Consider the following 43477-nt stretch of genomic DNA (forward strand, 5'->3'; position numbering starts at 1 on the left):
GGGGCGCCGACCGGCCGGTCGGCGCCCCTGAAGAGCCGTGCCGCGCACGCGCGGGGCACGGCTCCCGGCGGCGGACGGCGTCCGGCCGTACGGTCAGGGCACCGAACGGATCTTCCAGACGAGGGCGGCGCCGAGCAGGGCGAGGGCCGCGGAGGTCAGGTAGAGGACCGGATAGCCGCCGAGACCGGCCACGATGGGACCGGCGATGACCGGGCCGAGCACCTGGGGTCCCGAGTTGGCGATGTTGATGACACCGAGATCCTTGGCACGTCCCTCGGCGGCCGGCAGGACCTGGGTGACCAGGGCGTTGTCGACCGAGAGGTAGATGCCGAAGCCGACCCCCATGATCGCGGCGCCGACCGTCGCCACCGGCCACAGCGGCCAGAACGCGAGCATCACCGCGGGGACCACGCTGATCAGGCCGGAGGCCGTGACGAGCGCCCTGCGGCGGCCGAGCCGGTCGGAGACGACGCCCGCGACGACGGTGGTGAGCACGACCGTCGTGGTGTAGATCAGGATCAGCGTGAGCAGGCCGTCCTCGGCCCGCTCGCCGGGGAAGAGCCGCTCGTAGCCGACCGCGTCGGTGAGGAAGTACAGCAGGTAGAGCGTGGCGACGGCGTTGCCGAGCTGCATCAGGAAGCGGGTCAGCCAGGCCCAGAAGAAGTCGGGGTGGGCGCGGGGGCTGATCCAGAAACCTCTCAGGAAGGCCCCGAGCTCGAAGGGGGGCCTGGCCGCCAGGCGAGGGTCGGGGGTGGTCAGAACGAAGGGGAGCACGCAGAGCGGGATCAGCACCGCTATCAGGAAATATCCGGATTCGGTGGTGGTGGCGACCATGGTGACCAGGACCACGGCGAGCACCACCCCCAGCGACTGGGGAATCCCGATCCAGCCCGACACCTCACCCCGCTGGCTCACCGGCACGTGGTCGGGCACCCCGGCGTTGAGCGAGGCCTGCATCGCGTTGAGCCCGGCCTGCGCGAGGCACCAGCCGGCCGCCAGGCCGATGATCGTCCCCTGCCCCGCCAGCAGGACCAGCGCCCCCGCGCCGACCAGCGCCCCGGCCAGCGACCACGGGTGCCTGCGCCCGAACCGCCCCGCCGTGCGGTCGGACAACGCCCCCGCGATGGGGTTGAACAGCATCGCGACGGCGGCCCCCAGCCCGGTCACCAGCGCCAGCGCCCCCTCCTTACCCGCCGGGTCGACCACCGCCACCTGCGAGGGAAGCAGGACCTGGAGCGGCCCGAAGTACCCCATCCAGAGCGCCAGGTTGGCCAGCGAGATGCCGGCCACCCACCAGGGCCCCACCCTGCGCGTCGGCTCCGCGAGCGCCGACCTCGGGTCGGGAGCGGGCTGCACAACGCTCATGGGGCCTCGCATCCTCGTGACTCACGACTCCGAACAAGCGCCCGACAACACAAGGCGTGCCCGGATGCTACGCCGCCTCCCTCCCTTATCAACAGCCCCCGGCCGACACCGGATTCCCGCCGGGAGTGTGCCCGAGAGCGCCACCGGCGAGATCAGGAATGGTCGGTGCCCGCGAGCAGATCCATGGCCTCCTCGTCGGTCAGGGCGTCCAGTTCCTTGATCAGCAGTTCCTCCAGCGCCTCGGCGAGTGAGGCGACGGTGCTCATCTCGAAGACGGTCCGGATCGGGACCTCGATGCCGGTGGCCCGCCTGATCCGCGCCGCCACCCGGGTCGCCAGCAGGGAGTGCCCGCCGAGTGCGAAGAAGTCGTCGAAGACACCGACCGCCCCCGTGCCGAGCAGCTCGTCCCAGATCCCGGCCACCAGCCTCTCCGCGTCCGTGCGCGGCGCGACCCGCTCGGCGGAGGAGGCGGCGACCGGTTCGGGGAGCGCGGCGTGGTCGATCTTGCCGCCCGGGGTGAGGGGGAACGCCTCCAGGCTCACCCAGGCGGTGGGGACGAGCTGGCGCGGGAGCGAGTGCCCCAGGTGTTCCCTGAGGTCCGCCGGATCCGCGGTGCCGGTGACGTAGGCGACGAGCTCCTCGCCCCGGCCGGTCACGAAGGCCTGGCCCACCTGCGGATGGGCGAGCAGGCGGCTCTCCACCTCACCCGGCTCGATCCGGAAACCTCGGATCTTCAGCTGCGCGTCCAGCCGCCCCAGGAACTCCAGCCGCCCGTCGGAGCGCCACCGCGCCCGGTCCCCCGTCCGGTAACGGCGCGCCCCGGGGGCACCGTACGGGTCGGGGACGAAGGCGCCGGCGGTGAGCGCCGGCCTGCCGAGGTAGCCGCGGGCCACCCCGGCCCCACCGATGACCAGCTCCCCGGCCGCGCCGGGTGGCAGGGGCTCTCCCCTGTCGTCGAGCACCCGGACGGTGGTCTCCGCGATCGGGCCGCCGATCGGCGGGCGGCCCACGACGTCGCGCGCCCCGAGGTCGGCGGCGGTGGCGATCACCGTCCCCTCGGTCGGGCCGTAGGTGTTGACCAGCCGGACCCGGTCGCCGAGCAGGCCGCGCCAGCGCTCCACCGCCGCCGCGGAGACCTGCTCACCACCGAGGATCACCAGGCGGAGCGAGGCGGGCCAGGCGGTCTCGCCCGGCTCCTCGGCCAGTGAGTGCCAGTACGCGGTCGGCAGGTCGAGCACGGTGACCGCCTCGCCCTCCGGCGAGGCCAGCAGGTCGGGCAGGCTCGTCGCCCCGTCGGGGAGGAGCACCAGCGTGGCCCCCGCGGCCAGCGCCGGGAAGACCTCCTCGACATGGGCGTCGAAGCTGAGCGAGGCGAACTGGACGACCCGGTCACCGGAGGTCAGGCCGTAGTCCGCGCGCATCCACCGTACCCGCGCGGCCACCGCGCCGTGCTCCACCAGCACGCCCTTGGGCACGCCGGTGGAGCCCGAGGTGGTGATGACGTACGCGGCGTCCAGCGGCACGGTCGCGCCCCGGAGGGGGGCGGGGGCGCCGACGGCGCCCCCGGGAAGCGCGGGTGGCGCGGGAGTGACGGCGACGCGGCCCGGCGGCGGTTCGCGCAGGGTGATCAGGTGGGTGGCCGAGCCGTCCGCCATCGAGAAGGCCAGCCGCTCGTCCGGGACGTCGGGGTCGAACGGCAGGTAGGCGGCCCCCGCCCACCAGACGGCGAGCAGCGCGGTGATCGCCTCGATCGAGCGGGGCAGGCAGACCCCGACGACGTCGCCGCGGCCGACCCCGCCGTCACGGAGGACCCCGGCGAGCGTGCCCGCGCGAGCCAGCAACTCGCCGTACGTGACGCTCTCCCGCCCGCAGACCACGGCGACGGCCTCGGGCGTCCGCCGCGCGGCCTGGCGGATCATCTCGGGAACCAGGACGCCCCCGGCGAGCTCGGCGCCGGACGGCCCGGCCGACAGGATGTGGATGTCGGCGTGGTCGGCGTCGGTCCAGATCGGCAGGGCGGAGAGCGGGGTGTCGGGGCGGGCCGCGACGGATTCGAGGAGCAGGGCGAACCTGGCGGCCAGGCGGCCGACCTCTGCCGCCTCGAACAGGCCCGTGTCATGGCAGAGGGAGAGGCCGAGCCCGTTCTCGTCGGACCACACCTCGACGAGGAGGTCCACCTTGGCCTGCCGGAACCCGGCGTCGATGTCGGTCACGGTCAGCTCGCCGAACGCCCGCCGGGGACCGGCGTCCTGGTTGTGCAGGATGAGCATGGAGGACAGCAGCGACTCCACGGGGTGGCCAAGCTGCTCGAAGGGGACCGAGAAGTTGCCCAGCGCGGCGAGGACCTCGCCACGGCTGCGGCCGATCAGGCCGGTGAACGGCGGGTCGCCCGACAGGTCCCCGCGGAGGATCACCGTCTGGGAGACGTATCCGACCATCGGTTCCAGCTCGACCCGGTCCCGGCCCGCGACGACGGTGCCGACCAGGACGTCGGTCTGCCCGGTGTGCCGCAGCAGCAACGTCTGGTACGCGGCGACCAGCACGGTGAACAGGGTGGTGCGCTGCTCGGCGGCCAGCCGCTCCAGCCGCCGCGCCGTCTCGGGTGACAACCGGACACGCTGGAACTCGCCCCGCCCGCTCCCCGCCCCCTCCCGGCGGAACGGCAGCTCGACCGGGGGCGGCGCGGCGAGCCTCTCCCGCCAGTACGGCACGGCCCGGTCGGCCCTGCGCCGCTGCCAGCGTGCGTAGTCGCCCGCCTGGACCGGCAACGGGCGCAGCCGGGGTTCGGCCCCGGCGAGGCGCGCGGTGTAGCAGTCGGCCAGGTCGTCCAGGATGACGTTGAGCGACCAGCCGTCCGAGATGATGTGGTGCATCGTGACGCAGAGCACATGCCGGTCGTCGGTTATCCGGATCACCGCCACCCGCAGCGGAGGCCCGGCCTCCAGGTCGAACGGCTCGTTGGTCCGCTCGGCCACCAGGCGTTCCGCGTCCTCGCGGCTCCCGGAGCGCAGCCACTCGATCCCGGGTGCCCCGCTCTCCACCACGGCCCAGGGAACACCGTCCTCCTCGGTGAACCTGGTGCGCAGGCTCTCGTGGCGGGTCAGCACGTCGGTGAGCGCCCAGATCAGCGCGGCCTGGTCGAGGGGGCCGCGAAGCAGGCGTACGAGATACATGTTGTAGGAGGCGTCGTCCGGATCGACGCGCTGCAGGATCCAGAGCCGCTCCTGCGCCGGGGACAGGGGCGCCCTCATGCGCCCGGCCCCAGTTCGTCGAAGATCGCCGCGAGTTCCTCGGCACCGAGGCCGTCGAGCTGCTCGCGCAGCGCGGCGACCTCGACGAGGTCCAGGTCGTCGTCGTCCAGGCGGTCCAGCTGCCGGGCGAGCCCGGCGACGGTCGGATGCTCGAAGAGCGCCACCAGCGGCACGGCGGCGCCGAAGCGCGACTGGACCCTGGCGATGATCTGGGCGGCCGTCAGCGAGTGCCCGCCGAGCTCGAAGAAGTCGTCGTCGACCCCGACCGGCTGTTCGATTCCCAGCACCTCCTCCCACATCGCGGCGAGCTCGTCCTCCGCCGAACTCGACGGCGCCCGGTAGGGGGTCGTCGACGCCCGGGCCCGGTCGGGTGCCGGCAGCGCCGCGCGGTCGAGCTTGCCGTTGGGGGTGAGCGGCAGGGCGTCGAGGGTGACGAGGTGCGCGGGCACCATGTACTCGGGCAGGCTCGCCCTGAGTCTGGCGCGCAGCGCCTCCCACGGCCCTTCCGGTGCCGCTCCCTCCGCACCGACCAGGTACGCCACCAGCGTGGGCAGGCCGTCCGGTCCCTGGTGGACACCGACGGCGGCCTGGCGCACCCACTCCACCGAGCGCAGGACCGTCTCGATCTCCTCCAGCTCGATGCGGAACCCCCGCACCTTGACCTGGCTGTCGGCCCTGCCCAGGTACTCCAGGCGGCCGTCCGGGGTGCGCCGGACGAGGTCGCCGGTCGCGTACATGCGCCCTCCCCCGCCGGCCGCGAAGGGGTCGGGCAGGAAGCGGGCGGCGGTCAGGGCGGGCATGCCCCGGTAGCCGCGGGCCACCCCGGCCCCGCCGATGTGCAGTTCCCCGGCCTCGCCGTCCGCGACCGGCAGGCCGTCGTCGCCCAGGAGGTACAGGGACGTCTCGGAGATCGGCTCCCCCAGCACGACCCGGGCCGGTGCGGGCGCGACGATCCCCGCGGTGGACCACACGGTCGTCTCGGTCGGCCCGTACACGTTCCACAGGCTCGTCCCCGGGGCGAGGAGCGCGTCGGCGAGGTCGCGCGGCAGCGCCTCTCCCCCGCAGAGCCGGGTGCGGATCGTCTCCGGCACTCCGCCGGCCTCCAGCAGGATGCGCCAGGTGGCCGGGGTGGCCTGCAGCGCCGTGATCCGCTCGGCGACCGCCAGCGCCCGCAACCTCTGGCCGTCGGCCGCCTGGCTCGCGGAGGCCACGACGACCCGCGCCCCGCACGCCAGGGGGAGCAGCAACTCCAGGACGGAGATGTCGAACGACAGGGTGGTGACGGCGAGCCAGCGGTCCTCGGGCGTGAGCTTCAGCCGTTCGGCGAACGAGCCGAGCAGGTTCTGCACGGCGCGCCTCGGGACCTCCACCCCCTTGGGCCGCCCGGTGGAGCCCGAGGTGTACATCACGTACGCCAGGTCGCCCCGCGGTCCCCGCGGCGTGTCGCGGCGGGCGGTGGGGGCGGTACCGTCCGGGGCGAGCACGAGGATCCGGGGGACTCCGGCCAGCAGGCGCCGGTCCACGCCGGCCTGGGTCAGCACCAGGCCGATCCCGGCGTCCTGGCGCATGAGCCGCAGCCTGTCCTCGGGGAAGGCGGGGTCGAGCGGGACGTACGCGCCTCCGGCGGCCCAGACCGCCAGGACCGCGACGACCATCCCCGTGGTGCGCTCCATGCACAGCCCGACCGGGACCTCGGGGCCCACTCCCCACTCGCGCAGCACCGCGGCGAGGTCGTCGACCCGCCGGTGCAGCTCCCGGTAGGTCAGCTCGCCGCCCTGCCCGCTGACCGCCACCGCGTCGGGTGCCGTCTCCAGCCGGTCGCGTATCAGCTCCGGCACCGTCACCATGCCCTCTCCCTGCGGGTCTGGTGCCGTGAGTCCCGGCTCTCGCGCCGGGGAGGACATCACCACGGTCGTACACCTCTCAGGTCGGACAGCCGGAGGCCCGGGTCGGTCCCGGCCCGCTCCACCACGTCGGTGAAGGTGCGGGCCAGGCGCCGCGCGGTTCCGGCGGAGAACAGGTCACTGCTGTAGTCGAGGACGCCGCCGAGGCCCTCGGGCCCCCGCCAGGCGTCCACGGACACCTCGGCCTTGGTACGGCCCGTCGCGGGTACGGGGTAGACCTCGGCCGACAGGTCGCCCATCGTGGTCCGCAGCAGGTCGTCCTTGGGCAGGTTGTGCAGGTTGAACATGGCCTGGAAGAGCGGCGGCCTGCTCAGGTCACGGGGCAGGCGCAACGAGGCGAGGATCCGCTCGAACGGCGTGCCGGCGTGCTGGAGTCCCCGGAAGAGCGTCAGCCGGGTGCGTTTCATCAGTTCGAGGAAGGTGGGGTCGCCCGACAGGTCGGCACGGAGCACGAGCGTGCCGGCGAAGTAGCCGATCAGCGGCTCGATCTCGGTACGGTCCCGGCCGGAGACCGGCACCCCGACGCACAGATCCCGCTGCCCGGAGGCCAGCGAGAGGGTCGCCTGGTAGACGGCGAGCAGCGCCATGAAGAGCGTGCAGCGCGCGCTCCTGGCGACGTCCTCCAGCCGGGTGATCACCTCGTCGGGCACGAGCAGGCTCTCCTGCCCGCCGCGCCCGCTCCAGCGGGCGGGACGAGGATGGTCGGCGGGGAGGTCGAGCGCCGGCACCCCGGCGAGCGTGCGGGTCCAGTGGTCGAGGTGGGAGGCGTCCTCGTCCCGTTCGGCGCGGCGCCTGTCCTCCTCGGCGAGCTGCGGGTACTGCGCCGGGAGCTCCTCCAGCGCCGGCGGCCTGCCCTCGCGGTGGGCGGCGTAGCACTCGGTCACCTCCCGCATGAGGACGTCCAGCGACCAGCCGTCGACGACGATGTGGTGCAGGACGATGCAGAGCAGGAAGTGCTCCTCGCCCAGCCGCAGCAGCGCCACGCGCAGCGGCGGGCCGCCTTCGAGGTCGAACGGCCGGTTCACGAACTCCACGACGGCCGGGGCCGGGTCGCCGGTGACGTCCGCCCGCTCCACCGGCACCGGCGCGACGGGCACGACGATCTGGACGGGACGGTCACCGGCCAGCCGGAACCGGGTGCGCAGCACGTGGTGCCGCTCGGCGACGCGGGTGAAGGCGGCGGCGAGCGCCTGCACGTCGACGGGGCCGCGCAGCCGCACGCACCAGGGGGTGTGGTACGTGGTGTCGCCGGGGTCGAACCTGCTGAGGAACCAGAGGCGCTCCTGCCCGAACGACAGGGGCCACCGCCTGCCCCCGTCCCGCTCCCGCGCCTCCGCCAGCAGCGCCGCGCGCCGTTCCGGCGACAGCCGCGCCAGCCGGCCGAGCAGTTCCTCGCGCCGGTCCTGCGCCGCGTGCTCCCGCGGGGCGTGCTCCGGCGCGGACTCCCGCACCGCGAGGTCCGTCTCCGCGGCGACACAGGGGTCAGGCGTGGTCACCGGCCACCTCCCTGGATCTCTCCGTCGCCGGGCTCTGCTCGGTCTCCGCCGGGCCGCTCTCCGGCGTACCGGGAAGGGCCGCCTCCCGGACGGCGGGGCGCTCGATCGGGACGATGCCGCACAGCTCGGCGACCTCGTCCAGCGCCACCTCCTCGGCCACGGCCCTGACCAGCAGCCTCTCCACCCCGCCCAGCAGCGCGTAGGCGGTGGAGCGCGGCAGGCAGGCGGTGTCGGTCAGCAGGTAGAGCCGGCAGGTGTTCGTGGCGGGCCCGGTGGCGAAGAAGACCGTGGCGTCCACCGCGTCCCAGGCACCGACCAGGAAGAACCTGGTCCGCTCGGTGAGGGCGGCGACCGCGGCCGGATCCCCCGCCGGTTCCACCTTGGGCAGGTTGGGCCAGTGAGCGGTGGTCCGCGTGTCGTTGAAGTAGGCGGACAGGTCGACGGGACCGCCACGCTCCCTTCCGATCTCCTCGCGCAGCGCCATCATCCGGTACGGGTCGTAGTGCGCGTTGCGGTAGGCCATCAACGCCCGCCGGTGCCCGGCACGGACCACGTCGGCGAACGTCCCGTCCGGCAGGTCGAGGACGAGGAGCCCGTCCTGCACCGCGGTGCCGGCCATGGCCGCGGTCCTGGGGTCGTGCCGGTTGGCCACGATCAGCTGCATGACCACCCGGCGGTGCCCGGTGAGCACGCCCAGCAGCACCGCGCTCGCCGTGGTCAGCACGCTGGCCGTGCTGACCGACCACCGCTCGGCCAGGATCTCGGCGGCGGCGGCGACGGCCACCGACTCCATGCCGACCCGGACGAACCTCGGCTCCTCCGCGGTGATGCGGGGGAAGTCGAACATGGTCTCCGGCGCCCTCGAAAGCTCGGCGCGGCAGTGGCGGAGCGCCCGCTCGCCGCGGGCCGCTCCCGCCCCCTCACGCTCGAAGGCGGCCTGGTCCAGCGGCTGCCACCCGGGAGCGGGCAGCTCGTCCCCGGCCAGCAGCGCCCGCCAGTCACCCGCGAGCACGTCCAGCGCCCAGCCGTCCACCGCCAGGTGGGACAGCGCGAAGGCCACCGCACGCGGGCGGCCGCCGACGGTCACGACGGCGCAGCGGAACGGCAGCTCGACCGCGTAGTCGAAGCCCCTGGCGGCCAGCCCCGCGGACACCTTCTTGGCGGCGGCGAGTGGCTTGTCCTCCCCGGCGTCGACCACCTCGACGTCGAACCGGCCCCGGCTCGCCACCCGCTGGACCGGCCCGTCGGCGGCGTCCTCACAGGTGGTCCTGAGGGTCTCGTGCCGCTCGACGAGGCCGCGCAGGGCGCCGATGACGGCATCCTGGGTGTGCCTGCCGTAGACGGGCAGCACCCAGGGCATGTTGAAGTACGGGTCGCCGTCCTCAAGCCACCGGGTGATCCTCCAGATGGCCAGCTGGCCCCAGGTGAGCGGCGACTCGCCGCCCCGCGCCCCGGAGAACTCGACGGTCACCACCGATGACCGTCCGGATTCGGCCGTCATCGGGCTCTGGCTATCTCTTCGACGACGCCCTCGACGGTCGGGGAGTCGATGAACACCTCGAAGGAGAGCTCGACGCCCATCCCGTCCCGGACACGGGAGATGATCTGGGTGATCGTCAGCGAGTGACCACCGAGGTCGAACAGGTCGTCGTCCGGCTGGACCGTGTCCACGCCGAGCACCTCGCACCAGATCGCCGTGACCTGCCCGAGGAGCTCGGCGTCCTCCCCCCTGGCGCCTTCGCCGCCGGAGACCGGACCGGTGACGAGGCCGTGATCGGCCTGATCGGCCTGGCCGGCGGGGACGACCCGGGGAGGCAGGGGCAGCTCGTCGAGCGGGGCGCCGGGGCGAGCCGCGATGCCGGCGAGCAGAACCCGCAGTTGCTCGGCGACGCCCTCGCAGGCGGCGCGGTCCAGGATCTCGGGGTTGAACCGCAGGCGGGCCTCGGCCCCGGCCGGGCCGTCGGCGCCGTCGACGACCTGCAGGTGCAGGGTGTTGCGGACCGCGCCGTTGGACGCCGCCCAGTCGACCGAGACGTCCAGTCCCGCGAAGGAGGGGTCACCGGCCGGGCGTCTGCGGTAGCTGACCGAGACGGGGGTGAGCGCGGAGCGCGGGCTGATCCCGCCCAGCGCCCTGGCCAGGGGAATCTCGCGATAGCGGTAGATCGCCCGTAGCTCCTCCCTGATCGACAGGGCGAACTCGGCGAACGTCCCGGCCGGACTGGAGGCCACGGGCAGCTCGTTGACGAACGCCCCCACGTGCTCGCGCGTCTCCTCGGTCCTGGTGGACAGGTCCACCGCCACCGTGACGCGGGCGTTGCCGTACCCGTACAGGAGCGTGTGCAGTGCGGCCAGCACGACCTCGAAGCGGGTCAGGCCCAGGTCGGCGGCGATGGCGGCGACCTCGCCGCCAAGGCGGAACTCCACGGTGTCGCCGGGCGCGGCGCGCAGCGAGGTGCGGGTGAGGCCGGGCAGCAGCAGGTCCTGCCCGTCCTGCCATCTCGGCCGCCAGAACTCCGCCGCCTCCTCCAGCGCGGCGGCGACCCTGCCCTGCTCGGCGCGGGCGATCTCGTCGCAGGAGAGCGTCAGGGGGGCGAGCGCGGAGCCCCCGTAGGCGGCGGCGATGTCACGGAGCAGCAGGTCCTTGGAGACGCCGTCGAAGACGGCGTGGTGGGCGACGATCTGCAGCAGGTGCCGCTCGGCCCCCAGCCTGAAGAGGGTGAACCTGGCCGGTGGACCCGACTCCAGGTCGAAGGGGCGCGCCACCTCCTCCTCAAGTCGGCCGGGCTCGGGCAGGGTCTCCTCGAAGCGGATCGGCGGGGGCACCTTGCCGGGGAGCAGGCGGACCTCGCCGTCCCGCTCCGCCAGGACCGCGGCGAGCACGGGGTGTCGCTCGACGGCCGCGGCACAGGCGGCGAGCATCGCGCCGGTGTCGAGCGGGCCGTCGAGCCGCAGGGTGAGCGGCATCGCGTAGACCCGGCCACCGGCGCCCATCCGCTCGGTGATCCACATCCCGTGCTGGGCGAAGGTCGCCCGGTCCCATCCCGCTGTGAGCGACATCGACATTTTCACGTGCCTTCCGTCTGACCTGTCGCGGCGACCTCGAACAGGCCCCGCAGCTCCCTTTTGACGACCTTTCCCGACTGGTTCCTGGGCAGGGTGTCGACGACGAGCACCCGTTCGGGGAGCTCGTGCCCGGCCAGGCGGTCCATCAGGAAGGCCCGTAGATCCCCGCCGGAGGTCCCGGCGGACCGCAGCACCACCGCCGCGGCGAGCACGCTGCCGAGTACCGGGTGCGGGACGCCGAGCACCGCGGCCTCCGCGACGGCCTCGTGCTCGTGGAGCGCCGCCTCCACCTGGAGCGTGGAGACCTTGAACGCGCCCGACTTGACCACGTCGCTCTCCCGGTCGACGAGGTGGAGGTAGCCCTCGGCGTCCAGGCGGCCGATGTCCCCCATCCGCACCCAGCCGCCCCTGAACGCCTCGGCGCCCGCCTGCTCGTCCCGGTAGTAGAAGCGGGTGGCGGTGGGTGAGCGCATCCAGACCTCGCCGGTCTCTCCCGGGGGTAGCGGGTCGCCGTGCGCGTCGGTGATGCGCAGGGCCCCACCGAACGCGGGCCGTCCCAGCGCCCCCGGCCTGGACGGATCGAAGATCATGATGGTCTGGGCGGGAGCGGCCTCGGTGGAGGTGTAGTAGTTGGTGACCGTCGCGTTGGGGAAGGCGTCGGCCAGGCGCGCGGCCACCGCGGGCGGCAGGGCCGAGGCGGCCGAACCGAGCAGCAGGACGCTCGACATGTCGTGGCGCTCGTGCAGTCCCGCGTTGAGGAACTCGATGGCCATGGCGGGTACGACGAACACGGTGCCGACCCGGCGCGACTCGATCAGCCGGGCGAGGCGGCCGGGGGTGAAGCGCCCGAGGGTGAGCATGGCCGGACGGGCGTCCAGCGCGTTCATCAGCATCGTCTGACCGGCGTTGGTACCGATCGGGAAGGCGTGCAGCAGGTGGCGCGAATGGCCGAACCTGCGGCGGTTGGGGCGGGTCTCGCAGCCGAAGGCCAGGTTGGCGTGGCTGGCGCCCACGCCCTTGGGCAGCCCCGTGGTGCCCGAGGTGTAGAGGATCTGGGCCAGGTCCGCGGGCTCGACCCGCACCCCGGGCGGTCCCGCCGTCCCCCCCTCCAGCTCCCCGACGGCCGCGCTCCAGCGGTCGCCTTCCGGCGGGGTGAGGTCGCGCCCGCACAGCAGGGCAGAAGCCGAGCAGTGCTCCAGCATGTGCCGTACCTCGGCGGGCGCGAGCCGGTCGGAGAGCGGCACGGCGACGGCGCCGGTCTTCTGGACCGCGCAGTAGGCGACGGCGAAGTCGACCCAGTCCCGGCTCCCGAAGAGCAGCCCGATCCGGTCGCCCCGCCGCACGCCGCGGTCGAGCAGCCCGTGCGCGACGTCGTCCGAGCGCCGGTCCCACTCGCCGAACGTCATCGACGCGACGCCCTCGACGATCACCGCCTCCCGCTCGGGGTCCTGCTCGGCGCGGAGCGCGAGCATCTGCGGCACGGTCTCCGGGCTCACGAGGTCCGCTCGCTCACATAACCGACCAGCAGCGGGAAGCTGTCGAGGTAGGCGGCGCCCCCGCCGAGGTCGAGGGCGACGTCGAACTCGTCCTCGACGGCGTCGATGAGCCGGAGCAGCGCCAGCGAGGTGACGCCCAGCGCGGACAGGGAGGTGTCGGAGCCGACGATCTCGTCGGCGGTGAGCCGCCCGTCGCAGGCAACGGAGATCATCCCGGCGATCCTGGAGGCCAGTGGGTCGGTCATGCCACCTCCCCCCGCGCGCTGAGCGGGCGCATGTCCGTCCACACCTCGTCGATGTGGGCGAGGCAGCCCTCCCTGTCCCCCTCGAAACCCTCGGCCCGCCACCCGGCGGGCAGCTCCCTGCCCGCCGGCCAGATCGAGTACTGCTCCTCGTCGTTGAGCACCACCAGGAAACTCATGACCCAACCTCCTCTTTCTTGCGGGTACGGCTCCGCAGAGCCTCGAAACCGACCAGGTCGTCGGGGAGCGCGTCGGGTACGTCGGCGTCGAAGCGGGCCAGCACCCGCACGCGCATGGCGACGAGCGCGATGACGGCGATGGCCAGCCCGAAGCAGGCGTACATGAAACCGATGCCGCGGCCCTCGCCGGTGCCGATCAGCAGGCCGACGGTGCCGGCCAGCGGGCCTTCGGGGGCGAGCAGCGGCTCGAACAGGGCGCTGCCGTACGGCGCGACCAGGCCGAAGCCGATCGGCAGCGTGGACCAGGCGACGAGGGTGTTGAGCGCGATGACCCGGCCGTGGAACCGCTGTGCCACCTTGACCTGGATGATCGTGGCGTAGACGCCGTTCAGCAGGGTCAGGCAGAACGACATGCCGAACGAGCCGACCGCGATCAGGGCGAGGTTCTGCTGGAATCCGGTGAGCACGCAGAACACCGCCAGGGCGAGCGTGGCGAGCAGCACCCCGTACAGGCGCCGCCTGCGGGGCCCGCCCCAGACGGTCATCAGCAGGCCGCCGAGGAAGACCCCGAGCCCTCCCGCGAACGCGACCCTGCCGACGTCGTCGAGCGTCGCGAACGACAGGACCAGTGGGGAGATCATCAGGAAGAGCGGCGACAGGAAGACGTTGAGCACCGCGAAGAACACGAGCATGCCGCGGAAGCCGGGGTTGCCCCACGAGTGGCGGATGCCGTTCGCCATCTCGGCCAGGACGCTCTCCCTGCGGCGCCAGGGCATGGCGGTCGGGAAGCGGACGAACAGCAGGACCAGCGTGGCGACCAGGTAGCTGGCGACGTCGATGATGAGGATGCCCTCCAGCCCGATCGTGGCCATCAGCCCGGTCGCGATCAGCGGCACGACGAGCTGGGCGGTGCCCGTGGCCATCTGGACGACGCCGTTGGCGTGGCCGAGGAACCGCTTGGGGACCAGCTGCGGGATCGCCGAGCCGTAGGCGAACCGCTGGAAGGTCAGCGCGATCGACAGGCAGACGAGCAACGGATATATGTGCCAGATCTGCAGATTTCCGGTCCAGAGCAGCACGCCCAGCGCGAGCTGCGTGCTCCCGGCACCGATGTCCCCGCACAGCATGACCCTGCGCCGGTCGTAACGGTCCACGATCGCTCCGGCGAGCGGCGCCACCAGCATGCCGGGCACCAGTCCCAGCACCGCGAACAGCGCGAACCTGGCCAGCGACCCGGTGGTCAGGTAGATCCAGATCGGGATGGCGAACTCGGTCAGCGCGGACCCGGTGATCGAGACCAGCTGCCCCACCGAGACCAGCAGGAACCGCCGCATGCCGGGCGGAGGCCCGCCGGTGGCGGGGGCGGTGACGGTACCGGGCTCGTCGGGGCCGGGCTCGTCGGGGCCGACTATCCGGAGGTCGGCCCGGCCGCCGGTCCGCATGGCGCCGTCGGAGCCCTCCGCGGCGCCGGACTCGGGCACGGGGACGAGTGCGGGGGCGGGGGGCGAGTCGGAGCGGTGGGGCTCGCCGGAGACGCCCTGGAGCCACCAGGTGGAGTCCTCGGTGCGCTCCAGCGGCGCGGTCCGTCCTCGGGCCAGGGCCAGGTGGGTACCGGTGAGGATGTCGGCCAGTTCCCGCGCCCGGTACTTCACGAAGAAGTGCCCGGCCTCGTCCAGCACCACGCAGGCGGCGGTGCCGGACAGGCGCAGCCACTCGCGGTAGCGCTCCTGGTAGAACTCGGTCGCCGGGTCCCGCTCCCCCACCACCGCGATGACCGGTGCCGCGAAGGGCCGGGTCTCCTCCTCCTCGAACAGCCGGGTGAAGTAGCGCTCCGCCATGCGGGTGCCCAGGCGGCGGTTCTCGATGATCAGCCTGAGCTGGTCACGCTCGAACTCCTCGACGTCGAGCCCCGCCGCGGAGAGCGCGTTGATCCTGCCCTGGTCGCTGGTCATCCGGTCCATCAGGGTGCCGAGCCAGCCCAGGCCGCGCCCTGGGCGGGCGAAGGGGAACACGCCGCCGAGGTAGATCGCGTCGACCGGGCGGCCCGCCGCCTCCAGGTGCCGGGCGATCTCCACGATCAGCATGACGCCGAGCCCGCAGTGCCCGTAGAGCACCAGCGGCCCGCGCACCCCGGCGAGGATCTCCTCGGCACACTCGCGGGCGACCTCGTCGAACGGCCGCGACCGCTCGCCGAGCTCGTGCCCCGGGACCGCGACCGAGTACAGCGCCCAGTCGGCGGGCAGCGCGTCGGCCAGCGGCTGGTAGACGACGGCGCTGCCGCCGCCGAACGGCACGCAGACCATGGTGGCCTTGGCGGCGCGGGGCGGGGTGAGCCGGTGCAGCAGCTCTCGCCCGCCGTCGCCGCCGGTCTCCAGCAGCCGGGCCAGTTCCCTGACCGTGCGGTTCTTGAACAGCTCCAGCACGGTCACCGCCCGCTCGGGGACCTGCGCGCGCAGCCGGGCGATCACCCGCATGGCGAGCAGCGAGTGGCCGCCCAGCTCGAAGAAGTCGTCGAGCGCGCCGACCCGCTCCACCTCCAGGATCTCGGCCCAGATCCCGGCGACCGTCTCCTCCAGCGCGGTCTCCGGCGGCACGAACCCCGCGGCCGAGACCTCGGCGGCGGGATCCGGCAGCTTCGACCTGTCGACCTTGCCGTGGGATTTCAGCGGCAGCTCGTCCAGCCACACGTAGCGGGCCGGGATCATGTAGTCGGGGAGCCGCTCGGCCAGCCAGGACCGCATCTCGGCGGCCTCCGGGGCAGCCGGGCCGGCCTGTCCGACCAGGTAGGCGACCAGGCGCCCGCCTCTCAGATCCACGACGGCGCCCGTCACCCCCGGATGCTCGGAGAGCACCGCCTCCACCTCCGCCGGCTCCACCCGGTAGCCGCGGACCTTCACCTGCAGGTCACGCCGGCCGAGGAACTCCAGCTCCCCGCCGGGCAGCCAGCGGCCGAGGTCGCCGCTGCGGTACATCCGGGCACCGGGGGCGCCGTACGGGTCGGGCAGGAAGCGGTCGGCGGTCAGCCCGGGACGGCCCAGGTAGCCGCGGGCCAGGCGGTCGCCGCCCAGGTAGAGCTCGCCGGGAACCCCGGCCGGGACCGGCCGCAGGTTGTCGTCGAGCACGTGTACCAGCGCACCGGGCATGGGCGATCCGATGGGCAGCGCCGTCCCTGCCCCCGGAGCGGCCCCCGAGGCGGCCCGGGGGGCGGGGGCGGCGCCGTTCAGCACGGCTCCGGAAGCGGTGCCGGGCTCGACGGAGTAGGTGGTGACACCGACGGTGGCCTCGGTGGGGCCGTAGTGGTTGATCACCCGGCACCGCCCGGCCGCCGCGAGCTCCGCGGCCCAGGCGCGCGGTGCCGCCTCGCCGCCGAGGATCAGCAGCCTGCCGGGGAGCAGCTCGTCCGGGGTCGCGTCGGCGAGCAGCGCCGCCAGGTGGGATGGGGTGATCTTGAGATAGTCGACGCCGTGCCTGCGGAAGTAGGCCGCCAGTTCCGGTGCGGCCGTGCGCGGGGGGATGAGGTGCAGCGCGCCCCCGGTCATCAGGCACAGGTAGAAGATCGTCACCCCGAAGTCGAAGGCGAGCGACTGGAGCAGTCCGAACACCCCGCCCGGCTCGATCTCCAGCCGCTCCCGCACCCCGGCGAGATAGACCATGACCTGCCGGTGCTGCACGGCCACGCCCTTGGGCCGCCCGGTGGTCCCCGAGGTGTAGATGACGTACGCCAGGTCGTCGGGGGTCACGCCGCTCTCCACCGGCCCGGCGTCCTGCCCGTCGGAGTCCTCGGCGCCTTCCGGGTCGCCCGAGGCGGGGACTTCGACCGTGGGCAGCCCCTCCGGCAGGCGGTCACGGAGGTCGGACGCGGTCACGACCGCCCGCGCCCCGGCGTCGGAGAGCACGTAGGCGATCCGGTCACCGGGATGGTCGGGCTCCAGCGGGAGATAGGCGGCGCCCGCCTTGAGCACGCCGAGCACCGCGACGGCCGTGTCCGCCGACTGCTCCAGGAAGACGGCGACCCGGTCGCCGCGGCCCACGCCGGCCCGCCGCAGCAGGCGCGCGAGCCGCTCCGCCCGCCCCTGGAGCTCCGCGTAGCCGAGCGAGGTGTCGCCCGCCACGACCGCGACGGCGTCCGGGGTGAGCCGGGCCCGCTCGGACACGGCCTCGTGCAGCAGCCCGGTGCCGAAGGGGATCACGGGGGTGGACTCGCCGAGTGCCAGGACCCGGCGACGCTCGTCCGGCGGGAGGATCTCAAGCTCGGAGATCGGCGCGCCGGGGTCGGCGACGATCGACCTCATCAGGTTCTCGAAGCACGCCGCCATCCGCGCGACGGTGCCGGGGTCGAACAGCGCGGTGCTGTAGGTGAGGTGGCCGGCGAGCCCGTGGGGGGTCTCGAACAGGTAGAGGGCCAGGTCGAACCGGCTGGCCGTGGCCTTCACCGGGTAGGGGGTCATGGTCAGGCCCGGGGTGTCCAGCGGCCTGGAGCGGTAGTTCTGCAGGGCGAACATCACCTGGAACACCGGTGATCTGCTGACGTCCCTTTCCACGCCCAGCTCGCTGACGAGCCGGTCGAAGGGGAGCTCCTGGTGGGCGTAGGCGTCCAGTGCCGTCTCCCTGACCCTGGCCAGCAGTTCGGCGAACGTGGGGTCGCCGGACAGGTCCGCGCGCATCGGCAGCGAGTTGACGAACACGCCGACCACCCGCTCCAGCTCGGGCAGGTCCCGCCCGGAGACGGGCGAGCCGACCGCGAAGTCGTACTGCCGCGAGTAGCGCGAGAGCAGCACCTCGAAGGCGGCGAGCAGGATCATGTACGGGGTGGCGCCGTGGGCGCGGCCCAGCGCGGCGACCGCCGCACTGAGCTCGGCGTCCAGGGCCACGCCACAGGCGGCGCCCTCCCAGCTCTGCTCGGCAGGACGCGGGCGGTCGGCGGGGAGCTCCAGCGGGGGCAGCCCGTCCAGACGCCGCCGCCAGTAGCGGATCTCCTCGGCGTGGTCGCGCTCCCGCTGCCAGTGCGCGTAGTCGCCGTAGCTCACCGGCACCGGCGGCAGCTCCGGGTCGCGGTCCGCACGGTACGCGGCGTGCAGGGTGAGGAGTTCCTCCATGACGATGTCGCACGACCAGCCGTCGGTCATCGCGTGGTGCATGGTGAGCAGCAGTACGTGCTCGAACGGTCCAAGCCGGACCAGGAGCGCCCGCAGCGGCGGGCCCGCGGCGAGGTCGAAGGGCCTGGCCAGCTCCTCGTCGATCTCCGCGAGGTCGCCGGCGGTCCGCAGCACGACCGCGGGCGCGTCGTCGACGACGACCGCGGGGCCGCCGTCGGGGGTGGTGACCAGCCGGGTGCGCAGGCTCTCGTGCCGAAGGGCCACCTCGGTCAGCGCTCGGGCGAGTGCCTCGGCGTCGATCTCCCCCTCCAGCTTGGCCGCGAAGGCCACGGTGTAGGCGGAGGTAGCGGGGGCGTACTGCTCCAGGAACCAGAGCCGTTCCTGCGCCGGGGAGAGCGGGGGCACCGCTCCGGAAGGGCGCGGCGGAATCGCCGCCGTGACGACGCGGCCGCCCAGTCGCTGGGCGAGCAGTGCTTTCTTGGCCGGTGAGAGGCCGGTTCGCGTCAAGACACCTCCGTACTGGCGAAGAGGAACCCGTGAGCGTTCCCCCGCGGCGGGGAACGGGATCGCCCGAGTGTGCGATCCCATGTCGGCCGGCCGGATCGGCGCGGCCCGGAGACCTGCGCGGCGCGGAGTCACCCCGGCGCCGAAAGATGTGAGCGTTCGGGCGAGTGGGGGCGCCCGACCGGGCGCCTCATGTCACCGCGTGGATGCACGGCGCCGTGGGAACGCTCCCACGGAGGAGGCTAGAGATCTCTCGCCGAATTCGTCAAGGTTACAGCGTTGTTTTCGAGCACCATGAACCGAAACAAACCGCCTTTTAGGCCCTTTTTGCAGATGAATACCCCTATTCTTCATTTCTTGAATATCTGTCATCCGCACAGTCATTGACTCTCATTCGTGCGCCTCCTACGCTCCGGATGGGAGCGCTCCCATGCCGCCTCCGCCCCAGTGGCCGAGCGTGTTCCACAAGATCGTTCGATGCCAGGAGCGCACACGTGGTCGTCACCGCCCCAATCCCCCCGTGCCTGCGGCAGCCGCCGTCCCCACCGCCGCGAAAGGACCTGGAACTCCTCCTGCTCATCCGGCACTTCGAGCTGACCCTGCTCAGGCTCTTCGAGGCGGGTGAGCTGAGCGGGACCACCCACACCTGCCTGGGCCAGGAGTACATCCCGGTCGCGCTCTCGCCGCTGCTCCGCGATGACGACTTCGTCCTCAGCAACCACCGCGGCCACGGGCACTTCCTGGCCAGGTACGCCGAGCCGCACGCACTGCTCGCCGAGATCATGGGTCGCGAGGGCGCGCTCTGCGCCGGGGTCGGTGGCAGCCAGCACGTCTACCACCGCCGCTTCCTGTCCACCGGCGTCCAGGGCGAGAGCCTGCCCGTCGCGGTCGGCGTGGCCCTGAAGCTCAACGGGACGGGCGCGCTCACCTGCGCCTACGTCGGTGACGGCAGCTGGGGCGAGGGGGCGGTCTACGAGGCGCTCAACATCGCGCGGCTCTGGCGGGTCCCGCTGCTGGTCGTCGTCGAGAACAACGGCATCGCCCAGTCCACCCCGACGTCGGCGCAGATGGCCGGGAGCATCGCGGCCCGCGCCGCCGCGTTCGACATCCCGCACCACCGGGTGACCTCCACCGAGGTCGGCGAGATCCGCGCCGAGCTGGCGCCCCTGCTCGGCGTGGTCCGCGGGGAGTCGCGCCCGCTGGTGGTCGAGTTCGTCACCCACCGGATCGGCCCGCACAGCAAGGGCGATGACACCCGCACCCCCGAGGAGATCGCCCTGGCCGCCGGCCACGACTGGTACGCCCGCTACGCGCGGGACTTCCCCGAGCACTTCGCCGCCCTGGACCTGGCGGCCCGCGAGCGGGTCGAGCGGATCGCCGCCGAGGTCGCCGCCCGTCCCCCGTCGGTCTGGGAGCGCCCGTGACCCGCGTCTCCGAGCACCTCAACCGGGCACTGCACGACCTGATGGAGGCCGACCCCCGCGTGCACCTGCTCGGTGAGGACGTCAGCGATCCGTACGGCGGGGCCTTCAAGGTCACCAGGGGCCTGTCCACCCGGTTCGGCCACCGCGTCCGGTCCACCCCGCTGAGCGAGGGGGCGATCGCCGGGATCGGCGCGGGCCTGGCGCTGGCCGGGGACCGCGCGATCGTTGAGATCATGTTCGCCGACTTCGCCGCGCTCACCTTCGACCAGCTGGTGAACTTCGCCGCCAAGTCCACCTCCATGTACGGCAGGGGGGTCCCCATCCCGCTGGTCGTCCGCTGCCCGTCGGGCGGCAACCGCGGCTACGGCCCCACCCACAGCCAGAGCCCGCAGAAGCACTTCATCGGCGTGCCCGGCCTCTCGCTGTTCGAGATGACCCCCTTCCACGACGCGGGCGAGCTGTTCGCCCTGATGTTCGCCCTGGAACAGCCCTGCCTGTTCTTCGAGGACAAGGTCCTCTACACCCGGCGCATGTACGAGGGCGGTGTCGTGGACGACCTGTTCCGCTACGAGCTGACCGACGGCGTCGCCCGGGTCTTCGTGGACGGCGTGACCGAGCCCGACTGCACGCTGATCGTCCACGGCGGCATGACCCACCGGGCGCTTGACGCCATGCGTGCCCTGCTGATGGAGGAGGACGTGGCCTGCGAGCTGCTGGTTCCCGCGCGGCTCTACCCGCTGCCCACGCTCCCCGGGCTCGACCGCGCCCGGCACGTGTGCGTCGTCGAGGACGGCTCGGAGGGCGGCACCTGGGGCGCCGAGGTGGCGCGGGTGCTCCACCCCCGGCTCTGGTCCACCCTGCGCCGCCCCATCAGCCTCATCAGCGCGGCCGACAGCGTCATCCCGGCCGCCCCCCACCTGGAGCGCGAGATCCTCGTCCAGTCCGGCCGGATCCGGCACGCCGTCGCGGAGGCCCTGTCTTGACCGAGGTCCGGGTACCCAAGCTCAACAACAACGACGCCTCGTACCTGCTGGTGGAGTGGGAGGCGAAGGACGGCCAGGCCGTACGGGCCGGGGAGCCGCTCGCGGTGCTGGAGACCTCCAAGGCGGCCGAGGAGCTGACCGCCGAACGGGACGGGACGCTGCGGCACCTGCTTCAGGTGGGCGCCGAGTGCTCTCCCGGCCAGGTCATCGCCCGCCTGACGCCCGACGGCGAGGACCCCGGAGACGATCCCGCACCCGCACCCGCCGAGACCGGCGCGGGGCAGGAGGAGATCGTCATCACCGCCCCCGCCCGGCGGGCCATGGAGGAGTACGGCATCTCCATGGACCAGGTCCGGGCCCTCGGCAGGAAGGTGGTCAGGCGGGCCGACCTGGTCCCGCTCCACACCTCGCGGGCCAGAACGGGCGGCGCGGTGAGCGTCACCCTTCCCCCGCTCATCCCGCCGGACCAGGACGACTCCCAGCTGATCGAGCCGTCCAGGGCACAGCGGCGTACCGCCGAGGTGGTCGAGCGGTCGCACCGGGAGATCCCTGCCTCCTTCACGGTCATGCGGGTGGACGTGACGGACGCGCTGCCGTTCGCCCGGGCGGAGACGAAGCGGCTACGTGCTCTCATCGGCCTGCCCGAGCTGCTCGTCCAGGCGACCGGGCGGCTGCTCGACCGCTTCCCCCTCTTCTTCGCCACACCCGTCGACGGCCGCCGCGCCCGCCGCGCCACGACGGCGGAGGTGGGGGTGACCGTCGACGTCGGAGGCGGCATGTACGTACCGGTGGTGCGCGACGCGGGCCGGCGCCCGCTCGACGAGATCGCCCGCGACCTGGCAGGCTTCCGTAAGACCGCGCTGAGCGGGACCTTCAGGGAACGCGACCTGGTGGGCGGCAACATCATGCTCACCCTGCACACCGACACCTCGGTGATCACCGCGATCCCGATCGTCTTCCCCGGCCAGATCTGCGCGCTCTCCCTCGGCGCCCCGCGCCCCGAGGTGGTGGAGACCCGCGAGGGCGCCTTCGTCACCAGAAAGGTGATCTCCCTCGGCCTCGCCTACGACCACCGCTTCGCCAACGGCCGCGAGGCGGCGGAGTTCCTCGGCGCGCTCAGGGCCGCCCTGGAGAAACCGGGGCTGACGCCCTAACCTGAGCAGAGCTGGGCGCTCAGGGTCTGGCAGGCCCACCGCTCCCAGCGCTCACGCGGCCAGCCGCGCTCGTGCACGAACAGCAGGTACAGCTCGGGACTGAGCAGGCCGTACAGCAGGTCGGCGGCTTCTTCCACCGACATCTCGGCCCGCGCGCCGGGTTTGCCGACGAGCGCCTTGGCCGCTCTCTGCTGGACGACATGTCGGGGATCGACGTCGTTGGGCCATAGGGCGGCGACCTCGGGGTCGCTCGCGACCGCCGCCTCCAAAACCTTGCCGATCGGCGCGACCCGTTCCAGGACCGAGGTCGTGCCGGCGACGTAGGCGCGCAGCATGTCCTGGGCGGTGACGGCGGCCAGCGCGCCGGTGTACCACGGCCGGTCCATCGTGGCGACCGGCTCGTCGTCGCCTGCGATGGTGACGTCGACCAGCTCCTTCAGCAGGGTGCGCTTGTTGCCGAAGACGAAGTAGATCGTCTGCACCGCGACCCCGGCCTTGGCGGCGATGTCCTGCAGGTTCGTCGCACCGTAGCCGTCCTGCACGAACAGCTCCAGTGCCGCCTGCAGGATGCGCCGACGCGTCTCCTGCGCCTTTTGTGCCCGCTTGCTCATCCGCTTGACATCACTCATGGCTAGAGTCTATCTCTAGATTCGATAACTAGAAGTCAACTCTAGAGAGCAGGTCCAGTTATGTCGGTCATCACCGTCACCCGTTTCCAGGCCGATCCCGCCGACGCCGAGCAACTCCGGACCCGGCACGCCGCCCTGGTCTCCGCCACCCGGGCCGCCTTTCCCGGACTCACCGAAGCGCGCCTCGGCCGGCTCGGCGACGAGACGTGGGTGGGCATCTGGCGCTGGGATTCGGCCGCGAGCCTGCGGGCGGCCCGCCAGGCCGTACCCGGCAACGCCGAGGCCACCGCGGCCTTCTCACTGACCCGCGATGCCGCGGTGGAGGACATCGAGGTCCTGGACGAGCACTGATCCCCCGTCCCGGCCCGCGGAAGGGGCCGGGACCCCCCATGAGGAGATGACATGATCGAAATTGACGCGTTGACAAAGGTGTACGGGTCGGCACAGGTCCGAGCGGTCGACGAGGTGTCGCTGCGCATCCCCGCCGGATCGGTCTTCGGCTTCCTGGGACCCAACGGCGCCGGCAAGACCACCACCATCAAGATGCTGGCCGGGCTGCTCACCCCCACCTCGGGACAGGCCCGGCTGGGCGGCTTCGACGTGACCCGCCAGCGTTCGGCCGCGATGGCGCAGTTCGGCGCCGTGCTGGAAGGCTCGCGCAACGTCTACTGGAGCCTGTCGGCCTGGCAGAACCTGATGTACTTCGGCCGGCTCAAGGGCTTGCGCAAGGGCCAGGTCGCCGAGCGTGCGAAGGGTCTGCTGACCGATCTGGGCCTGTGGGAGCGGCGCGACGACAGGGTCGGCGGCTTCTCGCGCGGCATGCAGCAGAAGGTCGCGATCGCCGTCGCCCTGATCGCGGCCCCGCCGATCGTGCTGCTGGACGAGCCGACGCTCGGCCTCGACGTCGAGGCCACCCGCACCGTCAAGAACTGGATCACCGAGCAGGCCCGCGAGCTCGGCACCACCATCCTGATCACCACGCACCAGCTCGATGTGGCCCAGGAGCTGTGTGACCGGGTGGCCGTCATCCGCCAGGGGCGGCTCGTGGCCGACCTGCCCACGCATGAGCTGCTGGCCGGCTTCCGCGAACGCGACAGGTACGAGATCCGCGTCGAAGGAGTGGCGCCACCCGGGTTCGACGCCGTCACCCACGACGGCGTCACCACGATCAGCGTGCGGGTGAGCGATCCGATCGAGGTGTACGACGTGGTCGAGCGCCTGCGCACGCAGGGGGTCGTCCTGGAGTCGCTGACCCAGGTGCAGCCCGATCTGGAGGATGTGTTCCTCACCCTGGTGAACGAGCCGTCCCATGCTGCTTAACGTCCTGGGCGCGGAGATCGGCAAGGGCCTGCGCGTTCAGCTGGCCCACCCGGTCGGACACGTCATCACGCTGCTGATCAGCACCATGATGTACCTCGGCCTGCAGTTCGTCCTGGGCCAGGGCGAGCTGCGCCAGGATCTGCTGCCGCAGACCCTGGTCGCGATCGGCGGCTACTGGTTCCTGCAGTACGCCGGCCTGGTGATGGTGGCCGACCTCATCGAGGAGAAACGCGCCGGCACCTTCGCCCAGGCGCAGATGACCCCGGCGCCGCCGTGGCTGCCGATGCTCGGCCGGCTGATCACCGCCTCGGTGTTCGGACTGGCGGTGGCGGCCGTCGCCTCCCTCGTCCCGATGCTAGTGGCCGGGATCTCGATCCCGCTGCGCTGGGCGGCGCTCCTGCCGGCCGTGCTCCTGGGGGTGAACGTGCTGGCTTTCACGTTCCTGCTGGCGGCCCTCGCGCTGGTCTCCCCGATGATCGGCGCCCTGCAGTCGCTGTTCACCTCGCTGATACTGCTGCTCAACGGCTCGTTCCTGCCGCTGGCCCTCTATCCGGACTGGCTGGCCGTACTGGCCAGAGTCCTGCCCACCACGCTGGGCATCGAGGCGATCACCCAGACGCTGTTCGAGGGCCGGAGCCTGGCCGAGGTCTGGAACGCCGGCACACTGCCCTGGCTGCTCGCCCACACCCTCGCGCTCACCGTCGTCAGCGGCCTGCTGTTCGTCCGCAACCACCGCCGAGCGCTGCAGGAGTCGTCATGACCTTCGCCCGCGGATTCGCCGCCGAGGTCCGCAAGGGCCTGCTCAACCTCGCCGCCGGATGGCGCGAAAGCCTCATCCAGATGATCACGTTCCCGCTGTTCTACCTGCTCATCGTGCTGTTCATGGGGCGCGGGCAGTTACGTGCGGAACTGCTGCTGCCGGTGCTGGTCGGCATGGTGGCGCTGACCTTCATCCATGAGCAGGTCAACCGGGTGTTCTGGAGCTATCTGGGCGACATCCAGTCCGGTGTTCTGGAGCAGACCTACCTGACCCCGCTGCCCTCGGCCGCGAGCATCCTCGGCCGTCAGGTGGCCGCCGTGATCTCGGCCTTGCCCACCGCGCTGGCCGTGCTGGCCACCGGCGTCGTCGCCATCACCACTCAGGGCGGGCGGCTGCCCTTCGACGCGCAGGTGATCGTGCCGCTGGCCGCCATCGTGCTGGGCACCTGCGGGCTGGCTCTCATCTTGTGCGGGCTGACCCTGGTGTTCAAACGCATCGAGATCATCACCCAGCTGTCCGTGGCCGTCTACGCCATCGTGGGCGGCACACTGGTCCCCCTGGCCGCCATGCCGGACCCGATCGCCTTCCTCAGCCGACTGCTGGTGCCCATCGCGCCCGGCATCGAGGCGATGCGCGACATCCTGCTCGGCGGCCACTCCCTGGCCACCCTCCCAACCGGCTGGGGCCTCGCGTGGCTGCTGGCCCAGCCGCTGCTCATCACCACCGCCGGGGTGGTCCTGTTCAACCGGCTCGAACACCTCGCCCGGCACCGCGGCACCCTCGGCCGCTACTAGGCCAAGAACCCGAAAGAAAGAGAGCAACCGACGTGAACGTGTTCCTGTGGATTCTGCAGGCCCTCCTGGCCGCCGTCTTCGGCCTGGCCGGGGTCATGCATGCCGGCCGGCCCAGGGAGAAACTGCGCCCCATGCTGCCCTGGGTGGAGGACTTCACCCCCACCCAGATCCGCCTGATCGGCATGGTCGAACTTCTCGGCGCCCTCGGCCTGCTCCTGCCCGCCGTCACCGGCATCGCCCCGATCCTCACCCCGCTGGCCGCCATCGGCCTGGCCATCACCATGCTCGGCGCCGCAGCCACCCACGCCCGCCGTAAAGAGCCGTCGGCCATCGCCGTCAACGTGGTACTGCTCGCGCCGGCCGCTGTCATCGCCTGGGGCCGCTTCGGCCCTTACCCCTTCTGACCCTCCGTCCCGCTCGAGGTCGTGAACGCCTCGAGCAGGACGTCAGCGCAGGTGGGGGGCGCCGTCGACCTGGACGCACTGGCAGGCTCGCCCGTCCTGGATGTCAAGCCGTACCTGGTCGAGTTCGCCCCCCGCCACCCGGTCACCCAGCTGACTCATGAGCCACTGTTGCTTTGGAAATTTCCTCATTGTTACCGGGCCCCCGGGAAACGGCGACGTCCGACGCCCCGGCCGCCCCTGCCGCCGGGCGCGATTCCCCAGCGCGAGGTGAAGGTGGGAACATGTCGAGGTCATGAAGCACCCAACGGAAGGCCATGATCGGTGAGGCGGCTACTCACGGTCCTGTTGCTCGCGTGTGCCGCGCTGCTCGGCGCGGTCACCCCGGCGCAGGCCCACAACGTGCTGATCGACAGCGACCCCAAGAACGGTGCCGAGCTGGCCACCGGACCCGAGACGATCACGCTCACCTTCGACCAGCCTGTCCGGCAGGGCTTCGCGCAGATCAGCGTGACCGGTCCCGACGGCACGCGGTGGGAGGACGGCAAGACGGCGGTCGACAGGGCGAAGGCCAGCGTCCGCGTGAAGGCCCTCGGCCCCGCCGGGGAGTACGTGGTGGGCTACCGGATCCTCTCCGCCGACGGCCACCCGGTCTCCAGCAAGATCACCTTCACCCTGACGGCACCCGGCCCGGCCTCCTCGGAGCAGGCCGGTACCGAGCAGGCGCCTGCGGACCCGGCACCCACGAACCCGGCACCGACGGCCTCGGCCGCCGCGGCCCAGGGCCCCGACCTGGGCGCCCAGGCCGCCGAGGCCGCGCAGAACGGCGGGGCCGGGATGGCGGTGCTGTGGATCGCCGCCTCCATCGTCCTGCTCGGCGGGGCCACCGTCGTGGCGATGCGCCGTACGAAGGAGGGGGGCGCGAGATGACCGTGACCACCGAGCGGGTCCCCGAGGCCGGCACCGCCAGGAGGCTGGTGGCCGGCGGGTTCGTGTCGGGTGCCGTGCTGGCCGTGCTGGCCGCGACCGCGTTCACCGCGCAGGAGGCGGTGCCGGGAATCGTCATCCCCGGGCCGCTGGTGGAGTACGGCCTGCCGGTGCTGCGGGTGCTGCTGGACCTGGCGACGGTGGCGGTGGTCGGGCTGAGCCTGCTGCCGAAGATGCTCGGGTTCGACGACCCCGAGCGGACCGAACCGGTGATGCGCCGGGCGCGGCCGATGGCCGTGACCTTCGCCTGGGCGTGGGCGCTGCTGGCACTGGTCGTCATCGTCTTCCAGACGGCCGAGCTGAACCCCGGGCTGATCCCCACCCCGTCGATGATCGCCGAGTACGTCGACGGCGTCGGCGCCGGTCAGGGCATGCTCTTCACCGCGGCCTGCGCGCTCTCCTACGCCGGGATCGGGCTGCTGGCCGTGCGGTACGGCGAGAAGGTCCCCGCCGAGCTGCGGATCGTGATCGCCTTCTTCGGGCTACTGCCGATCCCGGTCACCGGCCACGCCGTCGACTCGGTCTGGCACGACCCCATCATGATCTCAATGGAGCTGCACGTGATGGGCGCGGCGGCCTGGACCGGTGGCCTGCTCACGATCATCCTGCTGGTCGCCGCGGACCGGGAGCTGCTGGCGCGGGTGCTGCCGAAGTTCTCCAGGCTGGCCACCCTGGCGCTGGTCCTGGTCAGCGTCTCCGGGCTGGTGAACGGGCTCGCCACGATGGCCCTCACCCCCGGGGTGGAACTGCCGGGGGCGCTGCTGAGCGGTGAGTACGGCCCGCTGGTGGTGGCCAAGGTCGCCTGCGTGGCGCTGCTGATCCCGTTCGCCGCCCACATCCGCTTCCGCCTGCTGCCGCACATCGCGGAGCGGCGGGCGACGGCGGTCGTCGCGTGGGCGGCGGCCGAGATCACCGTGATGGGGCTCGCCTACGGGGTGGCGGTGGCGCTGACCACGGCCTCCCTGTCCTGAGCCCGGAGCGTGTAGCGGCCGCACGCCCATTCGGCCGCCAGCCACAGGACGGCGAGTCCCGCTCCCCCGATCAGCATGGTCGCGGGGGGCACCAGCGGGGGCGCCATGAGCATCTCGTGCTGGAAGCGGAGCGCCTGGTCGACGACGAGGGTGACGCCGAGTGCGCCGACCAGCGCCCTGACCACGGGCATCCTGATCAGGAACGCCAGGTCGACGGCGAGCGCCCCGGCGATCAGGAAGACCGGCACCGCCGAGTGCGGGAAGTCGGCGACCGCGAGCAGGGGCCAGATCAGGGCGCGGAAGGCCACGTAGGCGCCGACCACCGCGGTGGCGGAGAACATCCGGCCGATCATCGCCCGGGCGCAGACGGCCACCAGCATGGCGGCGATCACGGCGTAGAGCGGGTAGAGCTGGTCGGGCACGGGCAGCGTGAAGTGGAGCGCCACCGCCCTGTCGTCCACCGGCAGGCCGATCTGGTCGGCGGCGAACCTGATCAGGATCGGTTCCGCGTCCGGCTCGCCCCTGTCCCAGGCGGCGAGGCCGTAGACCCCGTACTCCTGGTGCTGTTCCGGGAACCAGACGTTCTCGAAGAGGAAGACGAAGAGCCCGCCGAGGACCAGCGTGCGCGTCCGGCCGGGAACCGCCCGGATGAACCAGCCCCAGAGGACGCCGCAGACCATGAAGAGCGTGCCGATGTAGAGCATCAGGTGGGACGGGCTCCACGAGGTGATGTCGAGCCCGTTGACCCGGTGGTTGATCAGGTCGAGCGGTACCGCGATCAGGAAGACCGCCGTGCCCCAGGTGATGAGGCGCTGCGCGAGCTTGTCGACGCCGTAACCGGTGTAGATGTGGATGATCGTGAGCGCGAGAGCGATGGCGGTGCCGACACTGTTGAGCAGGTGCGGCGGGGCCAGGTCGTCACGGAGCCACTTGAAGTGCCAGGAGACGTCCCAGGACGCCCCGAGCACCTTGAAGGAGAAAGCCACCAGCCACCCGAAGTAGAGGAGCCTGAACAGGTCCTCCGGGGTCTCCCTGCCGGCCTTTCCTCGCGTCCAATACGGCAGAGCCCACTCGATGACCGGAGTGGCTCTTCTTCGGAGGCTTTCTACTGGCTTCACGTGTCGAAATGATGCCGCCCTCCACCTCAGTCCGCAATCAGGGACATCCCCGAGCCATCGGGGCGACCGTCACCCTTCCGGCACAGGTGATCATCCTTGCTCGGATGACCGGCGGGGACGCTCCTGAGAGTCGTCTCAGGAGCATCTCAGCTTGGATCAGTAAGCTCACGCCGTGACATCCCTCCCTCTTTCGAAGGGAGGGGATTCCCACGCTCAAGGAGAACTGGTGAAACGTGGGGCAAGGTCGGCCACCTGGATCGCGGTGGTCACCGTGCTGGCCGTCGGCGTCGTGGCCTGGCTGGTCTGGCCGTCCGCACCGGACGTACGGGCCCAGGAGCAGATGATCACAGTGCTCGACGGGCCGGGCGACGACCAGCGGGTCACGCTGGACGCGAGTTTCTTCCCTCCCGCCGGAGGCGGCAGGGCTCCGGCGGTGCTGCTCGCGCACGGCTTCGGCGGCAGCAAGCAGAGCGTCAGGGACGCCGCGGTGCGGCTGGCCCAGGACGGTTACGCCGTGCTGACCTGGTCGGCGCGGGGCTTCGGCCGCTCCTCGGGGCAGATCGCGCTGAACTCCCCCGACTACGAGGTCAAGGACGTGCGCCAGCTGGTCGACTGGGTCGCGAAGCGGCCCGAGGTCCGGCTCGACGCGGCGGGCGACCCGCGGGTGGGCATCGCGGGCGGCTCGTACGGCGGGGCCATCGCGCTGATGGCCGCCGCCCACGACCCCAGGATCGACGCGATCGTCCCGCAGATCACCTGGTACGACCTGGCCGACGCGCTGTTCCCCGACGCCACCGGGCAGGGGCCCCAGAACGGGGTGTTCAAGCGCATGTGGGCCGGGCTCTTCTTCAGCAGGGGCGGCCCCGCACCGGCCGTCCCCGGCCCCGGCCGGGGGGACGACGAAGGCGAGGAGCGGCCGCTCACCGCCGAGGAGGTGCGCTGCGGCCGGTTCCTGCCGGAGATCTGCGACATGTACCAGCAGGTGGCCCAGAGCGGCCGGGCGACGGCGAGCGCGGTGGAGACGCTGCGCAGGTCGAGCCCGATCTCGGTGCCCGGGAAGATCAGGATTCCGACGCTGCTGCTGCAGGGACAGCGCGACTCGCTGTTCCCGCTGGGCCACGCGGACGCCAACGCCAAGGCCATCGCCGCCACCGGCGCCCCGGTGCAGGTCGCCTGGTTCGACGGCGGCCACGACGGCGGCAACGGCGAGGTCGACTGGCTGCACGAAAGAACGCTCGGCTGGTTCGACCGCTACCTGAAGGAGACCGGCGACGCGGCTCAGGCCGGCGGCGCCTTCACGGTCACCCGCGACGGCGGCCGCGACCCCGGCACCCGCCGCCCGGTCCAGCTGCACGCCACGGCCGACGGCTACCCCGGACTGTCGGGCAGCGGCCAGACCTCCGTACCGCTCAGCGGCCCCGAACAGCCGGTGGCCGGCCCGCCCGGCGGCTCTCCCTCCTCGATCTCCGCGGTGCCCGGCTTCGGCAGCCTCGGCGGTGGCTCGGGCGTGAACCTGTCCATCGACATGGCGGGGCAGAGCGCCACCTTCGACTCCGCCCCGCTGACCGCCCCGCTCCAGGTCACCGGCAGCTCGACGGTACGGGTCCGGGTGACCTCGGAACCCGCGCCCGACGCGCGGACCGGGAGCGACGGGGCGAAGAGCCCGGCGGGCGAGGTCACCCTGTTCGCCAAGCTCTACGACGTCGCGGGCGCGACCCAGGCGCCGGTCCTGCCCGAGGGGCTCGTCGCCCCGCTCAGGATCGCGATCGGTGCGGGCGGCTCGGGCGAGGCCACGGTGACCCTGCCCGCCATCGACCACAGATTCGACGTCGGACACCGGCTGCGGGTCGCGTTCACCACCACCGACCTGGCCTACAGCACCCCGGCGGCCCCGGCCGTCCACCGGGTCGCCCTGGCCTCGCCGGCCGTGACCGTCCCCACCCACGCCGCCCTGCGCACCCCCTCGACCAGCCCCGCCTGGTGGATCTGGGCGCTGCCGCTGGCATCCCTCGTCGTCGCGGCCGTCCTGCTGCTCGCCGGGCGCCGCCGCACCACCGACGAGCACGATCCCGAACTGGACTCCGTACCGCTGCGGATCAGTGGGCTGACCAAGGCGTACCGGAACGGCGAGCGCGCGGTGGACGACCTGTCGTTCACCGTGGAGCACGGCCAGGTGCTCGGCCTGCTCGGCCCCAACGGGGCGGGCAAGACCACCACCCTGCGCATGCTGATGGGCCTGATCCGGCCCGACGGCGGCGAGATCCGGATCTTCGGTCACCGGGTCGTGCCCGGCGCCCCGGTCCTGTCCAGGCTCGGCTCGTTCGTCGAGGGCCCGGGTTTCCTGCCGCATCTCAACGGCCGCGAGAACCTGGAGCTGTACTGGAAGGCGACCGGGCGGCCCGCCGAGGACGCCAGGTTCGCCGAGGCCCTGGAGATCGCCGGGCTCGGCAAGGCCCTGGACCGCGCCGTCCGCACCTACTCCCAGGGCATGCGCCAGCGCCTGGCCATCGCCCAGGCCATGCTCGGCCTGCCCGATCTGCTGGTACTGGACGAGCCCACCAACGGGCTCGACCCGCCCCAGATCCGCGAGATGCGCGAGGTCCTGATCCGCTACGCGGATCAGGGCCGCACCGTCATCGTCTCCAGCCACCTGCTGTCGGAGGTCGAGCAGACCTGCAGCCACGCGGTGGTCATGCACCGCGGGCGCCTGGTCACCGCCGGGACCGTGAGCGAGCTGCTGGCCAGCCGTACCCCGGTCAACGGCTCGGGCACCCGCCTGGAGGACGTCTTCCTGGACCTGATCGGAAACAAGGCATGAGCGACTCCAACGCCGCCCTCACCACCCCGACCGGCTCTCCGGGCGGCCTCTCGCGAAACGGCTCGGCGCGCGGGTACGCGCCGGGCCGCACGTTGCCGCTCGCCGTGGAGATCGTCCGCCAGTTCAAGCGGCGCCGCACGCTGGTGATGTTCGGCCTGCTGCTCGCGCTGCCGTGGATCCTGGTGATCGCCTTCAAGGTCGGCGCCGGGTCGGGGCAGCCCGGCACCTCGCTGCGCATCTCCGACCTGGCCGTCGAGGGCGGCCTGAACTTCGCCGCGTTCGCCCTGTCGGTGTCCGCGAGCTTCCTGCTGGTGGTCGCGGTGGCACTGTTCTGCGGCGACAGCGTGGCCAGCGAGGCCAGCTGGTCGTCGCTGCGCTACCTGCTGGCCTCCCCGATCCCGCGCGACCGGCTGCTGCGTCAGAAGCTGGTCGTCGCGATGGGCTACTCGGCGGCGGCGGTGGTCTGCCTGCCGGTGATGGCGTTGCTGGCCGGCACCCTCGCCTTCGGCTGGAACGACGTCCGGGTGCCGGGGACCGGCGAGACGATCGCCGCGCTGGACGTGCTGCCCCGGTTCGGCGTGGTGATCGGCTACGCCCTGGTCAGCCAGTTCGTGGTCGCGGCCCTGGCCTTCCTGCTCTCCGTCAGCACCGACTCCCCGCTGGGCGCGGTCGGCGGCGCGGTCGGCCTGGTGATCGTCAGTAACATCCTGCAGGCGGTCGAGGCGCTCGGCTCGCTCAGGGAGTTCCTGCCGACCTTCTGGAACAACGCGTGGCTGGACGCCCTGGCGCCCCAGCCCTCGTACGAGGGCATGCTCAAGGGGGTGGCCGTCGCGGTCACCTACTCGGCGATCCTGATCGCGTTCGCCTTCCGCCGCTTCCGGAGCAAGGACGTGGTCTCCTAGCCCCAGTGCGGGGGGCGCTCCTCGATCAGGCGGGCGTCGTCGTCGGCCTCGCGCCACTCGCTCCAGCCGACGTCGGTGTCGTCGGCGGTCTGGTCGGGTAGGACCGGCAGGCCGTCGTCGGCGAGGTCGACGGGACGCAGGTCATCGGGTTCGAGCACTGTCACGTGCCCATGCTAGCCATCCGCCCGGCCTGTCTTCTCGCTCCGCGAAGAAGACAGGCCGGGCCTGTCTCTTCGCGGAGAAGGCGGGCGGGGCTTGGCGACGACGGGGACAGGTGAAAGCCCAGCGGGTACGATGCGAGGGCAGGTTTCCGCAACCCCCGTGAGGCGCCATGACAACGCCAGCAGGATGGCGGCGAGACGGCAATCTCCCCAACGAGCTGACCAGCTTCGTTGGGCGCACCAGGTTGCTCACCACGCTCAGGCAGCGGTTGAGCGAGCACCGCCTGGTCACGGTGACCGGCATCGGAGGGGTCGGCAAGTCACGCACCGCCCTGCGGATCGCGCATCTGATGCGCAGCCAGTTCAAGGACGGCGTCTGGTTCGCCGACCTGGCCCGCCTCCAGGACTCGGGGATGGTGCGCCACACGATCACCTCGGCCCTCGGGATCGCCGACCAGTCCGCCCGCTCGGCGGACGAGACGCTGATCGAGTGGCTGGGCGACCGCGAGATCCTCCTGATCATCGACACCTGCGAGCACCTGGTCGACGCGTGCGCCGCGCTCTTCGAGGACCTGCTCCGCAGCGCCAAGGGCCTGACCATCCTGGCGACCAGCCGCCAGTCGCTGAACGCCAAGGGCGAGCACACGGTCACCATCCCGCCGCTGACCGTCCCCGGCGACTCCCCGGGCGAGGACGTCTTCACCAACGAGGCGGTTCAGCTCTTCGTCGCGCGGGCCGGTGCGGTGGTGCCCAACTTCATGCTGGACGAGGGCAACATCGGCCCGGTGGCCGAGCTCTGCCGCCGTCTCGACGGCATCCCGCTCGCCATCGAGCTGGCCGCGGTCCGGATGCGCGCGCTCTCCGTGGAGCAGATCCTCGGCCTGCTGGCCGACCGGTTCAGCCTGCTCGCGGGGGCCAGCCGCACCGCGCTGCCCAGGCACCAGACGCTGCGGGCCGCGATCGGCTGGAGCCACGAGCTGTGCGAGCCGGCCGAGCGGCTCCTGTGGGCACGGCTGTCGGTCTTCGCGGGAGACTTCGAGCTCGATGCCGCCCGCTACGTCTGCTCAGGGGACAGTCTCCCCTCAGAGGACATCATGGATCTCATCTCCAGCCTGGTGGAGAAGTCGATCCTGCTGAGCGACGGCACGCCGTCCGGGCACCGCTACCAGCTGATCGACACCCTGCGGCAGTACGGCGAGGAGTGGCTGGACAAGCTCGGTGAGCGCGACCGGATCAGGGAGAAGCACCGCGACTACTACCTGCAGCTGGCCTCAAGGAGCGAGGACGCCTGGTCGGGCGCCCGCCAGGTCTACTGGTACGTCAGGATGCGCCACGAGCACGACAACATCCGCGTCGCGCTCGACTACTGCCTGCGCACTCCCGGCGAGGTACAGTCCGGGCTGAAGCTGCTGTCCTCCCTGTGGTTCATGTGGGTCGCCTGCGGGCTGGCCCGCGAGGGCAGGCTCTATCTGGAGAAGACCCTGGAGCTGGCTCGCCAGCCGAGCGCCGAGCGGTGCAAGGCGCTCTGGGTGCTGTCCTACATCAACAGCGCGCAGGGCAACATCAGCGGTGCCATCGAGGCCGCGGAGCAGTGCAGCTCGGACGCCGTCAGGGTCGGCGACTCGGGCGCGGTCATCCTGGCCACCAAGATGCTCGGCACCGCCGCCTTCCTCCAGAACGACCTGCAGAAGGCGAGCGCGCTGCTGGGCGTGGCGATCGAGTTCCACAAGAGCGGGCGGGAGCTCAACCCGGGTCTGCTCCCCTCGATCGTCGAGCTGTCCATGGTGCTGCTCATCCAGAACGAGCCGGCCGAGGCCGAGGTGCTGCTGCGCGACTGCATCGCGGTCTGCACCCAGCGCGGCGAGCTGTGGCTGCGCTCGTACGCCATCTACGCGCTCGCCAGCGTGTGCCAGGCGATGGGCCGTTCGCCCGAGGCCACGTCGAACGCCCGTGAGGCGCTCCGCCTCAAACGCTACTTCCACGACGTGCTCGGCATCGGCCTGGCGATCGAGGTGGTCGCCAGGCAGGCGCTGGAGGACGGCCAGCCGGTGCTCGCCTCCCTGCTGATGGGCGGCGGTCAGGCCAACTGGCGGACCTTCGGGATGCCGCAGATGGGCTCCCCGTTCTTCAACTCCGAGCACGACCGCTGCGTCAAGGAGTGCAGGCGCGTCCTCGGCGACGAGGCACACGAGGAGGCCTTCTCCCGGGGCAGGAAGCTGAACCTGGAGGAGCTGATCGTCCTCGCGCTCGGAGACCACGAGGACGGTCAGGTGCTCTCCGGGTGAGTCACCCGGCGGACTCTCCCCCCTGCTGCCAGGCCGTCGTGTAGCGGGAGCTGGTCAGCGAGTAGTCGACGCTGCCGCTGATCCAGAACTCCAGGCCGCGCACGTAGGCGAGCACCGCCTCGGAGCCGAGCGCCTCAAGGGAGGGGCGCAGCGCCACCATGTCGGCGATGGCCTGGTTGCGCATGGCACCGATCGCCTCCATCGCCTGCTGCCGGGAGTAGCCCCGGTGCCTGGCGAGCACGCTCACCAGGTTGTTGCGGGAGTTGACGCCCTCGCTCTCCTTGGCGTAGGAGATGAGGTCGTTGTCCCAGACCACGACGTCGTTGGCGCTCTCGGTGATCGCCTTGACGTCGGGGTGGCGCCACTCCTCGGGGGTGAGGGCGCGTCCGCTCGCGACGTCGATGAGGGCGAAGACCGTGAGCATGGCGCCGGTGCGCCGCCGCATGAAGAGGTAGTCGTCCACCTGCGGAACCACGTCGGCCTCGCAGTTGGCGGCCTCCCACACCTGGGCGAAGAGGTAGTCCTTGGTAACGGAGCGCCAGCGGTCGAGCTGGTCGTCGTCTCCGTACCTGGCGATCCTGCCCTTGATCTCCAGGAGCGTCCTGGCGAAGACGTCGTCGACCTCCTGCCCGGCCTCCAGGTCGTCGAGGACGGTGAACAGCCGGGGCAGGGCGCGGGTTATCTCGCCTGCGCCGCGGCCCGACTCGCAGAAGGCGTCGTCGAAGGCGAACAGCCACACGCACCAGTCGGTCACCAGGCGGAGCGTGTGGTGCTCGGCGTAGGGGTACGTACGGGCCCCCAGCCAGCCGTACTTCGCCCGCCGATAGCGCTCCACGGTCTCGGCATCATCCAGGATGCCCGTGTCCACCAGCCAGTCGAGGGTCTCGGCGTTGACCCTTTCGACATGGGGGCTGACCTCGCTGGGAAAGGGGCAGGGTAACGGGGGGACGCGAAGTGGTAGGCCTGACCTACGCGTAGTAGTAGTTCCCACTCCTCCAGGATGGCCGAAGGGCGATAGTTTTCCTATACATCGGTAAACACCTGGATATCGCAATTTTCAGGTTAATGCCCCACCCATTTCCGGTATTCGTCCTGGCCGAACATCCGGGCCGCGCCCGTCGCCGAGGGAGTTCCGGCATCCGGGTCGGCACCGGCCGGCAGGAGCGTCCTGGTCACGTCGGGCTCCTTCTCGAAGACCGCACCCGCCGGCGGCGTCTGTTCCCGGTCGTCGGCCCTGCCCGGGTCGGCGCCCAGCGAGGCGAGTGCCCGGACCGTTTCGGCGTGGCCGTGTTAGGCGGCGAGCATCAGCAGCGTGTCACCCTTGTCGTTGGTGAGGTTGGCTGGAACCCCGGCCTCGGCATAGGCACGGAGCGTCTCCGTCTCACCGGCTCTCGCCAGGTCGAACAGACGGGTTGCGAACTCCTCAAGCTCAGGGTCAGGCTGCATGTGACCCATTGTGCCCCGATAGGGTGCCTGTGACCGCCGAGGGCATCCGGAATTCAGCGGACCCCCCGTGGGTTGAGCTGAAGAGACGATCGACGAAAGGCTGGAAAACGGTGTTCGACCCGACGGATCTCTACCGGCTCAGCGGAGACGTCCCTGAGCTGACCGATCCGGTGCTGCTCTACCACTTCGACGGGTTCGTGGACGCCGGTGGCGCCGGACGGCTCGCCATCACCCATCTGCTCGACGAGCTGGAGCACCGGGTCGTGGCGACCTTTGACGTGGACCGCCTGCTCGACTACCGCTCCCGGCGGCCCACCATGACCTTCGACAGTGACCGCTGGGTGTCCGTGGAGAGCCCCGAGATCACGCTGCGCCTCGTCCAGGACAGCACGGACACACCGTTCCTGCTGCTCAGCGGCCCCGAGCCGGACCGCGAGTGGGAACTGTTCACCTCTGCCGTCGAAACGCTGGTCACCCGGCTGGGTGTCGGCAGGCTGGTGACCTTCCACGGCATCCCGATGGCCGTCCCGCACACCCGCCCGCTGGGCGTCACCGGACACGCCAGCCGGCCCGAGCTCGTCGCCGGTCAGACCAGCGCCTTCGGCAAGGTCCAGGTGCCCGGCAGCGCGACCGCGCTGATCGAGTTCCGGCTCGGCGCCAAGGGGCACGACGCCCTCGGCTACGCCGTGCACGTTCCGCACTACCTGGCGCAGGCCGAATACCCCTCGGCCGCGGTGACCGCGCTGGAGGCGGTCACCAAGAACACCGGGCTGGTGTTCCCGCTGGACGGCCTGCGCGAGGCCGCCGGGAAGACCGACGCCGAGATCGCCGAGCAGATCGAGGCCTCCCAGGAGCTGTCCACCGCCATCACCGGCCTGGAACAGCAGTACGACGCGTTCGCCGCGGGATCCGAACGCGAGAGCCTGATGGCCGAGTCCACGGAGATGCCGACCGGCGACGAGCTCGCCGCCCAGTTCGAGGCGTTCCTGGCCGAACGCGACGAGCATCGCGGTGACTGAGCTGCGCGTCGGCCTCGTCGGGTACGGGGTGGCGGGGGCGTTCTTCCATGCCCCGCTGATCACCGCGACCCCCGGCATGCGGCTGTCCGCGGTGGTCACCGGTGATCCCGGCCGGGCCGCCGAGGCCTCGGGGAAGTACGGCGCGCGGGTGGTCGGCGACGCCGCCGCCCTGTGGGACGGCGCCGACCCGGTCGACCTGGTCGTGATCGCCTCCCCCAACCGCACCCACGTTCCGCTGGCGGAGGCCGCCCTGAAGGCCGGCCTGCCGGTCGTGGTGGACAAGCCGCTGGCCGCGACCGCCGGACAGGCGCGCGGCCTGGTGGAGCTGGCGCGTGCGAGGGGCCTGATGTTGACCGTGTTCCAGAACCGGCGCTGGGACGGCGACTTCCTGACGCTCGGGCGGCTGATCTCGGCGGGCGAGCTCGGCGAGATCACCCGACTGGAGTCGCGCTTCGAGCGCTGGCGACCGGTGCCGAAGGGCGGCTGGCGCGAGACGGGAGGCACCGACGAGGTCGCCGGACTGCTCTACGACCTCGGCAGCCACCTGGCCGACCAGGCTCTGCGCCTGCTCGGCCCGGTCGTCGACGTCTACGCCGAGTCGGACGTGCGGCGCCCGGGGGTGAACGCCGACGACGACACCTTCATCGCCCTCTCCCACTCGAGCGGGGCCCGTTCCCACCTGTGGGCCGGCGCGGTCGCCCCCCGGCTCGGCCCCCGCTTCCGGGTGCTCGGCTCGCGGGCGGGCTACCTGAAGTACGGGCTGGACGTGCAGGAGGAGCAGTTGCGCGCCGGTCTCACCCCCGCCTCTCCCGGCTTCGGTACGGAGCCTCCGGAGCGGTGGGGCACCCTCGGCACCGACGACGACAACCGCGTCGTCCCCACCGAACCCGGCGCCTACGCCGGGTTCTACCGGGCCGTGGCCGCCAGTCTGCGCCAGGGCGCTCCACCACCGGTCGACCCCGAGGAGGTCGTCGAGGCTCTCACCGTGCTGGAGGCGGCCCGGCGCTCGGCCGCCGAGCGCCGGGTCGTCACCCTCTGACGACGCACCACCGCTCAAGGCGGTCGCGTCCGGGCGCCGCGCCTCCGTACTGGAAGCGCGGGCCGGTCGCGCGACCTGACAAGGGTCCTCAGTCGCGCAGGCGGGCGCGGAGGAGACCGGAGTCGCTCTCGCTCCAGCCGTGCGAGGCGAGCCATTCGAGCGGGCCGCCGAAACGGTTGTCCAGGACGTGCAGGAACTGCTCGATGTACTCGGGCCTCGGACGGTGGTCGTCGGCCGGGCGGTTGTCGAGGTCGTCACGGTAGGTGGCGCTGGAACGCAGCCGGGCCAGGATGCCCTCCAGGCGGTCACCCGTGGCGATGTAGTCGGCGACGATCGCCTCACGGGTGGCACCGGCGACCTCCAGCGCGAGGGCGCTGACGACACCGGTGCGGTCCTTGCCCGCCGCGCAGTGCACGAGGGCCGCGCCGTCGTCGCGGGCCATGGCGCGCAGAGCCGCCAGGACCGAGTCGGGACGGTCGCGGAGGTAGGCGTAGTAGTAGCCGGTCACCCGCAACTCGGCGAGGTCCTCCTCGTCCCGCGCCGTCCAGGGCAGCACCCGGTCGCCCTCGATGGTGTCGGCCTCGACATCGGTGTACCTGCCGCCCTCGGCGAACAGGGTGAGGTGGTGGATGCTCACCTCCGGCACCCCGGTGAGCGGCCCCGGCCCCTCCAGGCGCACCTCGGGACCCGAGCGCAGGTCGACGACGTTGCGGAGTTTCAGGTCGGCGACGAGCAGCTGAATGTCCCGCTCGGTCAGCCCCTGCAGGTTGTCGGCCCGGTAGATCCGGCCGAAGCGTGTGGTCCCGCCGTCCACCGTGGCGAGCCCGCCGAGGTCGCGTACGTTGACGGCACCTTCAAGATCAATCCAACGCGTGAAGTCGTTCATCGCCGCCAAGTTTATACGCCCCTTTACGTATGGCCAGTTAACACATAGGACCTATTTCCGTAATTGCCGATGTCCATGTACCGCGTCCGTAAATGCACCGCATTTTTCTCCATGAGGAAGAGTGAAGGTGCCCACCCGTGTCCCGACGTAAGGAGATCGCGTGGATCCGAGGAGACGCGCCCCGCATCTGCTGATCGATCCGGCTCTGCCCGAATCGATCTCCTCGGTCCTGCGCGCCGGCCCGCAGGCGCTGCGCGCGGCCCGGCTGGGACACATCCCCGAGGCCAGGAGACCCGATCTCGTCAAGGCGTTCGCGATCGCCGGGCTCCTGCTGCTCATGGCGGTGCTGAGTAGTGCGGGCGGCTTACTTGCCGCCCTCATCCTGATCTTCATCGCCGTGCTGCGCAGCCTGAGCGACGACCCCCGGAGCCTGCGCGAGCGGCGGCGCGTCCGGCTGGCCGTGGAGCACGGCGACCGGTTCATCCTGCCCGAGGACCTCGACGCCGACTGCGGCGACCTGCTCCGCCGCGCGCAGGACGCCACCAAGACGGTGCTCGACTCCCGGATCAACCGGGCAGGGCTGCTCGACACGATCGACAACGCGGTGACGTTGCCCGCGCAGACCTGGCAGATCGCCACGAAACTGGTGCGGTTGTCGAAGCTGAGGGCCGAGCACCGCCGCCTCGTACCGGACGCGCCCCCGCCGGAGGTGGCCGAGGCGTTCATCCCCTATGTCGGGGCGCTGAAGGCCGCCGAGAGCTCGCTGACCAGGCGGATCCGCGCGCTGGAGGAGTACGCCGGGCAGGTCCGCAAGGCCGACGGCCTCTACCTCGCCCACCGGCAGCTTCAGGTGCTCGCCGAACGGACCCCGCAGTACGAGGCGCTGGTCGCCGAGACGGCGGAGGACGCGCTGGCCGTCCCCGACCTGGAACGCCTGACCGAGCAGGCCCGGCAGATCAGGGAGTTGTTCCACAAGAGCATCGACGAGGCCCGCGGCGCCGCCAGGCACCTGCTGACGACCGCCGACCCCTGAGGCCCCTGGCCGCGCTCTCGGCCAGGCGTGAAGGGGGACGCTCAGCCCTCCGCACGGCGCAGGAGTTCCAGGGTGCGGCCCATCCCCGCCTGGTTGCCGAGGCTGCGGTAGATGTCCTGGGCCTGGCGCAGGGCGTCCACCGCGGCCTGCCGCTCACCCGCCTCCAGATACGCCTCCCCCAGGTAGCGCAGGCTCCTGGCCATCCACCAGCGGTCACCCAGCTCCTCGAAGTCGCGCACCGCCCGCAGCAGCGACTCCTGCGCCTCTCGCGTGCGGCCGAGCCGCCCGTGGGCGCGTCCCGCCGACAGCTCGGCCCTGGCGACGCCCCACGAGTCGCCGAGCGCGGTCAGCATCTCGGTGGCCCGGCGCACGTAGGTGAGCTCGCGGAGCGCGTTGGCCGGGTTGCCGACCTCCCCTGCCGCGCGCAGGCACCTGGCCTCCTCCCACAGCTCGCCGCGGAGCCGGAACATCTCGGCCGCCCGGTCCAGGCTGAAACCGGCCCTGGCGAAGTCCTCCTCGGCGGCACGGCGATCACCCGCGGCGTGCAGTCCCCTGGCCGTCACGCCGAGCACCTCTCCGTAGGCGCGCAGCGTCTGCGCCTCCGAGTAGCGGTTGCGGTCGCGCTCGAACACCCCCAGGGCCTCCTCCAGCAGTTCGCGCGCCTCCTCGGGCCTGTGCTGGGCAAGCCTGAGCTCCGCGAGGTTGCGCCGGGTCCTGGCCGCCCACCAGCGGTCCTCCTCGCCCTTGAAGGCGGTGACCGCGCCGATCAGGTAGCCCTGCCCCCGGTCCAGGTTGCCGTTGTTGAACAGGGTCATGCCGACCGTGCGCATCGCCCGCGCCGCCCACCAGGACTCGCCGAGATCGGTGAAGATCTTCAGAGCCCGTTCGGCGTCCGCCGCGGCGCTGTGATGGCCGCCTTGGCCGCCCGCCACCGCCGCCCGGTCCAGCAGCGCGATGCCCAGCGCCCGCCGGTCGTCCATCCGCTCCGCGGCCTCGCACAGGATCTCGGCGACCGACCGCCAGTCGGACCAGTAGGCCCGCAGCGAGTGGCAGAGCGAGCAGAAGGCCCGGCCGAGCCCCCAGGCCAGCTCCCACATCTCCATGCTCCTGGCCTGGCCGATCACGGCGACCAGGGTCAGCCGCTCGGCGTTGAGCCAGTCGGCCGCCGAGACCTGGGCCTGCGTCACCGCTCCCGGCCCACCGGGCCTGACCCTGCGGCCCCAGTCCTGTGGCCAGCGGGCCACGGCCGCCGCCTCCGCGCGGCGGCGGTAGCCGGACAGGACCCGCTCGATGGCGGCCCGGCGGTGACCGTCGTCATCGTCGGAGAACGCCAGCTCACGGGCGAAGATCCTGACGAGGTCGTGCAGCCGGTAGCGCATCACTCCGGAGAGGTCGGTACCCGAGCACTCGGCGAGCTGGGCGTCGATGAGCGCCTCCAGCTGGTCGGCGCCCTCGGGTTCCGAGGTGGCGAGCAGCTCCCCCGCCACCCAGCCGGGCACGTCGGGAGCGCTCAGCAGGCTGAGCAGGCGCAGCAGGCGGCGCTGCAGGCCGGTGCAGTCGTCGTAGCTCAGCTGGAGGGAGGCCCGCACGCTCTTGTCCAGCCTGCGGGCGATCTCAAGCTGGTCCAGGCGGCGGCGCTCGTCCCGCAGCCGGTCGGCGAGCCGGCGCAGCGTCCAGTTCTCCCGGGTGGCCAGGCGTCCGCCGCAGATGCTGATGGCCAGCGGCAGGTGGTCGCACATCCGTACGATCTCCTGGGCCGACTCCAGGTCGGCGGCGACCCGGTCGTCCCCGGCCAGCCGGGCCAGCAGCTCGACGCCCTGCGCCTCGCTGAACACCGACAGCCGCTTGTCGTAGGTGTTGAGCAGGAACAGCGGCTGCCTGGAGGTGATCAGGACCGCGCACCCGGGCTCGGCCGGGATCAGGTCCTTGACCTGGTCGCCGTCGTGGGCGTTGTCCAGGCAGATGAGGATGCGCCTGCCCTTGGTCCAGGTCAGCCAGAGCGTGCGGAGCTCGGCGAGACCTCCGGGGTCGGTGGTGAGCCGGACGCCGAGTGCGCGCAGGAACCCGATCAGCACCTCCTCCGGACCGACCGGAGCCTCCACCTCGCCGCGCAGGTCCGCGTAGAGGCGGCCGTCGGGAAAGCTCCCGGCGATCTCGTGGCCGAACCTGGCGGCGAGCACGGACTTGCCCACCCCGCCCCTGCCGTACACCGAGACGACCAGCGGCGAGGCGTTCTCCGTGTGGTCCCTGGAGCGGCGACGCGCGGCGAAGACCTCGCGCAGCTCGGCCAGCGACTCGGTACGGCCGGTGAAGTGCGCGGAGACCGGCGGCCACTGGTCCGGCGGGCGCCACGACGCCGTGGCGGCCGCGCCCTGCTCCTCGGACTGCCTGCCGGTCGTCGCCCAGGTGAGCAGTCCGACCAGGAGGCCGGCGACCGCGGTGGCGCCCACCTTGGCCTCGGTGGGCAGCTCCCACACGTCCAGCGAGGTCGCCAGGACGCTGGCCACGGCCGCGGCGATCCCCGCCACCGCGGGCGCCGCCAGCGGGATCCGGCGTCTCGGCGGTCTGGAGCCACGCCGATCAGGCACGTTCGACGGCCCGGCCATTCACACCCCTCATAGGAAGAGCACGACACGCCCTGCGAATGACCGTCCGGTGGCCGGGTGACCCGGCCCCCCGACGGTGATTAGCAGGGGGTTTATATCGGTTGAGAAGGGGGGTTTGAATTGCCGGGGCGGCGAACGTGCCAGT

The 43477-nt window shown here is 72.0% G+C and carries 33 protein-coding genes; 16 read left to right on the forward strand and 17 right to left on the reverse strand.

Annotated features, from left to right (window positions below):
- Positions 1-93 precede the first annotated feature (93 nt).
- The 10 genes from ABZU75_RS24145 to ABZU75_RS24190 form a co-directional block, all read right to left on the reverse strand.
- Positions 94-1365 (reverse strand): MFS transporter, encoded by a 1272-nt coding sequence (locus ABZU75_RS24145; protein WP_355558228.1) that lies wholly within the window; start codon positions 1363-1365, stop codon positions 94-96.
- A gap of 152 nt (positions 1366-1517) precedes the next feature.
- Entirely contained in the window at positions 1518-4616 is a 3099-nt protein-coding gene (locus tag ABZU75_RS24150) for an amino acid adenylation domain-containing protein (RefSeq protein ID WP_355558231.1), read from the reverse strand.
- Positions 4613-6463 (reverse strand): non-ribosomal peptide synthetase, encoded by a 1851-nt coding sequence (locus ABZU75_RS24155; protein WP_355558233.1) that lies wholly within the window; start codon positions 6461-6463, stop codon positions 4613-4615. The genes ABZU75_RS24150 and ABZU75_RS24155 overlap by 4 nt, the downstream gene beginning before the upstream one ends.
- 56 nt (positions 6464-6519) lie before the next feature.
- On the reverse strand, positions 6520-8016 hold the full coding sequence (locus ABZU75_RS24160; RefSeq protein ID WP_355558235.1) for a condensation domain-containing protein: 1497 nt from the start codon (positions 8014-8016) through the stop codon (positions 6520-6522).
- Positions 8003-9517: a condensation domain-containing protein gene (locus ABZU75_RS24165; protein ID WP_355558238.1), complete on the reverse strand. Its 1515-nt coding sequence runs from the start codon at positions 9515-9517 to the stop codon at positions 8003-8005. The genes ABZU75_RS24160 and ABZU75_RS24165 overlap by 14 nt, the downstream gene beginning before the upstream one ends.
- Positions 9514-11073 carry a condensation domain-containing protein gene (locus ABZU75_RS24170; RefSeq protein WP_355558241.1) on the reverse strand — a complete coding sequence of 520 codons (1560 nt, stop codon included), beginning with the start codon at positions 11071-11073 and terminating at the stop codon, positions 9514-9516. Before ABZU75_RS24170 ends, ABZU75_RS24165 begins: the two co-directional genes overlap by 4 nt.
- An 8-nt stretch (positions 11074-11081) precedes the next feature.
- Positions 11082-12575, reverse strand: a complete 1494-nt coding sequence (locus ABZU75_RS24175; protein ID WP_355558244.1) for a class I adenylate-forming enzyme family protein — start codon at positions 12573-12575, stop codon at positions 11082-11084.
- Entirely contained in the window at positions 12572-12820 is a 249-nt protein-coding gene (locus ABZU75_RS24180) for an acyl carrier protein (RefSeq protein ID WP_355558247.1), read from the reverse strand. Before ABZU75_RS24180 ends, ABZU75_RS24175 begins: the two co-directional genes overlap by 4 nt.
- The gene (locus ABZU75_RS24185; RefSeq protein WP_350923638.1) at positions 12817-12996 is read right to left on the reverse strand and encodes an MbtH family NRPS accessory protein; all 180 of its coding nucleotides are present in this window, start codon (positions 12994-12996) and stop codon (positions 12817-12819) included. Before ABZU75_RS24185 ends, ABZU75_RS24180 begins: the two co-directional genes overlap by 4 nt.
- Positions 12993-18680: an amino acid adenylation domain-containing protein gene (locus ABZU75_RS24190; protein ID WP_355558251.1), complete on the reverse strand. Its 5688-nt coding sequence runs from the start codon at positions 18678-18680 to the stop codon at positions 12993-12995. The genes ABZU75_RS24185 and ABZU75_RS24190 overlap by 4 nt, the downstream gene beginning before the upstream one ends.
- 410 nt (positions 18681-19090) lie before the next feature.
- Here ABZU75_RS24190 and ABZU75_RS24195 point away from each other — a divergent pair, with 410 nt between their 5' ends.
- From ABZU75_RS24195 to ABZU75_RS24205, 3 genes are read left to right on the forward strand one after another with little or no spacing between them, the layout of a single operon-like run.
- Positions 19091-20020, forward strand: a complete 930-nt coding sequence (locus ABZU75_RS24195) for a thiamine pyrophosphate-dependent dehydrogenase E1 component subunit alpha (RefSeq protein WP_355558254.1) — start codon at positions 19091-19093, stop codon at positions 20018-20020.
- Positions 20017-21003, forward strand: a complete 987-nt coding sequence (locus tag ABZU75_RS24200) for a transketolase C-terminal domain-containing protein (RefSeq protein ID WP_355558256.1) — start codon at positions 20017-20019, stop codon at positions 21001-21003. The genes ABZU75_RS24195 and ABZU75_RS24200 overlap by 4 nt, the downstream gene beginning before the upstream one ends.
- Positions 21000-22157: a 2-oxo acid dehydrogenase subunit E2 gene (locus ABZU75_RS24205; protein ID WP_355558259.1), complete on the forward strand. Its 1158-nt coding sequence runs from the start codon at positions 21000-21002 to the stop codon at positions 22155-22157. Before ABZU75_RS24200 ends, ABZU75_RS24205 begins: the two co-directional genes overlap by 4 nt.
- Here the strand turns inward: ABZU75_RS24205 and ABZU75_RS24210 are convergent.
- Positions 22154-22786: a TetR family transcriptional regulator gene (locus tag ABZU75_RS24210; RefSeq protein ID WP_355558262.1), complete on the reverse strand. Its 633-nt coding sequence runs from the start codon at positions 22784-22786 to the stop codon at positions 22154-22156. The two genes, ABZU75_RS24205 and ABZU75_RS24210, sit on opposite strands and share 4 nt — an antisense overlap.
- Positions 22787-22846: 60 nt before the next feature.
- Here ABZU75_RS24210 and ABZU75_RS24215 point away from each other — a divergent pair, with 60 nt between their 5' ends.
- From ABZU75_RS24215 to ABZU75_RS24245, 7 genes are all read left to right on the forward strand, one after another.
- A complete protein-coding gene (locus ABZU75_RS24215) occupies positions 22847-23137 on the forward strand; it encodes an antibiotic biosynthesis monooxygenase (RefSeq protein ID WP_355558265.1) in 291 nt (96 codons plus the stop codon).
- A 51-nt stretch (positions 23138-23188) separates the two neighbouring features.
- A complete protein-coding gene (locus ABZU75_RS24220; RefSeq protein ID WP_355558268.1) occupies positions 23189-24106 on the forward strand; it encodes an ABC transporter ATP-binding protein in 918 nt (305 codons plus the stop codon).
- Positions 24096-24866 carry an ABC transporter permease gene (locus tag ABZU75_RS24225; protein ID WP_350923622.1) on the forward strand — a complete coding sequence of 257 codons (771 nt, stop codon included), beginning with the start codon at positions 24096-24098 and terminating at the stop codon, positions 24864-24866. The genes ABZU75_RS24220 and ABZU75_RS24225 overlap by 11 nt, the downstream gene beginning before the upstream one ends.
- Entirely contained in the window at positions 24863-25660 is a 798-nt protein-coding gene (locus ABZU75_RS24230) for an ABC transporter permease (protein WP_355558272.1), read from the forward strand. The genes ABZU75_RS24225 and ABZU75_RS24230 overlap by 4 nt, the downstream gene beginning before the upstream one ends.
- Before the next feature lie 32 nt (positions 25661-25692).
- Complete coding sequence (locus tag ABZU75_RS24235) at positions 25693-26064, forward strand: DoxX family protein (RefSeq protein WP_355558275.1); 372 nt, start codon at positions 25693-25695, stop codon at positions 26062-26064.
- Positions 26065-26385: 321 nt separating this feature from the next.
- Positions 26386-26991 (forward strand): copper resistance CopC family protein, encoded by a 606-nt coding sequence (locus ABZU75_RS24240; protein ID WP_355558278.1) that lies wholly within the window; start codon positions 26386-26388, stop codon positions 26989-26991.
- Positions 26988-28019, forward strand: coding sequence for a CopD family protein (locus ABZU75_RS24245; RefSeq protein ID WP_355558281.1), 1032 nt, complete (start codon positions 26988-26990; stop codon positions 28017-28019). The genes ABZU75_RS24240 and ABZU75_RS24245 overlap by 4 nt, the downstream gene beginning before the upstream one ends.
- Here the strand turns inward: ABZU75_RS24245 and ABZU75_RS24250 are convergent.
- Positions 27977-29137, reverse strand: a complete 1161-nt coding sequence (locus ABZU75_RS24250; RefSeq protein ID WP_355558284.1) for a hypothetical protein — start codon at positions 29135-29137, stop codon at positions 27977-27979. The two genes, ABZU75_RS24245 and ABZU75_RS24250, sit on opposite strands and share 43 nt — an antisense overlap.
- 226 nt (positions 29138-29363) lie before the next feature.
- Here ABZU75_RS24250 and ABZU75_RS24255 point away from each other — a divergent pair, with 226 nt between their 5' ends.
- Both ABZU75_RS24255 and ABZU75_RS24260 read left to right on the forward strand, forming a co-directional pair.
- The gene (locus ABZU75_RS24255; protein ID WP_355558287.1) at positions 29364-31955 is read left to right on the forward strand and encodes an alpha/beta fold hydrolase; all 2592 of its coding nucleotides are present in this window, start codon (positions 29364-29366) and stop codon (positions 31953-31955) included.
- A complete protein-coding gene (locus ABZU75_RS24260; RefSeq protein ID WP_355558290.1) occupies positions 31952-32857 on the forward strand; it encodes an ABC transporter permease subunit in 906 nt (301 codons plus the stop codon). The genes ABZU75_RS24255 and ABZU75_RS24260 overlap by 4 nt, the downstream gene beginning before the upstream one ends.
- Here the strand turns inward: ABZU75_RS24260 and ABZU75_RS24265 are convergent.
- Positions 32854-33021 (reverse strand): hypothetical protein, encoded by a 168-nt coding sequence (locus ABZU75_RS24265; protein ID WP_355558313.1) that lies wholly within the window; start codon positions 33019-33021, stop codon positions 32854-32856. The two genes, ABZU75_RS24260 and ABZU75_RS24265, sit on opposite strands and share 4 nt — an antisense overlap.
- Before the next feature lie 167 nt (positions 33022-33188).
- Between ABZU75_RS24265 and ABZU75_RS24270 the strand changes: the two genes are divergently transcribed.
- Positions 33189-35303 carry an AAA family ATPase gene (locus tag ABZU75_RS24270; RefSeq protein ID WP_355558293.1) on the forward strand — a complete coding sequence of 705 codons (2115 nt, stop codon included), beginning with the start codon at positions 33189-33191 and terminating at the stop codon, positions 35301-35303.
- Between the two features lies 1 nt (position 35304).
- On the opposite strand, the gene ABZU75_RS24275 is transcribed toward ABZU75_RS24270, so the two are convergent.
- On the reverse strand, positions 35305-36294 hold the full coding sequence (locus tag ABZU75_RS24275; RefSeq protein WP_355558296.1) for a 4-epi-cubebol synthase: 990 nt from the start codon (positions 36292-36294) through the stop codon (positions 35305-35307).
- Positions 36295-36593: 299 nt separating this feature from the next.
- Entirely contained in the window at positions 36594-36749 is a 156-nt protein-coding gene (locus tag ABZU75_RS24280; RefSeq protein WP_355558299.1) for a hypothetical protein, read from the reverse strand.
- A 110-nt stretch (positions 36750-36859) separates the two neighbouring features.
- On the opposite strand from ABZU75_RS24280, the gene ABZU75_RS24285 reads away from it, so the two are divergent.
- Together ABZU75_RS24285 and ABZU75_RS24290 are read left to right on the forward strand one after the other, a co-directional pair.
- Positions 36860-37768, forward strand: a complete 909-nt coding sequence (locus tag ABZU75_RS24285) for a PAC2 family protein (RefSeq protein WP_350923598.1) — start codon at positions 36860-36862, stop codon at positions 37766-37768.
- Complete coding sequence (locus tag ABZU75_RS24290; protein WP_355558302.1) at positions 37761-38807, forward strand: Gfo/Idh/MocA family oxidoreductase; 1047 nt, start codon at positions 37761-37763, stop codon at positions 38805-38807. The genes ABZU75_RS24285 and ABZU75_RS24290 overlap by 8 nt, the downstream gene beginning before the upstream one ends.
- A gap of 88 nt (positions 38808-38895) precedes the next feature.
- Here ABZU75_RS24290 and ABZU75_RS24295 read toward each other — a convergent pair whose 3' ends face one another.
- Complete coding sequence (locus ABZU75_RS24295) at positions 38896-39693, reverse strand: tyrosine-protein phosphatase (protein ID WP_355558305.1); 798 nt, start codon at positions 39691-39693, stop codon at positions 38896-38898.
- A gap of 160 nt (positions 39694-39853) precedes the next feature.
- Between ABZU75_RS24295 and ABZU75_RS24300 the strand changes: the two genes are divergently transcribed.
- Entirely contained in the window at positions 39854-40726 is an 873-nt protein-coding gene (locus ABZU75_RS24300; RefSeq protein WP_355558308.1) for a hypothetical protein, read from the forward strand.
- Positions 40727-40767: 41 nt separating this feature from the next.
- Here the strand turns inward: ABZU75_RS24300 and ABZU75_RS24305 are convergent, their stop codons facing one another.
- On the reverse strand, positions 40768-43332 hold the full coding sequence (locus ABZU75_RS24305; RefSeq protein WP_355558310.1) for a tetratricopeptide repeat protein: 2565 nt from the start codon (positions 43330-43332) through the stop codon (positions 40768-40770).
- Positions 43333-43477 lie beyond the last annotated feature (145 nt).

Source organism: Streptosporangium sp. NPDC005286 (assembly GCF_040607515.1).
GTDB lineage: Bacteria > Actinomycetota > Actinomycetes > Streptosporangiales > Streptosporangiaceae > Streptosporangium.

What these genes read in the sequence shown, in the direction of transcription:
- ABZU75_RS24280 (WP_355558299.1), bottom strand. Translation starts at nt 36,749, where the DNA reads ATGCAGCCTGACCCTGAGCTTGAGGAGTTCGCAACCCGTCTGTTCGAC.
- ABZU75_RS24170 (WP_355558241.1), bottom strand. Translation starts at nt 11,073, where the DNA reads ATGTCGCTCACAGCGGGATGGGACCGGGCGACCTTCGCCCAGCACGGG.
- ABZU75_RS24220 (WP_355558268.1), top strand. Translation starts at nt 23,189, where the DNA reads ATGATCGAAATTGACGCGTTGACAAAGGTGTACGGGTCGGCACAGGTC.
- ABZU75_RS24185 (WP_350923638.1), bottom strand. Translation starts at nt 12,996, where the DNA reads ATGAGTTTCCTGGTGGTGCTCAACGACGAGGAGCAGTACTCGATCTGG.
- ABZU75_RS24145 (WP_355558228.1), bottom strand. Translation starts at nt 1,365, where the DNA reads ATGAGCGTTGTGCAGCCCGCTCCCGACCCGAGGTCGGCGCTCGCGGAG.
- ABZU75_RS24190 (WP_355558251.1), bottom strand. Translation starts at nt 18,680, where the DNA reads ATGGGATCGCACACTCGGGCGATCCCGTTCCCCGCCGCGGGGGAACGC.
- ABZU75_RS24230 (WP_355558272.1), top strand. Translation starts at nt 24,863, where the DNA reads ATGACCTTCGCCCGCGGATTCGCCGCCGAGGTCCGCAAGGGCCTGCTC.
- ABZU75_RS24260 (WP_355558290.1), top strand. Translation starts at nt 31,952, where the DNA reads ATGAGCGACTCCAACGCCGCCCTCACCACCCCGACCGGCTCTCCGGGC.
- ABZU75_RS24215 (WP_355558265.1), top strand. Translation starts at nt 22,847, where the DNA reads ATGTCGGTCATCACCGTCACCCGTTTCCAGGCCGATCCCGCCGACGCC.
- ABZU75_RS24180 (WP_355558247.1), bottom strand. Translation starts at nt 12,820, where the DNA reads ATGACCGACCCACTGGCCTCCAGGATCGCCGGGATGATCTCCGTTGCC.
- ABZU75_RS24210 (WP_355558262.1), bottom strand. Translation starts at nt 22,786, where the DNA reads ATGAGTGATGTCAAGCGGATGAGCAAGCGGGCACAAAAGGCGCAGGAG.
- ABZU75_RS24165 (WP_355558238.1), bottom strand. Translation starts at nt 9,517, where the DNA reads ATGACGGCCGAATCCGGACGGTCATCGGTGGTGACCGTCGAGTTCTCC.
- ABZU75_RS24305 (WP_355558310.1), bottom strand. Translation starts at nt 43,332, where the DNA reads ATGGCCGGGCCGTCGAACGTGCCTGATCGGCGTGGCTCCAGACCGCCG.
- ABZU75_RS24270 (WP_355558293.1), top strand. Translation starts at nt 33,189, where the DNA reads ATGACAACGCCAGCAGGATGGCGGCGAGACGGCAATCTCCCCAACGAG.
- ABZU75_RS24150 (WP_355558231.1), bottom strand. Translation starts at nt 4,616, where the DNA reads ATGAGGGCGCCCCTGTCCCCGGCGCAGGAGCGGCTCTGGATCCTGCAG.
- ABZU75_RS24155 (WP_355558233.1), bottom strand. Translation starts at nt 6,463, where the DNA reads ATGGTGACGGTGCCGGAGCTGATACGCGACCGGCTGGAGACGGCACCC.
- ABZU75_RS24225 (WP_350923622.1), top strand. Translation starts at nt 24,096, where the DNA reads ATGCTGCTTAACGTCCTGGGCGCGGAGATCGGCAAGGGCCTGCGCGTT.
- ABZU75_RS24245 (WP_355558281.1), top strand. Translation starts at nt 26,988, where the DNA reads ATGACCGTGACCACCGAGCGGGTCCCCGAGGCCGGCACCGCCAGGAGG.
- ABZU75_RS24295 (WP_355558305.1), bottom strand. Translation starts at nt 39,693, where the DNA reads ATGAACGACTTCACGCGTTGGATTGATCTTGAAGGTGCCGTCAACGTA.